Raw genomic sequence first — 57,671 nt, forward strand, 5'->3', positions numbered from 1 at the left:
TGGGATAGATGATGATCTTTTTCTTAGGACCAGTTGTCTCTTTTGTAGATAACCCGCTTTGATTATTTAACTGAATATTATCAATATAAGCTGATCCTTCTGCATTATTATGCACAAAACGCACCTGATCAATATTAATAGGCTCTATAGTCCCTGTATAGATCAGGATATTATCCAGATAATATTTGACTTCTGAGGAGGAACCTATTATTGAAAACCTGTGCCAGACATTGGGCTGCCATGATCCGGAAGCAGACATTAACTCCGGACTTACAAGCTTATCTAAAATTTTAACTGAGCCTGTATTTTCAAAATCAACACGGATGACAAATTTTTCTTCTGCATTATTTACTCCCTGAAAGCCGAATATTGATCCGTTAAGCTGAGACATATTAATATCAAATGAAACAGAAAACCCAGTGGATGGCTGAATCTGAATATTATTAAAAGCTCCAATGATGGGAACTGATTGAGTTCCGTATATATTCTCTTTTACAATCCTGAGAGAGTTGTAGCCATCTGTCGCATCGTCGATACAGATTGTCTGGTTTAATATGTTGGGGGGCTCATCACCGGTAGGCGTACTTATCCAAGTCCCCTGAGCGTGAATATTTCCTGTATAAAATCCTTCGTAGTCCTCAAATGAGGTTCTTTGCTGAGCAACAGAAAGCACTGATAACAAACAGATTGTGATTGAGTAGATTTTTTTCATAGTCTTTTTTTTAGTCAGAACTAAAATTAAAAACATCTGAGAGTTAAAAAAATATCATTCGTCAAGCAGAAATCCGATTATTGTTATTAACTTGAAGCCGGACTGGCCATAAAAAAGACCTCGCGCACAGGATATACCCAAAAGTTGAGACAGTCCAAAAATAAATCCAGCGCTTCTTTTCAGAAACGCTGGATGGTAAGGTATATTAATTTCAATTATTTTGAATAATTTTCAAAAAACAACGGAATACTTTCAATTCCTTTATAGAAATTAAATAATCCGTAATGCTCATTCGGTGAGTGAATTGCATCAGAATCAAGACCGAAGCCCATCAGAACTGATTTTGCTCCCAACACCTTTTCAAACATCGCCGTAATAGGAATACTTCCTCCACTTCTATAAGGTAATACCTCTTTTCCAAATGCGGTTTCCATCGCTTGTTTTGCAGCTAAGAATTCTTTTGTATCACTTGGCAAAACATATGGCATTCCTCCGTGATGTGGTGTAACTTTTACTTTTACATTCTCAGGGGCAATTTTTTCAAAATGCTTTGTGAACTTTTCTGTAATTTCCTCTGGTGTTTGATAAGGAACCAGACGCATAGAAATTTTAGCAGAAGCTTTGGAAGGAATTACTGTTTTCGCTCCTTCTCCTGTATATCCGCCCCAGATCCCATTACAGTCTAAGGTAGGACGAATAGAGGTTCTTTCCAGTGTTGTATATCCTTTTTCGCCTTCCACTCCGTTCAGTCCGATTGATTTTTTGAATTCTTCAGGATTATCTTTCAGTTTATTCATTTCTGCTCTGTCTACATCAGACACCACTTCCACATTGTCATAGAATCCGTCAATCGTAATATGTCCGTTTTCGTCAATGAGCTGGGCAATCATTCTTGACAGCACATGGATCGGGTTGGGAACAGCTCCTCCGTAAAGTCCTGAATGTAAGTCTCTGTTAGGCCCTTCCACTTCTACTTCCACATAGCTTAATCCTCTTAAACCGGTAGTTACCGTTGGCTGCTCATTGCTGTAAATATGGGTATCTGATATTAAGATACAGTCGCAGGCTAATTTTTCTTTGTTTTCATTAACGAAATCACCAAGACTTACCGACCCTACTTCTTCTTCCCCTTCCAAAATAAATTTCACGTTGCATGGAAGCGCATTGGTTTTCATCATCGCTTCAAAAGCTTTCAGATGCATGAAAAACTGGCCTTTATCATCTGCAGAACCTCTGGCAAAGATGGCTCCCTCCGGGTGAAGTTCAGTTTTTTCAATATAAGGTTCGAAAGGAGGTTTTCTCCATAACTCCAACGGATCTGCCGGCTGTACATCATAATGTCCGTATACTAAAACCGTAGGAAGGCTTTTATCTAAAATCTTTTCTCCGAAAACGATAGGATAGCCTTTTGTTTCACACACTTCCACATTATCTGCTCCTGCATTCTTAAGGTACCCTGCACAAACGTCTGCACACTTCAGTACATCATCTTTATAAGCCGGATCTGCAGAAATAGAAGGAATTCTCAGTAACTCAAATAATTCATCCACGAAACGCTGTTTGTTTTCGTTGATGTAATTTAATGTCTCTTGCATTGTAAAAATTTATTTTGTTAAAAGTAAAAAAAATGGTCTGCAGACGCAAACAAAAAGGGAGAATTTTCTGAATAGCTTATCATTTTAAATCTATACGTCTTTAACAAAAAATGTCCTACACAATGGCAGGACATTTTATATGGTATACTCGTAATTAATGTTCAGCTTTTGGAGCTTTTTCAGCTTCAGCAGGTTTTGCCGCGGAAGTACTGTCTTTTTTAGGAGCTTCAGCTTCATGTTTTTCAGCCGGAGCCGCTTCTTTGTGACCTTCAGCAGCGTTATGACCATGTGCTTCACCTCCGCCCTGTACATCATCAGAATATCTTTCTACTCCTTCTTCCAGTTTCAGTGTATTTTTGTTTCCTCCTGCCTGGATCTTTTTACAGCTTACAGCTACAGCAGCAATAGCTAAACATATAACTAATTTTTTCATATGCAAAATTTATTTTTTTAAAGGTCATATGGAATCGCATTATTTTAGTCTGTCCTGATTATCCAAACAGCGGGCGATTTCATGCTTACATTTTTAATTGCCCAAAATTAAGAAATCCTGCTTTTTTCGGCAACATTTTTATACTGATTTTAAAATAATTTTCCCTTTTTTGGATTGTGTAAAAATAAGGTAGTCTTCGCCTCCATCTTTTATTCCGTATTTCTTTCTGATCTCTTCCGGTTTTAACGGATAGTTTTTCGAAATAATATTGAATTGTTCTTTCTTTTTAATACTCTTAGATTCAACAGATTCCATCTCTAAGATTCTTCCCGGAAAGTCATCCTCTCTTTTATCCGAGGTATAAATATGGGTATTGGGATGAAGCTTTTTTAACTCAAATCGTTGAGAGATCAGATTGAATGTTCCACCTTTTAAAATGGAATTATTTGGGATATAAATGAATTTTTCCGGCTCAGCGTATAAAGCCTCCGCATCATCTTCCTCTCCAAATCTGAATATAAACACAGGTTCGCTGCTATCCAGATTAACGCAGTTGCAGGTAATTCCTTCATGAGGTTTACCGGAAAGGAAAGCAACCACTTCCTTAACATCATTTTTTAAGGCTATAATTTCTATTCTGAAAATACCGGGAAGCACCGAAACCAAATATTTAAGATCAATCAACGGAGAAAGCTTGATGACCACCTGATCTGAAGATGTCATAAGTGTGTCCTGAATTTCGAGAATATCGGGCGACAGGTCTTCCAAAAGAAATACTTTATTTTTACTACTGTCTCTTCTTGCCGGATCTAAGTAAATAACATCGAAATGCTCTTTATTTGAATTTAAAAAGTCTTCCAGTTTCTGATTGACAAAGACGGCTTTACGTTTCAGGATATTCCAGTTATGTTCTACAGTATTTAAAAGTTCAGTATTTTGCTCTACCAGTGTAATTTCCTCAAAATTCTGTGAAAGATAATAGGCATCAATCCCGAATCCACTTGTCAGATCTGCAAACTTTCTGCCTTTTAACATTTCTGATTTATAGGCAGCTGTCTTTTCTGATGACGACTGCTCCAGACTCAGCTGGGGCGGAAAAACAATTCCTTCTTTCAATAGGAACGGAAATTTCTTTTCGGCTACCTGTTTTCCTTTGATCTGCTGTACAATTTCCTGTATAGAAACATCAGGAAACGGGGATTTTTTCAACAGTAATGCGTGTAAATCTGTATTTAGATTTGTATTGATGTACTTCTGAACTTCTTCATTTAAAATTTTACTTACCACGAATCTCACTGATTTTTTTATATGCTCGCTGATTTTGCAGATAACGCAGATTTTTTAAATATAAATATCATTAATTAATACTCAATAAAGTAATCTGGTAATTTATGGAAATGTTAAAATGGCTTCCCAGAGATCTCACAAATTTCACAGATGATAATTGTACATCACCTGTTTAAGATGATAACGACTTAAAAATTCCGAATTTGTGGGAAATTAAAATTATTCAAACATTTCAGCCCAACGTACGGGCTTTATTTCATTTTCGCTGTAAAGTTCTTCCGCTGACTTTTTAACGTCTAATTTAGGGTATAAATTAACCCCGATCAGCTTTATTTTTCCTTCTTCCACCCATTTCTGTTCTTCAACAGCATGGTTATAGATCTTTTTTTGTACTATTCCCTGCTTTAAAAGCTGCAGATAACCGCCGGCCTCTTCTATTTCTACAAACAGATCCCATGATTTTTCTGCAATCTGGCGCGTGATATCTTCAATGTAATAACTGCCGTTTGATGCATCTTCAAATACATTGATGATACTTTCGTAGGCTAAAACAATCTGCTGTTTGAAAGAGATCTCTTCTGAGTTTTCCGTGCTTCTTTCCACCAGATAATTGTTGCTGAAAACAGCGTCTGCACCGCCTATCATGGCAGAAGCCAATTCTAAAGTGGAACGGATCAGGTTATTTTCATTATCAGCAACAGCTTTATTTCTAAGGGAAGTTTCTGCAAAGATGTAAGGAATCTCATCCAGGCCATATTCTTTGGAAAGCTGGTTGAAAACAATTTTAAAGGCTCTTAACTTGGCCATTTCAAAGAAATAATTTCCACCAACAGCAATTCTGAAGATCAATTGATTTAAAATTTCAGCACCATAAACTTCAGTAAGTTCTTTTGTCTGAGCCAATGCTATTCCCAACTGCTGGTATATAGCTGCTCCGGCATTCTGATGAAGGGAAATATCAATACAAATATTTCTTTTGAAGTTCTTTGCCAAAAGCTCTTTAGCCAATTGATCGTTTATAACAGACTGTTTTTCATCAATAATACTGATCAGTGAAAAATACTGGTCTTCTTCTTTAGGGCTGATATGCCCCGCAAGATCTTTATTATTAACAAACAGGGCTTTCTGTTCAAGATTCTCTACATTATGTTCCAGAACAAATGCAAATACATCTTCTTCCAGACTTTCGTGGTAAGTAGCTACCAAATGGGTATTTTCTTCCACTTTCGGCAGGTTGGCCAATGGTTTCCGAACTTCGCTGTAAAACGGTTTCACTTCAATTCCTTCAAGGTTTTCCTTTTTTAAAATTGAATAAATATCTTCTGTTTTAAGCTGTTTCTTAACTAAATTTTCCCAGTTTGGAAGTATTTCTGACATTGGAGATGGATTATTTGTGAATTGTGAATCGTCAATAGTGAATTTTAATTTAGTTTAAGATTCACTATTGACGAATTTTATTCAATTTGTATTATTTTTTCGCAATATTACTGCTGTCTACCACCAGAATAAAGATCTCTTCATCCGGTTTTTTCATAAAGTAATTTTCTCTTGCGTATTTTTCTTTTTCCGATTTATTGTTCATCAGTTTTTTATAAAAGGCATCATTTTTTTCATATTCCTTTTTATAATATTCCAACTGATCTTCATATCGGCTGATTTCGCCGTTCAGTTCATTGATTACGAGAAAAGAGGTTTTATCAAAGAAAATCATCCAGACCAGAAACAGGCAAATGGTAATGGTATATTTATTCAGAACATATTTCTGAATGAGTTTGAGTGTTTCGGACTTCGGCTGGATGTCTTTAATAAGTTTGTTTTCTTTCATTTTAATGTTTTCTCAACGAATTTTTTATAACAGTAGTTAAAAAATCAATCGCTACGGAATTCTGCTTCATGTTCGGAATGATAAGATCGGCTTCATTCTTTGATGGTTCTATGAATTCCTGATGCATTGGTTTTAAAGTAGTCTGGTAACGGTGAAGAACTTCATTTAAGTCTCTTCCCCTTTCCTGGGTATCTCTTCGGATCCTTCTGATGAGTCTTTCGTCTGAATCGGCATGAACAAATACTTTCAGGTCAAATTCTTTTAACAGTTCTTTATTGGTAAGAACCAGAATTCCTTCTACCACCAATACATTCTTAGGTTCTACAGTGACATGATCTCCTGTTCTGGAATGGGTAACAAAGCTGTATATCGGCTGTTCAATAGGCTCGTTATTTTTTAAAGCTTTTACGTGTTTCAGCATCAATTCAAAATCTATGGACTTTGGGTGGTCATAATTTAACGCCTCCCGTTCAGTCAGGGTAAGATTCGGGTTGTCATGATAATAATTATCCTGTGAAAGGATGTTCATTCCTTCAATATCAAGCTGCTGGAGTATCTTGTCAACAACTGTAGTTTTGCCGGAGCCTGTACCTCCTGCAATTCCTATTACAAGCATTCTTTTTTGTTTCTTTATAGTTTGTACAAATATACTATTTTAGATAAAAATATGACAGCACAGACCAATAAATTGAACAATTAAGGGGACAAAGATATTCTAAGGTGAAAAAGATAAAACCGTTTTGCCGGCAAATCCCCATTATTTCAAATAAAAAATCCGATGCTTAGCACCGGATTTAAAAGTTTTTACTATTTATTTTTTTATAAATTTTGTGGATATTTCCAATCCTTTTATAGTTAAGATATAATCACCCGTCTGAAGACCTGAAACGCTGATCTGGCTTCTTCCGCTTCCTACTGTGGCATCCATCACTTTTCTGCCCTCCATATTGTAGATTTCTGCTTTTTGCTCTTTATTTCCTTTCAATGATATGTTTAATATATCAGAAACCGGGTTAGGATAAACTGAAATCTGCTGTTCTTTAGTAACTTCTTTGGTACTTAGCTGACAGGTATATGCCGGAAGTGTATACCCTGCAGCCGTAAACTCCTGGGTCATTATGGTAATATCATTACAGGTAAACCCAAACTGGCCTACCATATCTATTGCAGCCTGTCTTACCGCAATAGCTGCATTCTGTTGATTAGTTGATGAAGTAGTTAAATCAAGCCCTTCTAAAAATGCCCTGTCTGTTTTTTCTCTACCTATTCTGTCATAGATTCTCATCAGAGCCGATGCCCAGATCTGGCCTTTGGTATGGATAGCTCCAGAACCAGGATACAAAACGGTATAATTGGTGATTCTTCCGGCCCAGATGGGGTTATGCCCATCCCAGCTAAACATCCAATTGTATTGAGGGGATGAAGAAGGCCATTGATTAAGGCTTCTGCTATAAGACTGTGCCCAGTAATCACCACTTCCTTCACTTAATCCATCAGAATTTGATACACCTCCTGAAAGCCAGTGATGAATTCCATGTCCTAATTCATGAAGCACAACATCGGCATCTTCAGCATCGTCTACACCACCCTGGCCGAATTCTAAAGTTCCGGCTGTAGTATATTGTGAATTATCGTCTCCGTTTAGTGCATGAGGATCATAAATAACCGCACCTCCGTTAGTAGTAGGTTTACAGACAATTCCTAATGTCTCATTGATATACCTTAAACTTTTATCGATGTGCCAGAAAGCATTTACTGCTTCAAATCCCAACTCGCTTCTGTTGAACAAAAACTGGTTGGTAGCCTGTGTAAACAAACCTGTATTAGGATTGCTGATATTTCTTATTTCAACATAAGAATTCTTCAGTTTGTAAACATTATTGGCAAATTCTATATCTGAGAATGTTACCAAGCTTCTGGCATTATCCAGGCTGGCATTGGTGGCATCATTACCATCTACATAATTACCCCCATATGTTGATCCTGTCTTTGATAGCGGATCCGGATCGAATACATAACCAGATCCTGAGGCTTTAAAGCTGACGGTTTTATTCAGCTTTTTTGCTTTCTTTTTTGGAGATCGGGAAGTGTCACCTTCATGCCTATGGTGTACTGCGATGTTTTTAACGCTTATGACCTCTCCTGTTTTGGCATCAACAATGGTTTCCCAGCTTCCGGGATTGTCATAGGAGTTAATAACAGCTCTGTAAACAAGTTTAGTATTTCCTTCATCTGTAATATAGACAAACAACTTGTTTTCCTGATATGTGATCTCTCCTTTTGATTTAGATGCTTTGTATGCCTTATTAAATGCATCAGACGCAGAAACAGAAGGTACTATATCTATTTCTTTCAGGTTTTTCCTGAAACTTTCTGTACCCGTATAGCTTATTCTGCCTTCTTTATTGAAATGGACCAGAATTTCTGACTGAAAAACCGGTACATCTTTAATAAACTGCTGAAAACGGAGTGTTTCTCCTGTATTTCCTTTACGTACAGAATTTAAAGTAAGCTTACTAAAGCTCTGAATTCCTAAATCTCTCGTATTTTCCTTGATCCATCTGTTTGCAGAAGCTTCATAGGATGATTCCTGAGCCATTAATGTGCTACAGCACAGAACGCTGCCTAGCACCAGTGAAGTAATTTTTAATTTCATATATTGTTTTTTTGCAATTATTTAAATAAAAATAATAATAATTAATGAATTTTAAGTTTTTTTAACACAAAAACCTAAAAAACAAATATCAAAAATCTAACAAACCACTTTTTGACATAAAAAAACCGTTTCATTTTTCATGAAACGGCTGCTATTTATTTTATTTATACGATTTCGCTTGTTAATTCTCTTGAAAGCAATTTTTCGTGCATAGGCTTCAGAACATCCATTGAGCCCGTTTTTACAGTGCATTTGCCTTTGTAATGCACCAGAATGGTACACTGCTCTGCCTGTTCTAAGGTATGTTTGCATATTTCGATCAAACAGTTGATCACATAATCGAAAGTATGAATATCATCATTATGCAGTACCAATTTATACACTTCATCTGTATCGTCCAAAACAAGTACTTCTTCTTCATACTGCCGTTTCGGATCTTCATAATCTTTTATACTGTTATAAAAAATCATCTTTAATTATTTTAAACTTCTCCTATTTTATCAGCCAGATCGTTGATCATATTTGGCCCTTCATATACTAATTCTACAAGCTCTACGCTTTTATTATTCATTTTCAGGATTTTGAAATGATAGTTATCCAGATCAAACTCCTGATTTTCTTCCGGAATATCTTCTAATTCGTGAAGAATGAATCCTGCCAGTGAATTATATTCACTATCTTCTGACAAAGGAAGCTTTTTAGGCAGATATTCGTTGATTTCATCCAGTGGCTGGGTTGCCTGTACCCAATAAATATTATCTCCGATTTTATCTACCAGTTTATCTTCATCATCCTCTTCATCCTGTATTTCTCCTACCAGCTCTTCCAGAATATCTTCCAGGGTAATAATTCCTTCTGTACCTCCGAATTCATCAATTACAATGGCTAGATGCTGCTTTTTCTGCTGGAAGATCTTTAAGAGGTCTGAAATCTTTTTGCTTCCTACTACGAAAAACGCATCACGCATCAGTTCTTTAAGGTCTTCATGATTCAAATCTCCTTTTCTCTTAACAAATTCCCTTATAATCTCTTTGGTATAGAAAATACCAATTACATTGTCAATAGAATCAAGGTATACAGGAATACGGGAATACCCGCTGTCCATAATCTTATTGATAATCTCATTGATATCTTCTTCAAAATCAATAGAGGTGATATTCTGTCTTGGAACCATGATCTGCTTGGCAGAATGATCCGTAAAATCGAATGCGTTTTTGATGATCTCGTAGTTCTCTTCTTCAATTTCACCGCTGTCCGCACTTTGTTTTACCAATAACTGAAGCTCTTCTGTAGAGTGAATTTCCTGTTCTGAAGCCGGGTGAATTTTAACCAGTCTCAGGAAACCATTCGACATGGAGTTCATTAGCCAGATAAACGGTTTAAAGATGGTATAGAAAACTCTTAAAGGTACTGCCGTTGCCATAGTAGTCGCTTCAGATTTCCTGATCGCAATTGATTTTGGAATAAGCTCACCAAAAACAATATGCATAATTGTGATCAATACGAAACTGGTGACCAAAGAAATTGAAGTAACAGATGCCTCGCTCATTTCTATGCTCAGGGAATGAAAAATGTTTTCAACAATATGGTGAAGCGCACTTTCCCCTACCCATCCTAATGCCAGGGAAGCCAATGTAATTCCAAGCTGTGTTGCAGACAGATATTCATCTAAATGTTTGATGATGTGCTCCGCCTGCTTAGCCATAGAGTTTCCTTCTGCGGCTTTTAACTGAATTTGTGAGTAACGAACTTTAACAATTGAAAATTCTGCGGCTACGAAAAAGCCATTGAGTAATACAAGAAATAAGGCTAGCAAAAGCCTGACTATGTCCGAGTCCATTTAGAAATTGTGTAATTTTTATTTTTACAAAGATATGGAAAATATAAATAACTAAGGACTTTAATTTAGGAAAGGCGGATGGAAGCTGGAAGAGAGAAGGAAATGAAGTCACAAACAACAAAAGAATTTTCTTTTTTTGACGTTACTCAAAATCAATATTTTTCTAAAAATATCAGACTTTGATCTTCCATCTTTAATAAAAAAAGCACCGACTATATCGATGCTTTATGTATACTGTTAAGGTATTTCTTATGAATTTTTCAGGGCTTCTGCTCCGGAAACGATCTCTAAGATCTCGTTGGTAATGGCAGCCTGTCTTGCTTTGTTGTAGAAGATCACAAGATCATTCTTTAAAGCCTGAGCGTTATCTGTCGCTTTGTGCATGGCTGTCATTCTTGCTCCGTGCTCTGATGCTACTGAATCAAGAACGGCTTTGAAAACCTGAGTTTTAATTGATTTAGGAATCAAATGATCTAGGATCTCTGCTCTGGTTGGTTCAAAGATATAATCTGTTTCTACCGGTGCATCTGATGCATCTGCTTCAGGCATTGAGATCGGAAGAAGCTGTTCAGTCATTACTTCCTGAGTAGCGGCATTAACAAATTTGTTATAGATCAGATAAACCTCGTCAAATTTACCTTCTTTAAAGCTGCCCATTACACCTTCTGTAACGTGAGCAACTGTATCAAAGTTTAAATTATCAAAAACGGCACTTTCATTAGCATATACTTTACGGTTTTTTCTTACCGCATCAAATGCTTTTTTACCGATTGTAAGAACTTCAACTTCGTATTGAGATTTATTCTGAAACTGGCTGTTAAGTTCTTTTACAATAGATGAGTTGAAAGCTCCTGCAAGACCTCTGTTTGAAGTAACAGCGATGAAAAGAACTCTCTTCACTTCTCTTTTTTGAGCATAAACAGAAACCTGATCAGGATCAGAGCTAGAATTTACATTCTGGATGATTTCCTGTAGTTTTTCAGAATAAGGTCTTAACATTACGATTGCATCCTGTGCTTTTTTAAGCTTCGCTGCGGAAACCATTTTCATAGCACGTGTAATCTGCATCGTAGATGAAATTGACGTAATTCTGCCTCGTATTTCTTTTAAGTTTGCCATTAATTTGGGTTCAAAGTTTATGGTCTAAGTTTAAGGTTCAAAATTAGGTATTTCAAACCTTAAACATTGAGATTTTTAGTTATATTTAGAAGCTAGATCGTTAGCTGCCTGCTTAAGAACGCTGGTAATTGAATCATCAATTTTCCCTGCTTTGATAGCAGCCATTGTATCTGGGTGCTTAGATCTTAAGAATGCGATATACTCGATCTGGAATTCTTTTACTTTTCTGATAGGAACGTTTCTTAAAAGGTTCTCAGTTCCCGCATAGATCATAGCTACCTGGCTGTCCACCGGAAGTGGAGAGTTTACCGGCTGCTTAAGGATCTCTACGTTTCTTTCTCCTTTAGAGATTACTGCTAAAGTAGAAGCATCAAGGTCAGAACCGAATTTAGCAAATGCTTCCAATTCTTTATATTGTGCCTGGTCTAACTTCAATGTACCAGATACTTTTTTCATTGACTTGATCTGAGCGTTACCTCCTACTCTGGATACAGAGATCCCTACGTTGATCGCAGGACGAACCCCTGAGTTGAATAGATCAGACTCTAAGAAGATCTGTCCGTCTGTAATAGAGATTACGTTGGTAGGAATATATGCAGAAACGTCACCAGCCTGAGTTTCGATGATTGGAAGTGCAGTTAATGAACCTCCTCCCTTTACGATTGGTCTTAAAGACTCAGGTAAATCGTTCATTTGGCTTGCGATATTGTCATCAGCGATTACTTTAGCCGCTCTTTCCAATAGTCTTGAGTGAAGATAGAAAACGTCTCCAGGATAAGCTTCACGGCCCGGTGGTCTTCTCAATAGAAGGGAAAGCTCACGGTACGCTACAGCCTGCTTAGATAAATCATCATAAACGATCAATGCAGGTCTACCAGTGTCTCTGAAGAACTCCCCGATAGATGCACCCGCCATTGCAGAATATACCTGCATTGGAACCGGATCTGAAGCGTTAGCCGCAACGATTACTGTATATGCTAAAGCTCCTTTATCAGAAAGAGTTTTAACGATTTGTGCTACAGTAGAAGCTTTCTGACCGATAGCAACATATATACAATATACTGGTTTACCAGCATCAAAAAATTCTTTTTGGTTGATAATTGTATCGATAGCAACAGTAGTTTTACCTGTCTGTCTGTCACCAATGATAAGCTCTCTTTGTCCTCTTCCTACAGGGATCATAGAGTCAATTGCAACGATACCTGACTGTAAAGGCTCGGTTACCGGCTGTCTGTAGATAACTCCAGGAGCCTTTCTTTCTAATGGCATCTCATATAAATCTCCTGTGATAGGACCTTTACCATCGATTGGGTTACCAAGAGTATCCACTACTCTTCCTAACATACCTTCTCCTACTTTGATAGAAGAGATTCTGTTTGTTCTTCTTACTGTATCTCCTTCTTTTACTAATTTACTTTCACCAAGTAGAGCAACCCCAACGTTGTCTTCTTCAAGGTTAAGTACAATACCTTCTACATCACTAGAAAATTTCACCAACTCTCCGTATTGTACGTTTTCTAACCCGTATACACGAGCAATACCATCACCGATGGTTAAAACTGTACCTACTTCCTCAACGTTTGATTGAGTATCGAAGTTGGCCAATTGCTGTTTTAAGATCGCAGATACTTCTGCCGGATTTATTTCTGCCATTGTATGGTTGTTTTTCTTAATTTAATTGAAAATCTTTTTTAACTTGATTAAGTTTTGTCTTCACAGACGCATCTACCTGCTGATCTCCTACTCTAAGGATATATCCTCCAAGGATTTCAGGTTTCACATTCAAATTCAAATCAAAGCTAGAACCTGCTTTTAGAAGATTGCTGGCTTTTAAAATCTGATCGATATTTTCTTTTGAAAGCTGTGTTGCGGTAGTAAGAGTTACTCTCTGTACTCCGTTGATATCCTCAACTTTGTTGATGAACTCCTGAGCAATATTTTTCAATTGGTTTTCACGTCCATGCTTAATCACTAATCTGATTAAATTTTGTGAAGAAACTGAAAAATCTTTGAATATCTGGTCTGCTACCTCTATTTTCTTTTTTGCATCAATGTAAGGTGTAAGGAAGAATTTGTTCAAATCCGCAGACTGAATCATGATCTTCACTACATCTTTCATTTCAGAAAATACAGCAGCTGTGTTTCCTGATTCATTGGTGAAATCCAGGAGACCTTGTGCGTATCTTTTAGCTACTTTAGATGTAAGCATTCTTAGTTAAGGTTAGATTTGTTTAAATAATTTTGAACTAATTCGTCCTGAGCTTCGTTGTTATCCAACTTTTGCTTTAAGATAGATTCAGCGATGTTTACAGATAAAGTACCGATCTGAGTTTTGATGTCTGCCATAGCAGCATTTTTCTCAGCTTGGATCGTCTGCTTAGCAGCTTCAATCATTTTATCTCCTTCAGATTTAGCAGCATCTTTAGCTTCTCCAACGATTCTGTCTTTAATTTCTCTAGCTTCTTTCAGGATAGAATCTCTTTCAATTTTAGCTTCACGAATAATTCTTTCGTTATCAGCCTTAAGTTCTTCCATTTCTTTTTTAGCCAATTTAGCTTGGTTTAATGCATCAACGATAGAAGTTTCTCTTTCATTAACAGCATTCACGATTGGTTTCCAAGCGAATTTTGCTAGAAGAAATAACAGGATAACAAACGTAAGGGTCATCCAAAACAAAAGTCCAATTCCAGGTTCAATAATTCCCATATCTGTAAATTCTTTTTTTTAAAATGTTATTTATGGATTGTTTTTTTAAAAATTCTTAGCAGCTGCCAACCGCATGACTGCTAAGAATGTTTTTTTGAGGATAGATTACTTGATGAAAGCACCAAAGATGATCGCGATAAGACCAGCACCTTCGATAAGACCAGCAGCAATAAGCATTGCTCCTTGAATCTTACCAGCCTGCTCTGGCTGTCTAGCGATAGCGTCCATTGCGTGACCTCCGATTTTACCGATACCAAGACCTACTCCTAGTACTGCTAAACCGATACCTACGTAAACTAAACCTGTTCCAGTTGATAAATCCATAATAAATAAATATTTAGTTAAAAATTATTTTAAATTCTTTTTTTTAATTAGTGAGCGTGTTCTTCGTGGTGATCATGCTCGTGCTCAGCTACTGCGATACCGATAAATAAAGCAGATAATACTGTAAAGATGTAAGCCTGAAGTGCAGCTACCAATAGTTCCAGTACAGAAACGAATAAAGCTAATGGTACAGATGCAAACCCTAATAATGGAGACTTGAAGATGAAGATCAATGAAATGATCGCTAAAATCATAATGTGTCCCGCTGTAATGTTAGCGAAAAGTCGCATCATTAAGGCAAATGGCTTTGTGAAGATACCAATGATTTCAATAGGAACCATAATTGGGTATAACAATAATGGAACCGGCGGCATAAAGATGTGTTTCCAGTAATCTTTATTAGCACTGAATAATGTAATTAATAAGGTAATGATTGCCAGTACGCATGTGATTGCAATGTTACCTGTAAGGTTCGCCCCAAAAGGAAAGAAAGGAATCAATCCGAAAAGGTTGTTGAACCAGATAAAGAAGAACGCCGTTAATAAGTAAGGCATATATCTTTTATATTTTACTGATCCGATATTTGGGATAGCCACTTCATCTCTGATGAATACGATTACAGGCTCCATTACTTTACCGATTCCTTTCGGAAGCTGTGATTTTTTATAGTTTCTTGCCATTCCTATGAACACTACTGCCATAAAAATTACTGACAAGAACATTGAAGCTGCATTTTTTGTGATTGATAAGTCAAAAAATACTTCGTTTGATTTTTGCTTTCCGCTAATGATAGAGAATAAAGTTGCTTTTTGAACTCCTTTAGTGGAAACTACCTGTCCGTGCTCTAAAGTATATCCGTCATGTTCATGACCGTGAGCAATGCTGCTTGAAAGAAAAGTATGCCATCCTTCATTATCTTTAATGATCACTGGCAATGGGATTGAAACATGATGCTCTTCGCCACTGTCATCTTTTGTAGTCCATAAATGCCATTCGTTAGAATCGCCAATGTGTTCCATGATCACTTTAGTCGCATTGAAGCCCTTCTCGTCTTCTTTATGCTCTACTTTTTCAGCTACTTTTTCCCCTTCAGTTTCGTGCTGCGCAGTGGCTAAACCACTAATAAACACAAACAAAAATGCGAAAAATAATGAAGAAATTTTTCTGTTCATATCTCTTTTTTAATCGTGTGCAAATATATCGATTTTATTAAACTTTACCAATACTAAAAATTGATTTTTATCATCAAAAAAATCAAGATTTATTAATGAGTTTTATTATAGGCATATATATAAGGAATGACGCTACTACAAAGCATCCGAGCAAAAACAGAAAATTTTCGTTTGTTTTGTCAATAATTAGTAAAGATATCAGCAGCCAAATCACATCTTTAGGAATATTTACCGTAAGAAATCTGAGTCCCGCATTCTCTCTGCCATAAAAATACTTTTTAAATATTATATACACAGCTATGTTAAAAACCGCTACCAATGCTATAACAATAAAAACCTCTAAAAAATTCATGCTGCAAAAATAGAACTATATTTTTTAAGACGGAAGAGATAATAAGGAAGGAAGCTGGAAGTTGCTTTTTCTGCAAATTATAATTTATATTTGTTGGAATTTGCGCAACAGCGATATTCTTCACCAGTTGTATGGGTGTAAGGTGCAAAGATTTTTATCTCCGATAAGATTTTACAGTGCCAAATATTAAGAATTAAGTGTAAAAAATTTGTGCTTTCGGGGTTAAAAAAAATGCCACGGATACCGAATTTTTATTTACTGTGGATTAGCAGATTGGCTGTATATGTTTTGGCTAAAGCCAATGGATTGCTTTTATTATTTAGGCGGACTAAAGTCCACCTCTATTGAATACATTCTACAGACTACAATAAAAGATTTTAATTACACAGATATCTGTTGATGTTTTTCTCTCGCAGATTCAGCAGATTTTACAGCCAGATTAAACCTTATGGGTTTTGGAAACCTATAAGGTTGATCCGATATTTTTCCAAAGATCTTATTTTTCTTAATGTTTCCAAGAATTTCAGTTTCAAAGAAAAAATTCTTTATTAAAAAGACCAACAATTATATTTAATAGCCTTCACTACTTCCCTCTTCCCGCCTCTATCTTCCATTCCCTATTCAAAATCCTTATAATATTAAGCGTATTATACCTGCATTTCTTAAAAATTCCTTATTTTTGCAAACCTATAATTTACAATAAATATGTTTAATAGTTTACAGGATAAATTAGACAAGGCATTACACAATATTTCCGGAAGAGGAAAAATTACTGAAATCAACGTAGCGGAAACCGTAAAAGAAATCCGCAGAGCGCTGGTAGATGCCGACGTTAACTATAAAGTTGCCAAAGATCTTACGAAAAGAGTTCAGGATAAGGCTTTAGGACAGAATGTTCTTACTTCCCTTACTCCGGGACAGCTGATGACAAAAATCGTTCACGATGAATTGGTAGATCTAATGGGTGGTTCTCAGGAAGGAATTAATCTTTCAGGAAAGCCTTCTGTAATTCTTATTGCAGGTCTTCAGGGTTCAGGTAAGACGACTTTCTCTGGAAAACTTGCCAATTATTTAAAAACAAAAAGAAATAAAAAACCGTTATTGGTTGCCTGTGATGTTTATCGTCCTGCAGCGATTGACCAGCTTAAAGTATTAGGAGGTCAGATTGATGTACCGGTTTATACTGAAGAAGGGGCAACCAATCCTTCTACAATTGCAGAAAATGCAATTAATTTTGCCAAATCAAACGGCCACGATGTTGTGATTGTGGATACTGCCGGACGTTTAGCCATTGATGAGCAGATGATGAACGAGATCAAATCCGTACATTACTTCATCAAACCAAACGAAACGCTTTTCGTTGTTGACTCCATGACAGGTCAGGATGCCGTGAACACAGCAAAAGCATTCAACGATGCGCTGAACTTTGACGGGGTTGTTCTTACCAAATTAGACGGGGATACCAGAGGGGGTGCTGCATTAACAATTCGTTCTGTCGTTGAAAAACCTATTAAATTCATCTCTACCGGTGAAAAAATGGAAGCTCTGGATCTTTTTTATCCGGAAAGGATGGCAGACAGAATTCTGGGAATGGGAGACGTTGTTTCCTTAGTAGAAAGAGCTCAGGAGCAGTTTGATGAAGAGGAAGCTAAGAAACTTCACAAGAAAATCGCTAAAAATGAATTTGGTTTTGATGACTTCCTGAAGCAGATCAACCAGATCAAGAAGATGGGTAATATGAAAGACCTTATGGGAATGATTCCCGGGGTTGGAAAGGCGATTAAAGATGTTGAGATCAGTGATGATGCTTTCAAACATATTGAAGCGATTATCTACTCTATGACTCCGGATGAAAGAAGAAGACCTTCTATTATCAACACTCAGAGGAAGCAGAGAATTGCTAAAGGGGCAGGAAGAAAAATTGAAGATGTGAACCAACTGATGAAGCAGTTCGACCAGATGGGTAAAATGATGAAGATGATGCAGGGACCTCAGGGCAAGCAGATGATGCAGATGATGAGCAAAATGCCGAATATGCCTGGAATGGGCGGAATGTTCGGAAAATAATAAGTAATTTTATTTAAAATATAGAATCCGGTTCAGATGTGAACCGGATTTTTTTATGATTTTTTTAAGTCCTCGTCAAAATAAGGAATTTCATCAAATGATTCTTTTACCTTAAAAATATCTTTGTTGGTTACAAATAACCTGTATTTATAATCATGATCTTCCTTTATATCGTTCTGCATTGTCTTGATGTCGAGACTTTCCAATATGTCTTTATACCAATTAAATACAGACAATGAGCGTGTAAAGACTACCAGATGACAATGATGTATTTTCATCACATAGTCATGATAAAAACGGATTGCCTCCTGTTTATCCGGGCTTGAAAAAAGGGTTTCCACTACCTGTCCCCGTTCATAATAATTGATCTGCCATTGCCCGGCCTTCATTTCCAGCCGTTCCATATCATCATAACGCTGTCCACCAACCCCTTCAATACAAAAACGGACGCAGCCTTCTGCTATCAATTGATTGTACAATTCATTAAGTTCCATCTTTCCGAAATTTTAATATTAATATGGTGAGGGTTGAAATATCTGGGATATCATCTGGTGTTTTTCCGAATAAAACAGGTAGAGTGTTCCCCACAATCCATAACGGTAAAACTGGGCTACAAATTTCATTTTCTCCCCGTCGGGATCAAGCGGTATCTCATCTTTCTGTTCCCAGGCAGCTGCTTCGCCTATCCACAATTTGTCGAAAGGCACACCGTCTTCTTCATCATCTTCATAATGATGCCCTACCGCCTGTACAATGCGCTCAATACCATTTTTAGTTTTATTGTTGGTGAAATCCAACAAGGCAGGTTCACTACCGTACGGATGCATTATCCCATCAAGCGCTCTTTCCTGTTCAAAGTCATGCCACCACAAATAACTTTGGGTCTCCAGCATCATTACAGCCTGCTGCAGAGTATACTTCCCTGAAAGACTAAAGCGTTTAGTCTTAGAATATTCTTCTTTTGTTACTTTTATCTTCTCGCCAATATGTTCAAAGGTATATTTCCCGTTGCCCCTATCCAGAATGACTTTATTTTCACTCTTTTCAATGTAATTTCTTTTCCATACCTCATTTTTTTCAAGACATTTAAGGGTAAACTCAAATGTATCAGGCAGACCTTCTTTTTCACTGACTTCAACATGTATTCCATCCCGTTTATGGTAATTGATTCCGCTGTATGAACTGCGAAAATGATCAACCGCAAATTTCTTGATTACTTCTCCTGCATCAGCCATTACATTTTTATCTTGTATACCGTGAATGTTCCAATAATTTACTTTGATATTCCAATCAGTCTTATCTTCTTTAAAAACTGCTGAAAACATATCATATCTGCTGTAAGAGCTTAGTTTCTTTAATGGAATGAGATGCTTTGCCATTTTCTTAGAGGCCGTGAAGCCTTTCCTGGTCTTTTTGTACAGCATCTTTTCGGTGATCTTTACATCACATTCCGGAATGTGCATGGTAATTTCTTTCAAAAAGCCATCGGCATCATAATGGTATCTGAAAAATTTCAGATTCATCCATCTTCTATTACCAAGGTAATATTGCACAGTCTCCGTAACAGGCATGGATATTCCGTTGATAATTTCATAGCCGTAGATGTCACGCTCATTGGGTCTGTATAAATACGAACCTGACTGCATCAGCTGGCCGTCATTACTATATTTATCCACCCTTTCGTAACTCAGGCTTTCAATGTAATCTATTGAGGTCTGAAGATATTCGCGCTCTTTATTAAGGTAATACCAATCAAGCTTCCTAAGGTTAAGCGGAGCAAGCAGCTGATATTTACCGCCTGCCAGCCGGAAATCCATACGACCCATCTCTTCATTCTGGATAAAAAAAATAAAAGGAATACCTTCCCACTTCTCATCAACAATACTGCCGTCCAGCTTTAAAATAGGCTTCAATACATTTTTGAAACCTTTAATGCTAGTCAGACAGCTTCCCAAACTGGGATTACTCTCTATTTTAGTCTTCTTTTCTGATGTGGACAGTATGAAATCTTTTCCCATTTTAAATTATTTCGGTTAATATTGTTCAAGGTCGTTTATGATATAACATTATGTACACTGAAACACCTGAGATACCATCTGGTGCTTCTCCGAATAAAACAAAAACAGCGATCCGAACATATGGTCGTGGTCCAGTTGGGCTACAAATTCCATCTCCTGCCCGTCTGGGTCATGTGGGGTTTCGTCACTTTGCAGCCAGTCCGGTTCACCTGTACGCAATGTGCCTTCGGTTGGGTTATCTTTTATTTCTACTTCCTGCATAATGCGCTCAATACCATTTTCAGTTTTGTTATAGATAAACTTCAGCTCTCTAGGCCAGTCAAAAACTCTTTCCTGTTCAAAATTGCTACACCAAAGATAGCTTTCGGTATGTACGATCATTATGGCCTGCTGCAGGGTATATTGTCCGGAAAGAACAAACTGCCCGGTACCATATCTATTTTCCGAAGTTACCTGTATTTCATTACCCAAATGTTCAAAGGTATATTTACCGCCCCATTTCCATTGCATTACCACTTTCTTATTACTTTTCACGGTGTATTCCAGAGGTGCATCACTGGTTTCTTCAGGAAAGCTGAAAGTATATTCAATAGTGTCGGGCAGACTATCCTTTTCATTGACTTTGGCCTGTATCTTATCTTGTCTTTCAATTTTACAGGTATATTTGAGAAATCCGGAATACGAATCATAGAAATGATTAAATGCATGCCGATATATCATGTCGCCATAATCAGCATTGGTTACCGACTTTTTTAAAGTAATGGAACGTCCCTCAATTTCCAGGTACCATGCATCCTCTTCTTCTTCAAATTTAGCTGAAAAAGGTATCCGCGTGTATGTAACCCCAAGGTTTTTATCTATTGCAGGAAGAATGTGGGAGGCCAGTTCCTTTGATGCAGTGAAGCCCTTGCGGGTCTTTTTGTAAAGGATCTTTTCAGTGATCTTTATATCGCCTCCCGGCTGATGTATGGTAATTCCTTCAATGAATCCATCTGCATCATAATGATAGGTATGCAATTCCGAATCCAGCCATTCCCCGTTGCCTTTATAATACTGTACTATTTTTGTAACCGGCATGAGTGCTCCGCCAACTTTATTATAACTGTATACCAGACGCTTCTGTGGACTGTACGAATACGAGCCCGACTGCATCAGAAGTCCGTCATTGCTGTAATGATCTACCTGTTTATAATTAAGTTCTTCTATCTTGTCTACCGAGGTTTGAAGGTGCTTACGCTTCACACCCATATCCTCATATTCTTCAAATTCATCAATTTTTTCCAGTTTAAGCGGGGCAAGCAGTCGGTATTTTTGATCTTCCAGACGGAAGTCCATGCGGCTTACATCCACATTCTGGATGATGAAAGTAAATGGAATTCCTTCCCATTTTTCATTGACTACGCCACCGTCCAGCTTTACAATAGGCAGCAGCTTCTTTTTGAACCCTTTTGTATCGTTCAGGCAGCTTTTCAGGCTGGGAAACCCTTCAATTTTAGATTTCTTTTTTGAAGGTGACAATATAAATTCTTTTTCCATTTCAAATTATTTTTGTTCCGTACAGATTACTTTTTAACACCTACCCAATTCCTGTCAAGGTCGCTGTATGGATAAATTTTTATCATCTTCAGCATATTGACGAATCCCTCATGTCCAAACATTTCTACGGTAGCCAGCTCTTCTTCAAATATCTCCATGCATAGCAGCAGATGGTGTTTGCGACCTTCAATATCAAATTCTTCATACACATCAAAAATGATATATCTTGGCTGGTCATCGCTTCCGGATATCTGGCAGATCTCATACGGATTGAATACTCTCCCGTATGCTGCACCTGCTATCTGCGTAAAGTTTTCGCACATACGTCTTTCCATGGTATTGAATGCGGTGGGAGGGTCCTGATTGATATCGTTGAAAGGCTGTTTTGTAAATGCGATCAGCTCATACGTTCCTTTTTGGTTGGGTTTTGTACCTTTTCCATCCGTAGTGATGAGTTCCATTGTGGTAAACCCGGTTCCTTCTATGTGATTTGGGAAATAATGCATATCCACGGCTCCTAATGTCATGCCTGCAATTACCCTGAATGGGATTACTGCGTGGCCAATCACTTCTGCCGAAGGGCCCAATGTGTTTTCAATGGCCTGTTGTTTCAGATTGTAATGTTCAATATATTTTTCGTTGCTGTCATTCATGGGATTCGTTTATTTTTTATAAGTATTATTGTCTTTACTCTATCACCAGCTTTACTCTTGTTATACCTTCTTCATCATCATATTCTTCATTGTACACACGTTTACCAATGATTCCATTTATTGCTGCTTGTACATCTTCCAATTCTCCTCCAAGTTCCAGAGTAACATTTCTTGAAGCATAATAGCTCTCCTCATCAATAAAATCGGATACATGCAGGTAAAACTGATTAAGTATATCTTCCAGCGGGTATTGTGAATCTTCCTCTCCTTCAAGTTCATAACTCAGGGCAAAGACATAATGACTCTCTTCAATATCTCTGTAGATGTTTCCTTCAGTCAGCTCGTAATTCGGGTTTTCTTTGTATTTATCAAGCTGTACTAATTGTATGTTTTTCATGGTTATTATAGTTATTGTTTAAAAATATATTCTGATTTCCTTATCAAGACCTTCAAACTTTCGATTGTAAAAAGTCTCTATACAATTGATTATTGACAGGATTTCTTAACCCTGCTTTTGATAAAAGAAGAAAAATTCACATTCACTTTAAAATTTTTGATATTGGTGGTAAGTTAATTTACTTTAGAATTACCTTCTGGATAGCCGCCTTTAGGGCTGTAGTATATTATTGAAACCCATTCGGATCATCTGGCTGTCTTTAGTTATTTTGATGTCAAACCATCAAAAAAGCTCTATAACATCTATTAATAGTAGTTTTTTCATGATTATTGTTTAAATATTAGTTTTATACAAATATAAAAAAAGTCCTGAGAAATAAATTTCAGGACTTTAATTTATCAAAAAAGATCTCTATTTAAACTTGTACCCTACTCCGATCTGAAGGAAGTTCATTTTCATTTTTTCATCGTTCACCGGATCTTTGATCATATTAGACAGACCAAAACTGTATCTTGCATCAACGAATAAACCTTTATAAATGTTATAATCTGCTCCAAAGAAAAGTCCGAAATCCGCAGACTTCAGCCCGTCATTAAATTGTTTTTCAAGAAACTGCTCAGCAGCATTGATTGATGAAGGATTTCCTACAGCGCCTTCCAGCTCAACTTTTACTTTAGTACTTGTTTTAATGCTTATATAAGGTCCTGCATAAATTCCCAACTCCGGTGTAGCATAATATCTGGCAGATACAGGAATCACAATTCTGTTCATTTTGAATTTTTCTGTTACGGTAATACTTCCGATACCCACTTCAGCTTTGCCGCCTAAACCGGCATATTCCAACTCTCCCTGGATTGCAAATTCATTATTGAACTTGTGCTCAACCAAAGCCCCGATATAAAATCCCGATTTAGATTTCAAACTGCCTTTAATCCCATCCAGTTCAATATCGTTTTCATTCCCGGTTAATTTGGATAGTGCATAGCCGCCTTTTACCCCAAATCTGGTTTGGGCATTCATTCCCGTAAACAGAGCAAGAGCTCCGATTAATAAGATTTTTTTCATGATTATTAGTTTAAATTTGATTTATAAAGATAAAAAAAAGCCCTAAAAATTACTCTTTAGGGCTTCTATTTTATAAATGTTTTGTTAATTACTTAGCAAAAACATATTTAACTCCGATAGTTACAGAAGATAAGTTTAATCCGAAGTTGTAGTTGTTTACACTTTTCGCACCATCTACATCGAACTTAGAAGTTCTGTATCCGAATTCACCGATAGTAGCTTCGATAGTCCAGTTTTTGTTTAAGAAATAATCTAAACCTGGCTTAACGTTAACACCGATTGTAGTGTAGTTAGCTTTGTTAGATGAAGACTGAGTAGCAGTAGTTGTTCCAGTTCCGGTTGTAGTAGTAGCAACAGATGAATTTTCGTTCTTAACGTTACCGAATTCCATTGGCACTTCTAATTGACCGAAGATGTAAAGTTTGTCAGCTAAAGTCCAGTATTTTCTTACGAATGGAGCAACAACGAATGCAGGCTTAGTTTCAGTAATTTCAGTAACTACAGTTGTGTTTCCAAAAGTCTGAGTGTTAGTTTTTGTACCTTTATCGCTTTTGTATCCAACTCCTAAACCTACAGCTAGGTTTGTACCTACGAAATATCCTGCAGTAGGAACAATTCTGAAGTTTTCTACTTTTGTATCGAAGTTGTTATCTTCTTCCTGAGCATAAGTTACCTGTCCTGAAAGATATGCAGTACCTTTAGCAATCTGAGCGTTGGATAAACCGAAAAGTGCAATAGCACCCGCTAATAATATTTTTTTCATTTTAAAAAATTTTAATACTTTCTGAGGGCAAATTTACAGTGAGCCCCTCTAATATTAAAATTTGTTAACCTGATTAATATCATTGTTAAAATTAATCATTTTCCGAAATTAAAACATAACAATAATGCAGCATTGAGGTTTTCACAATATTATGAATAAAAAAACTGAAATTTTTCAATGGTACTGGAATATCAATTATTTTCTTTAATTCATCAATTCATGAAAATTCATTCAAAATTTAAATTTTTAACACTTATTACAGCTTTAAAACGTTAATTTTTAAGATATTATACGCCAAAAATTAAACAAATGTTTAGATTTGAAGTCATAAATTTACAGTCCAACTCTTTAAAAAGTTCTTTTTTGTTAATATTTCTAGCCAATATCATAAAAAAACTCCGGCTTTTAGAGCCGAAGTCTTTCTTATTTGGTTTTTAAGTTTTCTTATTTAAGGAAGAAATTATATCCAATATTTACAGCACCTACGTTCCAGCTGGAAGTATACCATCCATAGTCACGTTTGTTGCTGATAGACTGGTATCCGATGTAAAGTTCACCTTTAGACATCTGGTATCCGAATTTCGGCTGTGCATAGAACCCTCCGTCTACTCCATCTTTGGTAGAAATTCCGTATCCTAAATCTAGTCCAACAAAGATAGGAGCTCCTGAAAACTTATATTTTCCGGAAACTGCTACAGGGATAAATCCGAAATCATCAAAATGATCTTTTCCGAAGAAATGAGAATACCCTGTTGTAACTCCAAGGTCAAGACCTTTTGTAATATTCCACATATAAGCAGCATCTACTCCTAGTGTAAATGAAGAAGCATCGCCGGCATCCCCTACCGGAACTCCGATATGACCACCTAGTTTAAAACCTTCCTGTGCGTGTGCAGCGCCTCCTAAAAACGCAAAAGCACCTAGTAACAATAGTTTTTTCATTTTTAAAATAGTTTTCGATTGATGTCGCAAAATTACTAAATATTTCCATCACTCAGGCAAAATTCATGTATTGAATACCATAACAATAAGAAAAGCAGGAAAATTATCCTGCTTTTCGTTAAATAATTATATGATTTCAGCGATTAATTTCCCCCGAATTTGAATCCCATCCCCACCTGAAGAAAACTGTTCGTTAATTTCGCATCTCCTGAGTTTTTTGCTAAATTAGAAACACCCATATTATATCTTGCATCAAAGAACAATCCATTTTCAAGTGCATATTCTGCACCCAGGAAAGGAGCAATATTCAATGTGTTCATCTGATCCTTAACATCTACTTTATCATTTCCTGATATTTCAAAGCCAGGAATCATTCCTAATCCAAAATCGGTTACGGTTTTCTCTTCTGCTGTAAGAATCAATCCGAAACTGGCTCCTGCAGATACTGAAAAATTCTCTGTAATAAAATATTTTGCAGAAACCGGAACCAATAAAGTTCCTAGCATTCTTTTTGATTTTACGCCGAAAAATGTTCCCGGATCGTCCTGATCTTCTACGTGTCTGTTGATTTTACCCCCAAGTTTTGAATAGAGAACTTCTCCCTGAAGCGCAAACTTGTCACTCAGTTTATGTTCAACCACTCCTCCTACATAGAACGTATGGGAAGGGTCTGTACTTTCAGATTTGTTGTTGTCTTTGAATTTTAAAGTTGAAAGAGAATATCCTGCTTTTACCCCGAATCTTGTTTCCTGAGCACTCATTTTAGCGCCTATCATTGCAATGGCTGCAATCAGTAATAGTTTTTTCATGATTATTTTTTAGTTCGACACAAAACTAGATATTTTTTCCAAATCCGCAAGTATTCATGAAACAAATTAAAATATTTAGAATAATTCCAGTATATATTAATTTTATATGCTCTTCTTTTCATGGCTTAAGATTTCAGACCTTCAATATAAAGAGTGCCGGGAAGTTTATACTCCACGGCACTATCTTATTTTCTTAAAATAATTTTCAGATCACGGAAATTTAATCTCTCAGTCTTTTTTCTTCATCATTATAGGCCAGGATAATCTTTCTCACCACAGGATGTCTTACTACGTCCTCTTCGGTAAGGTGTACAAAGCCTATTTCCTTAACATCTTTCAAGATTCTCATCGCCTCTTTCAATCCAGACTGCTGGTTTTTCGGAAGGTCAATCTGGCTGGGATCTCCGGTAATGATAAACTTAGCATTCATCCCCATTCTCGTAAGAAACATTTTCATCTGGGCATGGGTGGTATTCTGGGCTTCGTCAAGGATTACAAATGCATCATCCAGTGTCCTTCCTCTCATGAAAGCAAGCGGTGCCACTTCAATTACTTTTTTCTCCATAAACCCTTCAAGTTTCTCATGCGGAATCATATCCCGAAGTGCATCGTATAATGGCTGTAAATACGGATCCAGCTTTTCTTTAAGGTCTCCCGGTAAAAATCCAAGGCTCTCCCCTGCTTCTACCGCGGGTCTGGTCAGGATAATTCTTTTCACCTCTTTATCTCTCAAAGCCCTTGCAGCCAATGCTACACTGGTGTATGTTTTTCCGGTTCCGGCGGGTCCAATGGCAAAAACCATATCCTTCTTCTCTGTTTCTTTAACGAGTTTCTTAAGATTGGTTGTTTTCGCCTTAATAATCTTACCATTTACCCCCTTTACAATGATATCCTGGTCAAAAATCAGCTGTTTTTCATTTTCGTCTTTGATATTCAGAATATTTTCAACATCCTTTAGTTCGATGGAATTATGTTTGGAAATAAATTTAACAATATCATTCAGCTTCTGTTTAAGTATGTCTAAAGCTTCCTGATTCCCCATCGCAAAGATAAAATGGTCTCTTCCTGTAATTTTAAGGGTCGGAAAGCTTGATTTTATTAAATTGAAATATTGGTTATTAACACCATAGAAGATCTTTACATCAACATCTTCCAGATCATAGGTTAATTCAAACATGCAGTATTTTTATTTTTAGATTTTAAATTTAACGTTTTTTTTCAAATTTATATGAAATTCTTTTCGATAATCTTTCGGGCTTTCCTTTTATTTTAAATAACTTTGCAGGAAACACTATTTATTCTACTTCACAATCCATGTCAATTATTACCCTTACTTCGGATTTCGGAAACTTAGATTACAGAGTTGCTGCTGTGAAAGGCAAAATTCTGTCTCTAAACCCTGAGGTTAATATTATTGATATAACCCACGATATCCAGGCATTCAACCTTATACAAACCTCTTATATTGTTCGGAATGCTTATAAATATTTCCCTAAAGGAACCATTCATATCCTTTCTGTAGACAGTTTTTATAACAGATCAAGGAAAAACATTCTCTATAAAGCGGACGGCTCTTATTTTCTGGCCGCAGACAATGGGCTTTTAAGTCTTATTTTTTTTGATATAAAACCGGAAGCCATCTATGAGATTACACTGAACAGCCGTTTTGATGACATAGTAGACTTCACCTCTACCGATGTTTTCGTTCCTGCAGCAGTGCATTTAGCCGGCGGCGGACTTCCAGAGGTTATTGGAAGAAAAATAGACACTGCCAAACAGCTTCTTTTCCCTAAACCGGTTTATAACGAGTCGGAAAAGATGATTATTGGTGAGGTAACCTATATTGATAATTTCGGAAATATAATCTCGAATATCAGCAAAGATCTTTTTGAAACCATAAGCAAAGGACATGAAAGTTTTATGATCAAATTCAGGAATTTAACGCTTTCAAGAGTCTTTTCCAGCCACACAGAAGTGGTCTCAGACTGGGACAGGGAAACGGAATTTCACGGCCAGTCGGCAGCGATCTTCAATGACAGCCAGCTGTTGGAACTTACGATCTATAAAGGAAGCAAGAAAAACGGCGCGAAAAGCCTATTTGGACTGAATGTAGGAGAGAATATCTATATTGAATTTTTCTAAAATTATATATTTCATAAAAAAACCGATTTTTTTTATATATTTGTCAAAATCTAAAAATTAAAAATGGCAGAATACAAATTATTGCTTCCGTCAATGGGAGAAGGGGTTATGGAAGCGACGATTATCACTTGGTTATTCAATGAAGGTGATAATGTAAAAGAGGATGACTCCGTAGTAGAAATTGCAACAGATAAGGTAGATTCAGACGTTCCGACACCAGTTTCGGGGAAAATTGTAAAAATCTTAAAGCAAAAAGACGAAGTTGCAAAAGTTGGTGAAGCCATTGCTATTTTAGAAATTGAAGGTGAAGGCGGAAATACAGCTTCAGAAGAAGTAAAAACTGAAACTCCTGCAGCAGCTCCTGATGCCAATACTTTAAAAACCATTGAAGAACCATTAAAAGCAGCTGCTTCAAACGTAGAATTTTCTGGAGACCTTTATCTTTCTCCACTGGTAAAGTCTATCGCACAGCAGGAAAACATTTCTGAAGCAGAACTGAAAACCATCAAAGGAAGTGGTTTAGAAGGAAGAATTACCAAAGAAGATATACTGGCTTATGTAGCCAATAGAGGAAGCCAGCCACAACAGGCTGCACCGGTTCAGCAGACGGTTTCTGCTCCGGCTCCTGTTTCAGCACCAGCTGCAACGATTACTGCGGCTGCGGGTGATGAGATCATTCCAATGGACAGAATGAGAAAGATCATCGCTGAAAACATGGTAAAAGCAAAACAAATTGCTCCGCACGTTACTTCTTTCATTGAAACAGATGTAACCAACGTGGTGAAATGGAGAAATAAAAACAAATCTCTTTTCGAAAAACGTGAAGGTGAAAAACTGACTTTCATGCCGATTTTCGTGAAAGCTGTAGTGAAAGCTATTCAGGATTTCCCAATGATCAATGTTTCCATAAGCGGTGAAAATATCATCAAAAAGAAAAACATCAATATCGGTATGGCTACTGCCCTTCCGGATGGAAACCTTATCGTTCCTGTGATCAAGAATGCTGATCAGCTTTCTCTTTCAGGTCTTGCAAAAGCAATTAACGATTTAGCTTACAGAGCTAGAAACAAGAAATTAAGACCAGAAGATACGCAGGGAGCAACTTATACCATATCCAACGTAGGAAGCTTCGGAAACCTAATGGGAACTCCAATTATTCCTCAGCCTCAGGTTGCTATTTTAGCCATTGGTGCGATCGTTAAGAAGCCTGCAGTTCTTGAAACCGCAGACGGGGATGTAATTGCAATCAGAAACTTAATGTTCATGTCTCATTCTTATGATCACAGAGTAGTAGACGGCTCTCTTGGAGGAATGATGCTGAAGCACGTTCACGATTATCTTGAAAACTGGGATCTTAATACTGAAATCTAAGATTTACAATTCAATAGAATTTAAATAACAATACAAAATCAATAAGAACATGAAAAATACAACTTTAATTGCTATTATCTCACTGATTGTGATCGTTCTTATTGATTTTGTTCAGATTGTCCTAAGCTTTTTCGAGGTCTATTCATTGCCGGTGTTCAGGCTGTTTGGTGTTTTAAACCTTATTGCCTTCGCAGGTCTGCTTCCGTTTTTTATTGCCCTTTATAAAAAGCAGAAATAATGGATCCCGAACTTAAAGAACTTTTTGAACTTAAAGACGAAAAGGAGGAAACAGGCACACCTAAAATTCCAGAACAAAACGTCATTAAACATGTTTTAATCCGTCTTGCCGTTCTTATTGTCGGAACTATTGGTTTTGGAATTGCCATGAGCCAAGAACAAGGTTGGGGCGTAATGGGATATCTGCTGTTTATGATGGCTTTCCACGCAATCTGGGCTATTTTTATGATTATTGAAGCTCTGGTATTGCAGAGCAATAAAAAACTGATCCTCAGAAATACAAATTTTGCTTTAATTGCAGGCCTCTTATTTATTTACGGCTTGTTCTTAGGCTGGTTTAAATGATAAATTAGAAGCTTCTCTTCCCAGGGAAGCTTTTTTATTGTACTTATTTCAACCCTCACACCCATATAAAGTGAAAATTGAACATGTAATTTATTCCCTCCTATTTTTCATCTGTTTCTTAGTTTTTGCCGATTATTTAATCTTGACATTTTTAAATCCCGGATATTTTTCATAATTTTTCACATGTCATTTCTAAACTGCACACATGCTGAAAATTTTTGTTCTGCTTCGCAGGAGCCTTAAAAAATCCTTTGACAATATCCGGAATGAACAGCTTAAGTACAACCTGCTTCAAGCCATTCCCTTTTGGATAGGGTCGGTAATTACAGGTTTTTTTGCAGTGATGTATGCCCAGATATTTGCGTGGGGAGAACATCTTTTAAACTTCATTCTCGACTGGCACGCGTGGATGATTTTCATTATTGCTCCCATTGGTTTTGTTCTTTCATGGTGGCTGGTGAAAGAGTTTGCTCCCAATGCCAAAGGAAGCGGTATTCCACAGGTAATGGCTGCTGTGGAACTGGCCAATCCTAAAGAACATAAAAAGATCAGAAGTCTTTTAAGCATTAAAATCATTGTTTTCAAGATCCTTTCATCGGTGATCCTGGTTATCGGAGGCGGAGCTGTAGGACGTGAAGGTCCCACTATTCAGATTGCAGGCTCGGTATTCAGGAAAGTCAATGAATATCTTCCGGAATGGTGGCCAAAAATTTCCAAGAAAAATATGATTATGACCGGTGCTGCTGCGGGTCTTGCGGCTGCCTTCAATACGCCTCTTGGAGGAATTGTGTTTGCTGTGGAAGAACTCTCAAAAACACATATCAACTACTTTAAAACCGCCTTGTTTACTGCGGTCATCATAGCTGGATTAACTGCTCAGACTTTAGCTGGGTCTTATTTATACCTCGGCTATCCGAAGACCAATGATGTTTCTCTGATGGTAATGTTTCCGATCATTCTTGTGGCGGGAACAGCCGGAATCCTGGCCAGCCAACTCTCTGTGAGTATGCTGAAAATGAATGACTGGAAAAAAAGAAAACTTACTACAGATAAATCCAATGTGATCTTTTTAGTGATCTGTGCCCTGTTTATCGCTTCTATCGCCTATTTTATCAACAGGGAAATCCTGGGTTCCGGAAAAGAAATCATGGAACGGGTACTTTTCACGAAAGATAAGCATGAAGATTGGTATGTTCCCATCCTGAGGATGCTGGGGCCTGCCCTTTCCTTTACATCCGGCGGAGCAGGCGGAATTTTTGCACCGGCACTTACAGCAGGAGCCAGTATAGGATCTGTTATTTCAGGGGCTATTCATTTACCCCCCAATGAAACCAATGTTGTTATTCTTGCCGGAATGGTTGCTTTTCTTACCGGAATTACCCGTGCTCCCTTCACTTCTGCCATCATTGTGCTGGAAATGACAGACAGACATTCGCTTATTTTTCACCTGATGCTCGCAGGAATGGTTTCTTCCATTGCTTCAATTCTGGTGAGCAGACATTCACTGTATGATGTGATCAAGATGAACTTTTTAACGGAAATCAGAAGCCAGAAGGATCAACCCTGATTTTTCTTAAGCATTATCTTTAAATCTTTCATGGCTTCAAGTACTGCTTCAGCGGCTTCATAATCAGTCATTTTAATAACTAACTTATCCAGCTCTGTTTTAGAATTCTTAGTCTTGTAGGTTACAATATTCAGAAAAAAAATATTGTTCTTCCTTTTTGAAATATGATGAAAATCAACCACTCGCCCTAAATCCCATACCTCTCCTTCATTAAGAACTTTACCCTTTTTATTGATTGAATTTATTTTTATCTGATCTCCTTCAAATTCTGCATTTATTTTAAAATCTTCATCGTCACGATCAATACCGAATTCATTAATTTTATTGATGATTAAGGCCTTAGCTTCCTCAGCTGTTTCATATTTCCCAAGAATCTCAGATTTACCGTTCTTATATATTATTTTATAAATCTCCAGCTTTTCAAGAGAACGAACAGGACCTGTTAAATTATCCAACTCTTTATAAGCAATATTCACAGTCCCCACTTCTGTAATTTTTGCTTCGAATTGATCTCCATTCTTTTTGAAAATCTTATCCTGAGAATAACATACGGTACTCATCAATAATAATGGTAAAATATAAACTTCAGTTTTCATAGTGTCATTAATTTCTTGGCCGGCTAATATACAAAACAGCAATCATAAATCCTCAACAAATATTAAGGTTAGTATTGCATATTACAAATATATTTTTTACTTTTGCACCTCGAAATAATTAACAAATTCATTTAACATTATGAACAATTACGAAACTGTTTTCATTTTAACTCCCGTTCTATCTGACGCACAGGTGGAGGAAGCAGTGAAAAAATTTGAAGATCTTTTAAAAGAAAAGAACTGCGAAATCGTTGCTAAAGAAAACTGGGGATTAAAAAAATTAGCTTATCCAATTCAATTAAAAAAGAACGGATTCTACACTTTAATCGAGTTTAAAGGTGAAGGTACTGTAGTTGCTGATCTAGAATTAGCTTTCAAACGTGACGAAAGAGTAATTCGTTACTTAACTACAAAACTTGACAAACACGCTGTTGAGTACGCTGTAACTAGAAGAACTAAAGTAAAAGCAGCTAAAGCTTAATTATTAACCCAATTTTTTAAAAAGACAAGACATGGCAATAGATGAAATGGCTAAACAAGCCTCAGCTGGAGGAGAATCAGAAGTAAAATTCTTAACTCCGCTTGATATCAACACTAAATCTGAAAAGAAATACTGTAGATTCAAAAAATTCGGAATTAAGCACGTAGATTACAAAGATGCTGACTTCTTACTACAGTTTGTAAACGAGCAGGGTAAAATTTTACCAAGAAGATATACTGGAACTTCTCTAAAATATCAAAGAAAAGTTTCTGCTGCTATCAAAAGAGCAAGACACCTTGCTTTAATGCCGTACGTAGCTGACTTATTAAAATAAGACAAAAAATAATAAAGGAAGAGGGCAACCTCTTCTTTTGTTGCTGAATAATACTAATTTAATTCTAACTTGATTTTAGATACCATTCTAAAATCTAAAAAAGGACAACAACAATGGAAATTATCCTAAAAAAAGACGTAGAAAACTTAGGACTTGAGTTTGATACAGTAAACGTAAAGCCAGGTTATGCTAGAAACTTCCTAATCCCTCAAGGATTTGCTCTTTTAGCTACTCCAAAAAACAAGGCTGCTTTAGAAGCTACTCTTGAAGCTAGAAAAGAAGAAGAAGCTAAATTAATCGCTGCTGCAAACGGTGTAGTTGAGCAATTAAAGAAAACTTCTATTACTATTCCTGCAAAAGTAGGTGCTGGTGATAAACTATTCGGTTCTATCAACAATGCTGATCTAGCTGAAGTTTTAGGAAAAGCTGGTGTTTCTGTAGATAAGAAATACATCAAGATTCCTGGTAACACGATCAAAAGAACTGGTAAATTCTCAGCTCTTATCAGACTTCACAGAAATGTTGAGTACAACTATGAGTTTGATATCGTATCTGATGCTCCGGTTGAAGCTCCTGTTCCTAAGAAGGAAGAAGTTAAATCTGAAGAAGCTTAATCAGACGAGAATTTTCTCACCATACAAAACCACTTCAATTTTTGGAGTGGTTTTTTGTTGTTTAGATCTCCCCTCCCATCATTCTTCCTTCCTGTAAAAATACGACATGATATTTTAGGCAAAAAATTTGCTGTATTTCCGGAAATATGATTTATGGAGATTCAGGACGTTATATCCAGCCAAAGAGAGTTTTTTAAAACCCAGCAGACTAAAAGCATTCCGTTCAGGAAAATGTATCTTGAAAAACTGCGGGATGTTATCATAAAAAATGATGGGCTTTTGTACGAAGCAATTGATAGGGACTTTGGTAAATCGAAGTTTGATACCTTAACAACTGAGATTTCTTTTGTACTGAATGATATTGATTATTATCTCAAAAATCTCAACTCGCTTTCAAAACCGAAAAAAGTCAGGACCAATCTAGTCAATCAGATCGGGAAAAGCAGGATTTATCAGGATCCTTTGGGATGTGTTCTGGTGATTGGGGCCTGGAATTATCCTTATCAGCTTTCACTTTCTCCTATGATTGCTGCCATAGCCGCAGGAAACTGCTGCATTCTGAAACCCAGTGAAATTGCGTTCCATACTATGAAAGCAATGGCAAAGGTTATTAATGAAAACTTTCCTTCAGAGTATCTGTATGTGTACGAAGGTGGTATAGAGGAAACTACAGAATTACTGAAATCCAGATTTGACAAAATATTCTTCACCGGAAGCACTAAAGTAGGCAAAATCATCTACAAAGCAGCAGCTGAACATCTGACACCGGTTGTTCTTGAATTAGGCGGAAAATCACCTGTTATCATAACGAAACATGCCAATCTGGAAATAGCAGCCAAAAGAATTGTGTGGGGAAAATTTCTGAATGCCGGACAAACCTGTGTAGCCCCGGATTATTTACTTGTAGAAGAATCTGTAGAAGAGCAATTCATAGAAATGCTCAGGAAATTTATCCGGGAGTTTCAATATGAACCTGATTCACCACAATATACCCGGATTATTAATAGCAGAAATTTTCAGAGACTGATCCGTCTTATTGATTCAGAGAAGGTCTATTTCGGAGGAAATTTCAATGAAGAAAAACTGTATATAGAACCTACTATTCTGCATCCTGTTACCTGGGAAGACTCTATCATGGAGGAAGAGATTTTTGGTCCGATTCTTCCTGTAATCAGCTTTAAAAATTTCAATACAGTCCTCAATACTATTGTAGAAATGGAAAAACCGCTTGCGGCCTATCTTTTTACCAGTAACGCAGAAGAAAAAGGACTGTTCACACGAAAACTCTCTTTTGGAGGTGGCTGCATCAATGATGTAGTGATGCATTTAAGTAATGATCATCTTCCATTTGGGGGAACCGGAGCATCCGGCATCGGAAATTATCACGGGAAATATGGTTTTGAAGCATTTTCACACCAAAAATCCGTTCTGGAAAAAGCAACCTGGGGCGAACCGGATATTAAATATCCGCCGTATTCTGATAAAAAATTGAGTTGGATCAGGAAATTGCTGTAAATAAAAAAACCGGAAAAAATTCCGGTTTATATTTTTAAGACTTGGGAGCCCATTGATAAAAAAACTCTTTTGTTTTCTCCAGGCTGTACCCCTTTCCTTCTTCAAGAACTGAACTGTCCTTCAGTACATGAATTTTTTTCCCATTCTTATCCAGAACAATGAAAAAAGGATAGGCCTGCTTTTCTTTGATATTGATATATTTTGCGAAAACCTTCGGGTTCTCATTATCCGGAGAGTAATTCAGGTGATAATACAGATACTTTTTATCTACTATTTCCTTCAGTTCAGGAGTGGTCTGTATAAAATTATTAAAGCGCAGACACCAGATACACCAGTTTCCTCCCGCCTGGATGATAATATTTTTCCCTTCTTTCTTAGCCTGGGCTATTAATTTATTAAGATCAGCCTGGGCATCAGCTTTCGGATCGTAGGGTTTAGGAAGTTTTGCTTTCTCCTCGCCTGCTTTCTTCTTCGCATCCAGTTCAGCATGGTCAGGCTTTACCAGAAGAGCGTTGTCATGCATTCTGTCTTCCTTCATCTTTTGGGCATCTTGAGAAAAAGCCAGTGTACTCAATCCCAAAAAAGCAATAATTACTAAATTTTTCATAACATAAAAATAAAAAAAATAATACTTATTGCAAGCAAAAATAGAACCATAATTTTATTATCACTAAATTTGCGTGTTTTATGAATTTCTTAATCAAAATATTATTCCTCATTTCCCGACTTCCGCTTAAGGTATTGTATATTTTTTCGGACGTTATGTTTTTCCTAAATTATTATTTTGTAGGATACAGGAAGAAGGTCATTACACAGAATCTACGCAATTCTTTTCCTGATAAATCTGAAGAGGAGATCAGAAAAATAAAAAAAAAATTCTATCGTAATTTCTCAGACTATCTTGTTGAGACCATTAAATCATTCAGTATTTCTGAGACGGAATCAAGAGTCAGAATGCAGCATATCAACCAGGAATTGTTTCATGAAGCTAAAGCAGAAGGTAAAAATATCATTCTTCTTGCAGGACATGTTTTTAACTGGGAATGGATTAATGCGCTGGCCAAAGTTATTCCCCAGAAACACTCTCATCCTGTATATAGAAAGGTAAACAGCGATTTCTGGGAAAATCAGATGAAGAAGGTCCGTAATAAATTCGGGAATGAGGCGCTGGAAGCCAATGAGGTGATCATGAATATCTTCAGATCTAAAAATGACGGTAGTTCAGCGTATATGTTTGTGGCAGACCAAACCCCTCATGTTGCTCATGTTAATTACGGGTTGGATTTCTTAAACCAGAGAACACCTGCTTTTATCGGCTACGATAAACTGGCGACCAGAATGGATCTTGTTTTTATCTACTGTGAAATGAAAAAGGTAAAACGAGGGTATTATCAGGTCAATTATCACAGAATTTATCCGGATGGAGAAAAATTTGTTGAACATGAAGTGGTAAAAAAGTTCCATAAGCTTTTAGAAAATACACTTCATAAGAGACCGGATAATTATCTATGGTCACACAGAAAGTGGAAATACAAGGATTCTATCAAAACATTTGATTCTGAAAAAATATAGTTGCAGATGTCCAAAAAATTAGCAGTTGCCATCCTGAACTGGAACGGCAGAAAATGGCTTGAACAGTTTCTTCCCAATGTCGTCCGATTTTCTCAGGAAGCTGACATTTATGTGATCGATAATCTTTCTACTGATGATTCTATCCCATTTCTGAAGGCTCACTACCCTGAGGTGAAGATCATTAAGAACGATAAGAATTATGGGTTTGCAGGCGGATATAATGCAGGTTTGAAAGAAGTTCAGAACGAATACTACTGTCTCCTTAATTCCGATGTAGAAGTTACTGAAAACTGGATAGATCCGGTGATGAAAGTATTTGAGAAAGATGCTTCCATTGCTGCAGTACAACCTAAAATTCTTTCTTTTAACAATAAGAAATATTTTGAATTTGCCGGAGCTGGTGGTGGTCTTATTGATAATTTAGGATATTCTTACTGCCGCGGGCGCGTTTTTGATGATCTGGAAGAAGATAAGGGCCAATATGATGATGAGACGGAGATCTTCTGGGCATCCGGCTGCTGTCTTTTCATACGTTCCAAAGATTTTTGGGAGCAGGAAGGTTTTGATGCACGATTTTTCGCCCATCAGGAAGAAATTGATCTCTGCTGGAGATTGATCAACTCAGGTAAAAAAATTTTTTATACGGGACAATCCAAAGTATATCATGTAGGCGGAGGAACACTGAATAAACAAAGTGCTCAGAAAACGTATCTCAATATCAGGAACAATCTTTCCATGATGCTGAAAAACTTACCTTTTCCAAGGCTGATCTGGCTGATCTTTTTCAGGCTTTGCCTAGACGGTGTCGCCGGGATCTATTTTGGCTTAAAACAAGGCTTTCCGCATCTTTGGGCTGTTGTAAGGGCACACTTCGGGTTTTACGGGCAGGCAGCCGGAACATGGAAGCTCCGTCAGAAAAACCAGAAAGATGAATTTTACCAGACGAAATGGTTGATTTTCACCCATTTTTTAGGTGGAAAAAAATAGAGGAAAAATTTTCAGATCACTTTAAACTCAAAACATTAAACTCTAAATCAACATAATGGATTTCTGCGCAATAGATTTTGAAACAGCTACCCATGAAAAAAGCTCAGCCTGTGAGATGGGAATCTGTGTGGTTCAGGATTCTAAAATTGTGGAAACCAAAACGTGGCTGATTAAACCTCCAAGTTTTCCTTATTTCAGCCGATTCAACATTGATGTACACGGGATAAACCCCGAGGATGTAAAGGATGCTCCTACTTTTGATGAAATCTGGTATGAAGCGGAAGAGATGATGTACGGAAGCCTGATGATTGCCCACAATGCCGGTTTTGATGCCAATGTATTAAGGGGATGCCTTGAGCATTACGGAATGTTTACTCCCAAGCTGAATTATCTGTGCAGCATACAGCTGGCTAAAAAATCATGGAATTATCTTCCGAAATACGGACTAAAGCCTCTTGCAGAATACCATAATATTCAATTTAATCATCACCGGGCGGGTGCTGACGCCGAGGTATGCGCCAAAATCTCATTACTGGCCTTTGAAAAGCTGTTTCTGACCACTAATGAGGAAGTGAATGATGTAATGAAGGCCAAGATTAAAAAGCTTTAAATCTTCTTTAATCCCAGCCTGCATATCTATTTATATATTGTACTTATTCTGTACAAAAATTAATTGCTTAAAACTTCCGACAACAGGTTAAACTTAGGAATATCAATATCGAATATTTCCTGCGTTTCCATATTTTTAACCTGGTATTTTCCGCTCATACTTCCTACTCCGGAACGGAGCATTACATTGGAGAAATAAGCGAAATTTTCGCCTGCGGAGATCTCAGGGGTTAGCCCGATTACTCCGTCACCTATAATCTCGGTATATCCAAAACCTACGTCAAAGATCAGCCATTTTCTTTTAAGCACCTTAATCGGGAACAATCCGTCATTTTCAATGGTGATCGTATATTTAAAGACATAGCGGTTTTCAGATGGATAACTGTTTTTACTATCATATTCAGGAATTACTGAAACTTTGATATTAGAGGTCACTTTTGAAAACATCATTTTGAGTATTTTCTTAATAAATACAAAAATCTCGCCTTTTTAGGCGAGATTGTAAAGTTATATTATATTTTTAATAAAATTATAATCCAAGGCCTTTTCTTTCGTCACCTCCCATTAATACTCCAACAGGATTGTCGATACCTTCTTTTACCGCAACAAGGAATCCTACAGATTCTTTTCCGTCGATAATTCTGTGGTCATAAGACATCGCAACGTACATCATTGGTCTGATCACTACTTGTCCGTCAACAGCAACCGGTCTCTGGATAATGTTGTGCATACCAAGGATTGCAGATTGAGGAGGGTTGATGATTGGGGTAGACATCATAGATCCGAAAGTACCACCGTTTGTAATGGTGAAAGTACCACCAGTCATTTCGTCAACTGTAATTTTCCCGTCTCTTACTTTTGTAGCAAGATCTTTAATGTTGGCTTCAACCGCACTGAAAGACATGTTTTCTGCATTTCTCAATACAGGAACCATCAATCCTTTAGGACCTGAAACTGCAATTGAAATATCACAGAAATCATAGTTTACTTTGAAATCTCCGTCAATAGATGCATTTACATCCGGGTACATCTGAAGAGCTCTTGTAACTGCTTTAGTGAAGAAAGACATGAAACCAAGTCCTACTCCATGCTTCTGAGCAAATTCTTCTTTATATAGTTTTCTTAATCTGAAGATTTCAGACATGTCAACTTCGTTGAAAGTTGTTAACATCGCTGTTTCATTCTTTACAGAAACTAATCTCTGAGCGATTTTTCTTCTAAGAACAGAAAGTTTTGTTGTTGTTGTAGATCTTGATCCTGTTGCTGTAAGAGGGTTTCCACCTAACGCAGGAACAGCCGCTAATTCAGCATCAGTTTTAGTGATTCTTCCGTCTCTTCCTGTACCTGAAACCTGTCCTGCATCCATTCCTTTTTCATCAAGGATTTTCTTAGCAGCCGGAGATGGAGCTCCTGTAGCATAAGTTTGTGGAGCAGCAACCGGAGCTGCTGGCTTCGGAGCCTCTTGTTTAGCAGGTTCAGCAGCTTTCGGAGCTTCTTCCTGTTTTGGAGCTTCAGCAGCAGGTGCAGCACCTTCTGGTCTTGCAGCATCCATATCAATTAAACAAACTACCTGACCTACTTGTACTACATCACCTTCTTCTGCTTTTAAAGTGATAATACCACTTTGTTCTGCAGGTAATTCCAGGGTTGCTTTATCTGAGTCTACTTCAGCGATAGGTTGATCTTTTTCTACATAATCACCATCTTTTACAAGCCAAGTTGCAATTTCAACTTCTGTAATGGATTCGCCCGGTGAAGGAACTTTCATTTCTAAAACTGACATATTGAGTATTTTTTATTTTTTAATTGATTATTATTTAAATTAAGCTGTTACAGGTCTTTTTGCAGGAGCATCATCTCTGTCGAAAACTCTGTTGATTACAGCATTCTGGTTCTTTTCGAACATTTTATGGCTTCCCGGAGCAGGAGTACCACTTGGTACCGGAGCAATAACCTCAATTCCTGTATTTCTGAAGTTTCTCAGGATATAAGACCAGGCACCCATATTTTCTGGCTCTTCCTGTGCCCATACCAATTGTTTTCTGTTCTCATATTTGCTGAAGATTGCTTCGATAGCATCCGTCTGAAGCGGATATAACTGTTCGAATCTCACTAATGCAATATTTTCACAGTTCAGTTCTTCTTTCTTCGCTAATAGTTCGAAATACAGTTTACCTGAACAAAGAACCAATTTCTCTACTTTTTTAGGATCTGCTGTAGGATCATCTAAGATTGGCTGGAATGAACCTGTTGCAAAATCTTCAAGTGGAGAAACCACTTTCGGATGTCTTAATAAAGATTTAGGGCTCATTACTACCAATGGCTTTCTGAATGCCCATTTCAGCTGTCTTCTTAATAGGTGGAAGTAGTTGGCTGGTGAAGTAATATTCGCTACAACCATATTTTCGTTGGCACAAAGAGTAAGGAATCTTTCCAGTCTTGCTGAAGAGTGTTCTGCTCCCTGTCCTTCTGAACCATGAGGTAAAAGCATCACCAATCCATCCTGAATCTTCCATTTTTCTTCTGCTGCTGCCAGATATTGATCTACAATGATCTGAGCACCGTTCACGAAGTCTCCGAACTGAGCTTCCCAGATTGTTAATGTATTAGGAGAAGCCATTGCATATCCATAATCAAATCCTAAAACTCCGTATTCTGAAAGATGAGAGTTGTATACATCAAATCTGCTTTCTGAAACATGTCTTAGAGGGATATACTCTTCTTCTGTATCTTCTGTTTTAACTACGGCATGTCTGTGAGAGAAAGTACCTCTTTCCACATCTTCTCCGGAGATTCTTACGTTGTGACCTTCCACGAGAAGTGTAGCATAAGCCAACCACTCTCCTAGTGCCCAGTCTAATGAATTTCCTTCAATAGCCTTGATACGGTTTTCGAAAAGTCTTGTAATTTTATTGATAAACTTTTTATCTTCAGGAAGAGTTGACATTTTAAGAGCCAGTTCCTTCAGCTTTGCTAAGTCATATTTTGTATCAACCGGTAACTGAACCGCTCCTCTCTTTCCGATTGGATATTTTATCCAGTCTTCAGCCATGAATACATCCATTACGTTTTTCTCGATCTCTTTGGAAGCATCAAAGTCTTTATCTAAAAGTGCTTTGAAATCTACTTCCATCTTCTTGATGATATCGTTGGAAATAACGCTGTCGTTGATTAATTTCTCTTTATAAATTTCTCTTGGATTCGGGTGTTTAGAAATCGCCTTGTATAGATTAGGCTGAGTAAATCTTGGCTCATCTCCTTCGTTGTGACCGTATTTTCTGTATCCTAAAAGATCGATATAAACATCTTTCCCGAATTTTGCTCTGAAATCAGCAGCAAAGTGCATTGCATGAACAACTGCTTCCGCATCGTCAGCATTTACGTGCATTACAGGAGATTCTGTAACTTTTGCAATGTCTGTACAGTAAGTTGAAGATCTTGCATCATGGAAGTTAGTGGTGAAAGACACCTGGTTGTTTACTACAATGTGCACCGTTCCTCCCGTTCTGTATCCTTCCAAAGTCATCATCTGAGCTACTTCATAAGCAATTCCCTGACCTGCGATAGCACCGTCACCGTGGATGATGATTGGTAAAACCTTAGAATATTCTTTATATTTATCATCAACCTTTGCACGGCAGATCCCTTCTACAAGAGCTGCTACTGTTTCAAGGTGAGAAGGGTTCGGAGTAAGGTTGATGCAAACTTCTTCTCCTGAAGCTGTTTTTACTTTTTTAGATGATCCTAAGTGATATTTAACATCACCAGAGAATACGTCTTCTTCAAATTCTTTTCCTTCAAATTCTGAGAAGATCTGTTTGTATGATTTTCCGAAGATATTGGATAATACATTCAATCTTCCTCTGTGAGCCATTCCTAATACTACTTCATCTACTCCCAGTTGAGAAGATCTTGAGATCAGCTGATCCAAAGCAGGGATTAAAGTCTCCCCTCCTTCCAGTGAAAATCTTTTCTGTCCTACAAATTTAGTGTGAAGGTAACTTTCAAAGGCTACCGCCTGATTTAATTTTAATAAGATTTCTGTTTTTTCATTGGCAGAAAGACTTGGATGGTTTTCGTTAACCTGAAGCCATCTTTTGATGAAATCTTTTTCCTCAACATTGTTGATGTGCATATATTCCACTCCGATAGAATCGCAGTAAATATTTTCCAGGTGCTTGATAAGGTCTGCTAATGTTGCAGGTTCTTTCATTCCTGTTTCAACAGCACAGTTAAATTTCGTATTTAAATCCTCTTTAGAAAGACCGAAGTTCTCAATGTCTAAAGTAGGAGTATAATGTCTTCTTTCTCTAACCGGGTTTGTTTTGGTAAACAGGTGCCCTCTTGTTCTGTAAGCCTCGATAAGGTTTACTACTTTGAATTCTTTTTTGATGTGCTCAGGAACCTCTCCGCCTGCTACAGCCTGAGAGATCTGCTGTACTGCCGGTACAGTGCTGGCCGGAGCCTGGATGTATTGGATGTTATCGTCATCTCCATAGTTCTCCAAAGCAAAATCGAAACCTTGAAAAAAGGCTTTCCATGATGGCTCTAAAGAATCCGGGAATTTTAAGTACTGTTGGTATAAATCCTCAATTAACTGAGAATGAGCTGCGTTTAGGAATGAAAATCTGTCCATTATTACAGTTTATCTATTATTAAAATTTATTTGTAGAATTAATCTTCAAATTTAATAAAAAAAACCGATTTGGAACAGCCTGAAGGCATTAAAAAAAATTATCGAAAAAATTATTTTTTTAAAATCACTTAAACACTGATAATGAGAGCTTAACATTCACTTCCTGCCCTTCTACCGGACGCTCAATGAAAGTCATACGGATATCTCCGAAGCGCATCTCGTCTTTTTTGGCTTTCTGAATTAGCTGCTGAATTGCCCTTATTCTGCCTTCGTAGCTTCCTTTGTAGTACATGACGTAATTTTGGGACGGATTTACGGTTCTGAAATTGAAGTTATTATCCGTCACACCAATCTTCTTGGAAAGCGGGATTCCCAGGAAGTAAGATATTTCTTTGTCTTTGTAATTGTCTGCATCTGTAACCAGCACAGGATACCCGAATTCATCCTCTTTTTTACCAAGGTCCATTGTCACATAATTGTAAACTTTGCTGTAGTTCATCACAATATTTTCGTAAAGCGCATCTTTCTTGTTGGATGCACTTACATTGGTTCCCAAAAGCACTTTATCTTCTTCATTTTCAACCATAAGACTGTCATATTTAATGGCAGCCATCTGATTGTCTTTTTCTACCTTATTACCCAGAACATTTTTCAGGTTGACCATGCTTTTATCGATATTTTCGGCAAAACGGTCTTCGGTCCAGAAATTCTCAACCCTTCTCAGAACAGAAAGTTTTGGAGTATGTACATTCCAGATAATCCTGGTTTTTTCAGCAGAGACAGCTTTAAATTTAACGTCTACCACTGTAGGATTTTCATTACGGTCCTCAAAAAGCTGATATCTTAACGATCTGTTCGGATTTTCATAACGGATGAACATTTCTCCGTCTGTATCGTTTTTAGGGTCTACATAACTGATTGCACTTCCCTGTCCTTCATAAGGAGTATAATAATCAATATCAATAGACGGCGAACTTGTAAAAAAGTTGTTCCATCGGGTAAAATGCTGCAGATTATTAAACTGGGAAAAGACTTTATCAATGGGATAATCAATCTCTTTTTCAATTTTAAAGTCCTTGTTTTCATCCACAAAATAATACATGGAAGCAGCATAAGCTCCTACCAGAAGAACAAGAATTACGGCTGTTATTTTAAAAAAACGCATCATACAAAAGTAATACAAATAAAAAAAGTGACCAATATATTGATCACTTTAAGAGTATACTTTAGTTAATTTATATTACTTTTCCGTTAATAGAGAAATCATACATCTTTTTTAAACTGCATCAGAAATAAATCTTCTATCCAATGTGAGTTCCCGGCGGAAGTACCGCTCCTTTCTTCACAACTACGATACCATCCTGAACGGAATGAGTTCCGTAGTCTCCGTCCGGGATATGTTTTCCACCAGTAATTTTTACATTGTCTCCAATGTAACAGTTTTTATCCAGAATAGCTTTTTCAATATAGCAGTATTTTCCGATTCCCATATTTGGACGGCCGCTTCTGTCATTCAATACAATTTCTGTGGTATTCTGATAGAAATCCGCTCCCATCACGTAAGAATTTACGATAGTACTTCCTTTATCTATTCTTGTTCTGTTTCCGATCACGGAATTTTCGATTTTATCTGCCATAATAATGCATCCGTCTCCAAAAACAGCCTTGCTTACATAAGAACCGTTGATTTTGGACGGCGGAAGCATTCTCGCTCTGGTATAAATAGGCGATGAACCGAAAAGATTGAACTGCGGAAGATCCTGACACAGGTCCAGATTGGCTTCATAGAAAGACTCAATTGTTCCTATATCCGTCCAGTAGCCTTCATACTGATAACTCAAAGTTTTATATTTTCCGATAGAGCTTGGAATAATATCTTTTCCGAAATCATCACCTGCTCCCTCTTCAAACATTTTTTTCAGAATATTCTTGGTGAAAATATAAATACCCATTGAAGCCAGATATTCTTTTCCTCTATGTTTATTTTCTTCTGAAACCTCAGATTTTAGACCATCCAGCATATCATAATCTGGTTTTTCATAGAAGGAAGTGATATTGCCGTCATCGTCTGATTTCAGGATTCCGAAACCTGTGGCGTCTTTGGCAATTACAGGAATAGTTGCAATCGTCAGATCACCTCCGTTATCGATATGAAAGTCCAGCATTTCACGGAAATCCATCTGGTAAAGCTGGTCTCCGGAAAGGATCAGAATATAATCATAATCATACTTTTCAAGATGCTTCATCGACTGGCGTACGGCATCTGCTGTGCCTTGATACCAGCTTTCATTTTCAACGTTCTGTTCCGCAGCCAGAATATCAACAAAACCTTTGCTGAAAATGTCAAAATGATATGAATTTTTGATATGGGAATTTAAAGATGCTGAATTAAACTGCGTTAATACCAGGATCTTATTCAATCCGGAGTTCAGGCAATTTGAAATAGGAATATCCACCAGCCTGTATTTCCCCGCAATAGGAACTGCTGGTTTTGATCTGGAATAGGTTAATGGAAATAGCCTTGTTCCTCTGCCTCCTCCTAAAACTATGGAGATTACGTTTCGTTTCATAAAATTATATTGCGTTTTTTATTGTATTAGTTCTACAGTTTTTTTGGTGTTTACGCACGGCATATTGCGGAATACCCTCTGTTATTTTTAGTTATTATATAAAGCTATATATTTTTCCGCAGACTTCTCCCATGCAAAATCAAAACTCATATTGGCATGAATAAGATTTCGCATTGCCCCTTTCTGGTTATACACCGCCAGCGCTCTGTTCATCGCATGAACAACATCATCTACCCCGGAATAGGTGAAATTCAGCCCTGCTCCTCCGGTAGAAATATCTTCCACCGTATCTTTCAATCCTCCGGTATATCGTACCACCGGAACTGTTCCATATCTCATGGAATACATTTGGTTTAATCCACACGGCTCTACTCTTGACGGCATTAATAAAAAGTCCGCAGAAGCATAGATCTTGTGTGAAAGGTGTTCTTTGTATCCCAAATCCAAAGCAAAATTGGTATAGGTATAGTCGTATTCTTTAAGTTTGTTTTCAATATAGGTATTTCCTGAACCCAGGATCATGATATTTAAAGCACCATAACTCTGCTTAATGCTTTTCCAGACCACATCCGGTAAAAGATCTGCTCCTTTTTCTGTGGCAAATCTTCCGATAAAGGCAAACAGTGGCAGTTCAGGTTTCAGCCCATATTCTTTACAAAGCTTTTCTTTATTCTTTTTCTTTTGGGCGACTGCATTTTTGAGATTGAAATTAAAATCCAGCATCGGATCTGTCTCCGGGTTCCATACTTCCGTATCAATTCCGTTGATGATTCCATATGCTTTTCCGAATTCTTCACGCACCAGACTTTCCAAGCCTCTGAAACTGACAAAAAGCTCTTCAAGATACCCCTCAGAAACTGTTGTAAAAGCACTGGAACATTTAATCATGCTTGCTAAAGGATTCATGAAGCCATTCCAGTCCATCAGTCCCCATTTATAGGCATCAAAAGCCGGCATATAATTCGCCATATTCCAGCTCATCATCCCCTGATATTCGCCATTATGTATGGTCCCTACAGTTTTCACACCTTTTAAGAATTCAAATTCAGGACAATGCTCGATCATAAATGGAACCAGCCCTGTATGATAGTCGTGACAGTGCAGAACATCCGGACGGATCTCCATCGCAGTCAGCCAGTGCAGAACTCCATGCTGAAAAGCCAGAAACTGGAAACTTTCATCCTGATAACCATAAGGATTTTCCCTGTCCAGCAATCCTGGAATTTTCACCATATACAGCTCAAATCCCAGCACATCTGTTTTTTCTCTTATGACCTGCACCTGTAGCATATTGGCTCCCTGATGAATAAATCCGTCAAAAACGATCTCAAATTCATGATCATAAACAAAGGGTTTATTATACCAGGGCATTACAACCTTGGCATAGATTCCTTTTATTTTATTCTGATATTTGGGCAGTGCTCCCACAACATCAGCCAGACCACCAACTTTGGCTACCGGATAGCATTCTGTACTTAAATGATATATTACCATAGTTTTAATGTCATTGTATTCCTTTCTTTATACTCAGGATAAGATTAATCTTTTTTATACTTAATTCTGTGCAGCTTGTATTTTTTATCTTTATGCTGCCTTAAAACAATTCCTGCTAAAGGAGGCAGCTTCACTGTTATTGATTTCGGGAATCTCATCCATTCTTCATATTTCTCACTTAGAATTTCTGCTTCTGTACCGCTTCCGCCATACTTTTCATCATCCGAATTAAGAACAGCTTCCCAATGGGTCCCTGCATTCACACCAATCCTGTATTCTATACTATGTGGGGTAAGATTGAGGATAATCATCAGAATATCATCTCTCTTTTTTCCTTTTCTGAGATAAACGTACACCGAATTTTCGAGGTCATCTGCTTCTACCCATTCAAAACCGTTCTTATTAAACTGGTTTTCGTACAATGATGACTCCTTTTGATATAAATGATTGAGATCTTTTACCAGCGCCTGAAGTCCCTTATGAACGGGATATTCCAACAGATGCCAATCCAGGCTCCGTGTGAAGTTCCATTCCCCCGTTTGTCCGAATTCATCTCCCATAAAGAGCAGTTTGGCCCCCGGATGGGTGTACATATATACATAAAGGGCACGAAGGTTGGCAAATTTCTGCCATTCATCGCCCGGCATTTTATAGATCAGGCTTGCTTTTCCATGTACCACTTCATCATGGGACAAAGGCATCATATAATTTTCATTATACATATACATGGAGGCAAATGTCAGCTTATGGTGGTGGTATTTCCGGTTGGCCGGATCTTCTTTGAAATAATCCAGAGTATCATGCATCCAGCCCATCATCCATTTCATTCCGAATCCTACACCTCCTTCATGAACGGGTTTTGTCAACATAGGGAAATCTGAGCTTTCTTCAGCAATCGTGATAATATCATCTCCGAATTCTTTATAAACTGCGATATTAAATTCCTGTAAGAAAGCTTTGGCTTCAAGGTTTACATTTCCGCCGTATATATTAGGTTCCCACTCCCCTTCATTTCTTGAATAATCCAGATGAAGCATAGAGGTTACGGCATCTACCCTGAGCCCGTCAGCATGATAGCGGTCCAGCCAGAACATCGCATTGGAAATCAGAAAAGATTTCACTTCATTTCTGCCGTAATTAAAGATATAAGATTTCCAGTCGGGATGAAAGCCTTTTCGGGGATCTTCATGCTCATAGAGACAGGAACCGTCAAAGCGGTAAAGACCATTGGCATCTCCGGGAAAATGAGAAGGAACCCAATCCAGGATAACCCCGATATCATTCTTGTGAAGCTCATCAATCAGAAACATCAGATCCTGTGGAGAGCCGAAACGTGATGTAGCCGCATAAAATCCTGTAATCTGATATCCCCAGCTTGGATCATACGGGTATTCCATAACAGGCATGAATTCTACATGGGTAAAGCCCATTTCCTTTACATACGGAACCAGTTTTTTAGCAATATCGCGGTAATTTAAAAACCGTTTAGGATCATTCCCTTCTCTGACCCATGAGCCGAGATGAATTTCATAAACCGATAATGGAGCCTCTAAATTATTTTTTTTCTGGCGGTTTTCCATCCACTGTTCATCATCCCACTCATACCAGGTCGTTGAAACCAATGATGCTGCCTGAATATTCTGCTCCCAGCTTAATGCATAAGGATCACTTTTTTCCAGGATTTCACCTCTTGCCGTTTCAACAGCATATTTATATAACGTCCCCCAGCTAAGTCCGGTAATAAATCCTTCCCAGATCCCTGAACCATCCCAGCGCGGGAATAAAATATGATCTTTATGATTCCAGTTGTTGAAATTCCCGATCACGGAAACTTTTTTGGCATTGGGAGCCCAGACTGAAAAATAAACTCCTTTTATTCCGTCTTTTTCCACCGAATGCGCCCCGAATTTATCATACAGCTTATAATGTCTTCCTTCTTTGAAAAGATAGACATCATGATCGGTAAAAAGCGTATATGTTTTAACAGAGTTCATCAAGACCGGACTGTATTTAATTTTTCTTTGAAACTACAAAAATTCCTATCAACAACCGTTAATTATTAATCAAATAATTATTATGTTAATTCCCTTCTTCAGCACTTCTATCAAATATATCAAATTTTCTATTATTTTTTTTAAGGTTTTAAAACAATCTTTTTTATAAATTTAGCTGCCAATTTTATTAAACACGCATGATGAAGTTTGAACTTTATACTGACGAGACCGACGACAGAACGGTATACATTACAGGAAATTTCAACAACTGGAACCCCAGAGACCCAAACTATCAACTCAAACAGCTTGATCCGAATACGTACAGCATAGAGATCGACAGCCAGGTTCTCCCGGATACTATAGAATATAAATTCACGAAAGGAGGCTGGGAAAATGTAGAGCTTGATCAATACGGAAATATTACCCCCAACCGGAAAATTGAAAAATCGGTGGGAGAAGTTTCCGATACTATTGAAAAATGGAGACTCAACTGGGGCCCTTTCAAAAAAGAATTTTTTCCGATTGCTGAAGTGATCTCCGAAGAGTTTTATATTCCGCAGCTTGACCGATACCGTAAAGTATGGGCTCTTCTGCCCTATGATTACTACGTTTCCGGCAAAAGTTATCCTGTTCTTTATCTCCAGGACGCCCAAAACCTATTTAATGAAGGAAGCGGGTACGGAAACTGGGAAATTGACAAAAAGCTATCTATCCTTGCAGAATACGGCCGGGGCGATGTCATCATTATTGCTATTGAACACGGAAGTGAAGACCGCATTAAAGAATACATTTTTGATAACGACAATATAGCCAACGGATCGGAAGGTAAAAAATACATCCGTTTTATTACTGATACCTTAAAGCCTTTTATAGACGAAAACTACCGAACGAAGAAAGACCGTGAGAATACCGGAATAGGCGGCAGCTCTCTGGGTGCCCTGATTAGTATCTACAGCGGATTCCTGTATCCTGAAGTCTATTCTAAGCTGCTGATCTTCTCTCCTTCTCTGTGGGTTGAACCCAACAATAATTTTCCGATGATGCACTTCAGGGTTCCTTTCAGAACAAAGATTTACCTGTATGGAGGTGGACAGGAAGGCTCAAAAATGGTCAAGAGAATCCATATTTTTGAAGAATCCCTGAAAAAATGGGAAAAGAATAATCTGTTCGATTTTGAATTCAGAACCAGTGTGAATCCGGAAGGCACCCACAGTGAATTTTACTGGTCCCAGGAATTCCCAAGAGCCATTGAATGGCTGTTTTACGATAACAAAGAAAATCCTGCTGAGGTAAAACCACAACAGCAAAGCATTAAAAATTAAACTTATGAAACTGATTAATAAAAAAAATAAAAGCTATTCCCAGATCTTCCAATTATTTACCGAAGAAGAATGGACAAAATCAAATAAAAATTACAATAAAAACATTGCTTCCCTTTTTTCCGGAAAAAAAAATGAATTTTTCGTTCATGCTAACGAAGAAAGTATCATCTATTTCATCGGATTAGGCAAATCCGGTATACATGATTTTGAGATCCAGCAAACTGCCGTTAAGTTTTCCCAAACCCAGAAAGAAAAGCTCCAGGCTGTACCCACTCTGATTCTTGCTGACTTTCTGAATGAAAAACAGTTTGAAGAATTCATTACAGGATTTCTTATCGGAACATACAGCTATCCTTTTGACAAAAACCATCCTTTCTGGAATACAAAATTCGAAATTCATTTTGAAAACCTGAGCCAGAAAAAACTGGATACCATAAGCACAAGAGCAGAAGCTTTAACTGCAGGACAGACGGCCTGTCAGGAATGGCTTAACAAGCCAGCCAATCTTAAAACCCCGGTTATTTTAAGCACATATCTTAAAAATATGGCAAAAAAATATGAATTAAAATATACGGCGTTCAACAGGAAAAAATGTAAGGAATTAGGATTAAACGCTTACCTTTCAGTAAACCAGGGAAGTGCTTACGATGCAGCCTTCACTATTCTGGAATACAAAACCACTGTAAAAAACGCTAAAACAATCGGCCTGGTTGGAAAATGTGTTGTATTTGATACGGGTGGAGTTTCTTTAAAGAATCCTGACAATATGCATTATATGAAGTCTGATATGGGCGGAGCAACAGCTGTGATCGGAGCCTTGATTTATGCAGCAGAAATGAAGCTTCCTCTCAACATCGTTGCCATTCTTCCGATCACAGATAATGCTATTTCTGAGAAGGCATTTCTTCCCAGCGATGTTATTACGGCCTACAACGGGAAAACCATTGAGGTCCTAAATACAGATGCAGAAGGCAGAATGATTCTGGCAGACTCCCTTTCTTACCTCGCCAAAAATTATAAGACAGAACTCCTGATTGACCTTGCTACCCTAACCGGAAGCTCCGTAAGAATGTTCGGAGATACCTGCGGTGCCCTGTTCTCTAATAATGAAGAGCTTAAAAATCTATTGATCAGAACCGGAGACAAAACCAACCAAAGACTGTGGAATCTTCCGTTATGGGATATCTGGAAAGATGATATTCAGTCTGATGTTGCCGACCTGAAAAACATTTCAATGAAGCCGATTGGAGACTGTATCGTAGCAGCTAAATTTCTGGAACAGTTTATTGAAAACCACCCTAAATGGGCCCATCTTGATATTGCAGGCGTAGCTTTCGGAAGTACAGGATATGCAAAGGAAAAGGCAGCAACCGGGTTTGGAGTGCAATTATTAGCTGATTTAATTGAAAATTATCACTAAAAATTAGTTTATTACAAAATTTCTCTGTATAATTGATTAGTGATTCTCAAAACCGCAGTTTATTTTGATTTTTAACATTAATTAATCAATAAAAAATTGCTTTTATTTTTGAATATTCACTAAATATTAAAAAATATTGTATGGAGGAGAAATTTATAGTATGTATTTCGTGCTATTACAAGGGCTATGATTTCATGGACGAAATGAAGAAGCTCGGTAATAAAATCATCCTGGTAACATCGGAGAATCTCAAAGAAAAAAACTGGCCATGGCATGCCATTGATGAGGTATTTTATATGTCTGAAGAAAGGCCTTCTGTCTGGAATATGGAACATCTTGTTCAGGGATTTTCTCATCTGATGAAAACCAGAAAAATTGATGCCGTTGTTGCATTGGATGATTACGATGTAGAGAAAGCAGCTCTCATCAGGGAAACATTTCGCATTCCCGGAATGGGACAGACCACGCACCGTTATTTCAGAGATAAACTGGCCATGCGCCAGAAAGCCAAAGATTCAGGGATCAATGTTCCGGAATTTACAGCGATTTTTAATAATGATGAGGTTCGCAACTTTATAGAAAGAGTTCCTGCTCCCTGGGTATTAAAACCTAGGTCAGAGGCTTCGGCTTCAGGGATAAAAAAAATTACGTCTAAAGACCAGCTTTGGGATGCCCTGGAAACTCTTGGAGAAGAGCGACACATGTTCTTACTGGAAAGCTTTAAACCGGGAGATGTTTATCATGTTGACAGCCTTACTTTCAACAAAGAGATTATGTTTACATCAGCATCCAAATATCTCGCTCCACCTATGCAGGTATCTCATGAAGGAGGGGTATTCAGATCGAAGACCTTAGGAAGATATTCTGAAGAATTTAAAGCCCTTGAAGAAGTTAATGCTAGAGTACTCTCGAGTTTTGGACTGCTTAACGGGGCCACCCACACGGAATTTATACGGGGAAAAGAAGATGGTAAATGGTATTTTCTGGAAACATCATCCAGAGTTGGCGGAGCACACATTCCCGATCTCGTGGAAGCTTCAAGCAACATTAATATCTGGCGCGAATGGGCTAAAATTGAAGACGTCTTACTGCGCGGAAAAAAATATGAAGCTCCTAAACCCACGGGATATTATTCAGGACTGATCGTTGCATTAATCAAAGACAAACATCCGGATTATCAAGCTTTTGAATGTGAAGAAGCGGTAAAATTCCTTCCGATAGACTATCACGCAGGAATTGTTTACAAGTCTACCGATCCGGACATTATACAGGAAAGACTGGATGATGCTGCGGAAAAAATACAGGCAGAAATGCTGAATATCCTTCCTCCCAAAAGCAAACTGACCTCATAATATTGAAAAAATTCACTCAATACTACTGAGAAAAGCTGAACAGATCAAATTCATAGGACTGAAATACTAAAAATCAAATAAAAAATGCCTCATATAGAACATACAGACTACTATTCAAACATATTAGGAACAAGCCTTAAAGTAGAAGTCACCGGACATCACGGATATCCCATCATTATGTTCCCGACTTCTCAAGGATTGTATACCCAAAACCATGATTTTCACCTTAATAGCAGCATCAACTGGTTTATAGAACAGGGAAAAGTAAAGCTTTATAACATCCAGACGATAGACAGCTGGAGTTTTTATGACGAAAAGATTTCGCCACAGAAAAGGATCAAAAATTATGAATTATATGTGCAATTTTTGATTAAAGAGTTTATTCCGTACATCCAGAAACTCCACAAAGTACATCGTGTAGCTATTGCCGGAGCTAGTTTCGGAGGCTATCATGCTGCTAATTTTGCCTTCAGATTTCCTGATGTGGTGTCTCATCTGTTCTGTCTTTCAGGAGCGTTCAGCATAAGAAATTTCATGGATGGATATTCGGACGATCTTGTTTATTTTAACTGTCCGAGAGAATTTGTACGAAATGATGAAGCTTGGAAATACAAACATATGCACATTGTACTCAGTACTTCCGATCAGGATATATGCAGAGATAAGAATATAGAAATGGCTGAAATCTTACGCGCAAAAGGAATTGATTTCTGGTATGACGAGAGAAAATGGATCAATCATGACTGGCCGTTATGGAGAATGGTTTTTCCAACATTTATAGGAGCCTATTTTTCTTAAAAAAACGTACATTAGTGAGAAAGATAATTTATTCAATACACATCAATTAAAAACAAAAATTATGGCAAAAAAAGTGGGAATTCTATTCGGTATGGAAGATACATTTCCTTGGGCGTTCATCGACAAGGTAAATGAATTGGGAGTCGGAGAAATCATTGCCGAGCCTGTAAATATCGACAAGCTGGAACAGGGTGCTGATTATGGATATGCAGTAATCATCGACAGAATTTCGCAAAATGTTCCCTTTTACAGAGCTTATCTGAAAAATGCGGCCCTTAACGGAACTTACGTCATCAATAATCCATTTTGGTGGAGCGCTGATGAAAAGTTTTTCAATAATGCGCTGATGTCCAAATTAGGCATTCCGCTTCCTAAGACGGTACTCCTTCCTTCGCATGAAAGACCTACAGACACTTCTGAAACCTCATTCAGAAATCTGAAATTTCCTCACGACTGGGAATATATTTTCAATTATGTAGGATTTCCGGCTTATATGAAACCTCACGATGGCGGCGGATGGAAAAATGTTTACCGAGTGGAAAACCCTGATGACCTTTGGAACAAGCTAAGCGAAACAGAACAGCTGGTGATGATGGTACAGGAGGAGATTATATTTGATGACTATTACAGAGTCTACTGCCTTGGCAAAAAATATGTTCATATCATGCCTTACGAACCTCGTAATCCACATCATTTAAGGTATGCAACCACTCATCAGACACAGGGTGAAGAACTTGAAAAGCTATTAAAAACAATCCATGATTACACCATTACAATGAATGAAGCCCTTGGCTATGATTTCAATACTGTAGAGTTTGCCGTGAGAGACGGAATTCCTTATGCTATTGACTTCTGCAATCCTGCTCCGGATGCCGACAGGAATTCAGTAGGTGAAGACAATTTTGCATGGATCGTAGAACATGCCGCCAAACTGGCTATAGAAAAAGCGAAAGAGTATGTTCCCGGAAAACCTAATATTTCCTGGGGAACTTTTGTAAAAGACTCTGTACAATAAAAAACTGAAAGAACAAAAAAAACACGGAAAAAAATGCATCAATTTACCATAGGAATCGAAGAAGAATATCAGATCATTGATGTTGAAAGCAGAGACTTAATATCTCATGTTTCCAAAATCATTGAAGGCGGAAAGGCCGTTTTAAGTGAGAATTTAAAGCATGAAATGCACGAGTCCATGATTGAAATGGAAACCGGCATCTGCCAGAATATTCAGGAGGCCAGAGCAGAGCTCACCAACTTAAGAAGACATCTCATCAATACAGCCCATGAACAGGGACTTAGAGTTTCAGGTGGAGGAACCCATCCTTTCTCTCACTGGTCTGCCAATAATATCACGCAAGGTGAAAGGTATATAAAAATTGTAGACGACATGGGAGACGTTGCCCGTGAGAATCTTATTTTCGGGCTTCACGTGCACATTGGAATTCCGAACCGTGAAGAAGGAGTAAGAATCCAGAATGTCATGCGCTACTTTTTGCCCCATGTCTATGCACTTTCTACCAATTCACCGTTCTGGATCGGTAGATATACAGGATTCAAATCTTACAGACAGGAAATTTTCGTTAAATTCCCGAGGACCGGTATTCCAAGTTATTTCAATTCTCTGGCTGAATTTGACAGTTATGTTGATTTGCTTGTAAAAACCGGAACTATTGATAATGCTAAAAAGATATGGTGGGACCTTAGGGTACATCCGTTCTACCCTACCATTGAGTTCAGGATCTGCGATATGCCTTTAAGAATTGATGAGACGGTGTGCCTGGCTGCCATTATGCAGTGCCTGGTAGCTAAGATCTATAAACTTCACCAACAGAATTTAAGCTTCAGAAGTTACCGCAGGTTATTATTAAATGAAAATAAGTGGCGGGCCTCCAAAAGTGGTATAGAAGCACACCTTATTGATTTCGGAAAAGAAGAATCTGTTCCATATCCTCACCTGTTGAAAGAACTTCTTGAATTCATTGATGATGTAGTGGATGATCTTGGATGCAGAGAAGAAGTACAATATGCCTGGAAGATTATTGAAAACGGTACCGGTGCAGACCGCCAGCTTCAGATCTATAAAGAGACCGGAGATCTTACCAAAGTAGTTGATTACATGATCTCTGAAACTGAGTATGGCATAACACATGGTGAAACAGCTTCATAATATTTTTGGTAACTTTGCAAAAAATATGAAGTAGTATGAAAGATATTCGAATTGCTCTGCTGGACATGAACAACAATCATGCGAATCAGGGGTTCAGGAATATTAAAGAGATTTCTGAAGCTTTTCAGCAGAATTCTGATGAAAATGTAGTGATTCAAACCTTTGATGTAAGGTTTAAAAATGAAATGCCTGATATTAATGATTTTGACATCTATATTTCATCAGGAGGACCCGGAAACCCACACCGTGAAGGATTAGAGTGGGAAGATAAATTTGCCGGCTTTCTGGATTCCGTTTTTGAGCACAACCAATATAACGAAGATAAAAAATACGTTTTCCTGATCTGCCATTCATTCCAATTGGCAAGTATTCATTGGAAATTAGGGAACATCTGTAAAAGAAAATCCTATTCTTTCGGAGTAATGCCGGTTCATAAAACAGAAGAAGGAAAAGAGGAATTTTTATTTAAAAATCTTCAGGATCCGTTCTATGCTGTGGATTCAAGAGCATATCAGTTTATTGAACCTGATCTGGATCGTTTTGAAGAGCTTGGAATGAAGATTACAGCGATTGAAAAATTCAGACCTCATATTAATCTGGAAAGAGCCGTAATGGCTGTTCGTTTTTCTGATGAAATATTCGGAACACAGTTTCATCCCGAAGCTGATCCTCAGGGAATGGTAGAAAATCTGAAAGATGAAAAGAACAAAACAGCCATGATTGAAAACTTCGGAATGGAAAAATATCTTGAAACCATGGACAGAATAGATGATGAAGATAAAATTGTTATGACCAGAAGCCAGATTCTTCCGAGATTCCTGCAGTTTGCAAAAAAAAACATTCTGACAGGCTGTGAAGTTTTGGCTTAAAAGATAAACCACAAAAGTTTTTTTAAAACACTTTAGAACACTTAAGTTAGTTGAGAATGATCATTCATATATAAGATGATAAATGCATGCAGATATATTTCTCTCGCAGATTTTTTTATTGGATGAATAATCAAAATCATAGATTTTCAAAAACTTAAGTGAATTTCTATACTCAAAATATTTAATCTTCAAAATAACTTAAGTGTAAAAAACTTTTGTGCCTTTTGACTTCGCCGAATCTTCGATTTGTGGTTAAAATTTATTCAATGGCCTTGAATTTTAAAATTATATTAAATAGTTAATCAAATACCAAATCGGGCAAAAACTGCTCGATTTTTTAAATCAAAATCACAAAGAAAAAATATGATCCCAAAATACAGAAAACAGTTCAATCAGGAATTTTCGCAG

Annotated in this window: 56 protein-coding genes (2 of these 56 only partly in view); 21 read left to right on the plus strand and 35 right to left on the minus strand. The window is 37.4% G+C overall.

Features of this window, described 5'->3' with window-relative positions; all coding sequences use genetic code 11:
• From FW768_RS03950 to atpB, 16 genes are all read right to left on the minus strand, one after another.
• Window positions 1-712: the 5' portion of a T9SS type A sorting domain-containing protein gene (locus tag FW768_RS03950; protein ID WP_185151932.1), read on the minus strand. The gene continues 197 nt to the left of window position 1, outside the view; only the first 712 of its 909 coding nucleotides appear in the window; its start codon is at window positions 710-712; the stop codon falls past the left edge of the window.
• 215 nt (window positions 713-927) lie between these two features.
• On the minus strand, window positions 928-2,307 hold the full coding sequence (locus FW768_RS03955; RefSeq protein ID WP_153392675.1) for a dipeptidase: 1,380 nt from the start codon (window positions 2,305-2,307) through the stop codon (window positions 928-930).
• A gap of 154 nt (window positions 2,308-2,461) precedes the next feature.
• On the minus strand, window positions 2,462-2,740 hold the full coding sequence (locus tag FW768_RS03960) for a hypothetical protein (RefSeq protein ID WP_153392678.1): 279 nt from the start codon (window positions 2,738-2,740) through the stop codon (window positions 2,462-2,464).
• A gap of 138 nt (window positions 2,741-2,878) precedes the next feature.
• The gene (locus FW768_RS03965) at window positions 2,879-4,027 is read right to left on the minus strand and encodes a class I SAM-dependent methyltransferase (protein WP_153392681.1); all 1,149 of its coding nucleotides are present in this window, start codon (window positions 4,025-4,027) and stop codon (window positions 2,879-2,881) included.
• 219 nt (window positions 4,028-4,246) lie between these two features.
• Window positions 4,247-5,404, minus strand: coding sequence for a methylmalonyl-CoA mutase family protein (locus tag FW768_RS03970; RefSeq protein WP_153392684.1), 1,158 nt, complete (start codon window positions 5,402-5,404; stop codon window positions 4,247-4,249).
• A gap of 91 nt (window positions 5,405-5,495) precedes the next feature.
• Entirely contained in the window at window positions 5,496-5,852 is a 357-nt protein-coding gene (locus FW768_RS03975; protein WP_153392687.1) for an FtsB family cell division protein, read from the minus strand.
• Window position 5,853: 1 nt separating this feature from the next.
• Window positions 5,854-6,468, minus strand: a complete 615-nt coding sequence (udk, locus tag FW768_RS03980) for a uridine kinase (RefSeq protein WP_062700027.1) — start codon at window positions 6,466-6,468, stop codon at window positions 5,854-5,856.
• Window positions 6,469-6,663: 195 nt separating this feature from the next.
• On the minus strand, window positions 6,664-8,508 hold the full coding sequence (locus tag FW768_RS03985) for a T9SS type A sorting domain-containing protein (RefSeq protein ID WP_153392690.1): 1,845 nt from the start codon (window positions 8,506-8,508) through the stop codon (window positions 6,664-6,666).
• Window positions 8,509-8,672: 164 nt separating this feature from the next.
• Window positions 8,673-8,978, minus strand: a complete 306-nt coding sequence (locus FW768_RS03990; RefSeq protein WP_153392693.1) for an ATP-dependent Clp protease adaptor ClpS — start codon at window positions 8,976-8,978, stop codon at window positions 8,673-8,675.
• A gap of 11 nt (window positions 8,979-8,989) precedes the next feature.
• Window positions 8,990-10,348, minus strand: coding sequence for a hemolysin family protein (locus FW768_RS03995; protein ID WP_153392696.1), 1,359 nt, complete (start codon window positions 10,346-10,348; stop codon window positions 8,990-8,992).
• A gap of 249 nt (window positions 10,349-10,597) precedes the next feature.
• Entirely contained in the window at window positions 10,598-11,467 is an 870-nt protein-coding gene (atpG, locus tag FW768_RS04000) for an ATP synthase F1 subunit gamma (RefSeq protein ID WP_153392699.1), read from the minus strand.
• Window positions 11,468-11,542: 75 nt separating this feature from the next.
• Window positions 11,543-13,120, minus strand: a complete 1,578-nt coding sequence (atpA, locus tag FW768_RS04005) for a F0F1 ATP synthase subunit alpha (RefSeq protein ID WP_153392701.1) — start codon at window positions 13,118-13,120, stop codon at window positions 11,543-11,545.
• Window positions 13,121-13,136: 16 nt separating this feature from the next.
• On the minus strand, window positions 13,137-13,676 hold the full coding sequence (atpH, locus tag FW768_RS04010) for an ATP synthase F1 subunit delta (RefSeq protein WP_153392704.1): 540 nt from the start codon (window positions 13,674-13,676) through the stop codon (window positions 13,137-13,139).
• 2 nt (window positions 13,677-13,678) lie between these two features.
• Window positions 13,679-14,173, minus strand: coding sequence for a F0F1 ATP synthase subunit B (locus tag FW768_RS04015; RefSeq protein ID WP_153392707.1), 495 nt, complete (start codon window positions 14,171-14,173; stop codon window positions 13,679-13,681).
• Window positions 14,174-14,278: 105 nt separating this feature from the next.
• Complete coding sequence (locus FW768_RS04020) at window positions 14,279-14,497, minus strand: ATP synthase F0 subunit C (protein ID WP_034681712.1); 219 nt, start codon at window positions 14,495-14,497, stop codon at window positions 14,279-14,281.
• 47 nt (window positions 14,498-14,544) lie between these two features.
• Complete coding sequence (gene atpB, locus FW768_RS04025) at window positions 14,545-15,669, minus strand: F0F1 ATP synthase subunit A (protein WP_153392709.1); 1,125 nt, start codon at window positions 15,667-15,669, stop codon at window positions 14,545-14,547.
• A gap of 1,057 nt (window positions 15,670-16,726) precedes the next feature.
• Here atpB and ffh point away from each other — a divergent pair.
• The gene (ffh, locus tag FW768_RS04030) at window positions 16,727-18,088 is read left to right on the plus strand and encodes a signal recognition particle protein (RefSeq protein WP_062700049.1); all 1,362 of its coding nucleotides are present in this window, start codon (window positions 16,727-16,729) and stop codon (window positions 18,086-18,088) included.
• Between the two features lie 53 nt (window positions 18,089-18,141).
• Here the strand turns inward: ffh and FW768_RS04035 are convergent, their stop codons facing one another.
• The 10 genes from FW768_RS04035 to FW768_RS04080 form a co-directional block, all read right to left on the minus strand.
• Window positions 18,142-18,582, minus strand: coding sequence for a hypothetical protein (locus FW768_RS04035; protein WP_153392712.1), 441 nt, complete (start codon window positions 18,580-18,582; stop codon window positions 18,142-18,144).
• Window positions 18,583-18,600: 18 nt separating this feature from the next.
• Window positions 18,601-20,106 carry a hypothetical protein gene (locus tag FW768_RS04040; protein ID WP_153392715.1) on the minus strand — a complete coding sequence of 502 codons (1,506 nt, stop codon included), beginning with the start codon at window positions 20,104-20,106 and terminating at the stop codon, window positions 18,601-18,603.
• 48 nt (window positions 20,107-20,154) lie between these two features.
• A complete protein-coding gene (locus FW768_RS04045) occupies window positions 20,155-21,642 on the minus strand; it encodes a hypothetical protein (RefSeq protein WP_153392718.1) in 1,488 nt (495 codons plus the stop codon).
• Between the two features lie 26 nt (window positions 21,643-21,668).
• The gene (locus FW768_RS04050) at window positions 21,669-22,295 is read right to left on the minus strand and encodes a hypothetical protein (protein WP_153392721.1); all 627 of its coding nucleotides are present in this window, start codon (window positions 22,293-22,295) and stop codon (window positions 21,669-21,671) included.
• Between the two features lie 34 nt (window positions 22,296-22,329).
• Window positions 22,330-22,692: a hypothetical protein gene (locus FW768_RS04055; protein WP_153392724.1), complete on the minus strand. Its 363-nt coding sequence runs from the start codon at window positions 22,690-22,692 to the stop codon at window positions 22,330-22,332.
• A 411-nt stretch (window positions 22,693-23,103) separates the two neighbouring features.
• Entirely contained in the window at window positions 23,104-23,757 is a 654-nt protein-coding gene (locus tag FW768_RS04060; protein ID WP_153392726.1) for a porin family protein, read from the minus strand.
• Window positions 23,758-23,845: 88 nt separating this feature from the next.
• Window positions 23,846-24,520 carry an outer membrane beta-barrel protein gene (locus tag FW768_RS04065; RefSeq protein ID WP_153392729.1) on the minus strand — a complete coding sequence of 225 codons (675 nt, stop codon included), beginning with the start codon at window positions 24,518-24,520 and terminating at the stop codon, window positions 23,846-23,848.
• A 444-nt stretch (window positions 24,521-24,964) separates the two neighbouring features.
• Entirely contained in the window at window positions 24,965-25,462 is a 498-nt protein-coding gene (locus tag FW768_RS04070) for a hypothetical protein (protein ID WP_153392732.1), read from the minus strand.
• A gap of 143 nt (window positions 25,463-25,605) precedes the next feature.
• Window positions 25,606-26,271, minus strand: coding sequence for a porin family protein (locus tag FW768_RS04075; RefSeq protein ID WP_153392735.1), 666 nt, complete (start codon window positions 26,269-26,271; stop codon window positions 25,606-25,608).
• A 220-nt stretch (window positions 26,272-26,491) separates the two neighbouring features.
• Entirely contained in the window at window positions 26,492-27,448 is a 957-nt protein-coding gene (locus tag FW768_RS04080) for a PhoH family protein (protein ID WP_153392738.1), read from the minus strand.
• 137 nt (window positions 27,449-27,585) lie between these two features.
• Between FW768_RS04080 and FW768_RS04085 the strand changes: the two genes are divergently transcribed.
• From FW768_RS04085 to FW768_RS04105, 5 genes are all read left to right on the plus strand, one after another.
• Window positions 27,586-28,413, plus strand: a complete 828-nt coding sequence (locus FW768_RS04085; protein WP_153392741.1) for an SAM hydrolase/SAM-dependent halogenase family protein — start codon at window positions 27,586-27,588, stop codon at window positions 28,411-28,413.
• Window positions 28,414-28,476: 63 nt separating this feature from the next.
• Entirely contained in the window at window positions 28,477-29,784 is a 1,308-nt protein-coding gene (locus tag FW768_RS04090) for a dihydrolipoamide acetyltransferase family protein (RefSeq protein WP_153392744.1), read from the plus strand.
• A gap of 49 nt (window positions 29,785-29,833) precedes the next feature.
• Window positions 29,834-30,022, plus strand: a complete 189-nt coding sequence (locus FW768_RS04095; RefSeq protein ID WP_153392747.1) for a hypothetical protein — start codon at window positions 29,834-29,836, stop codon at window positions 30,020-30,022.
• Window positions 30,022-30,366 carry a hypothetical protein gene (locus tag FW768_RS04100; RefSeq protein WP_153392750.1) on the plus strand — a complete coding sequence of 115 codons (345 nt, stop codon included), beginning with the start codon at window positions 30,022-30,024 and terminating at the stop codon, window positions 30,364-30,366. Before FW768_RS04095 ends, FW768_RS04100 begins: the two co-directional genes overlap by 1 nt.
• 205 nt (window positions 30,367-30,571) lie before the next feature.
• Window positions 30,572-31,933 carry a chloride channel protein gene (locus FW768_RS04105; protein ID WP_153392753.1) on the plus strand — a complete coding sequence of 454 codons (1,362 nt, stop codon included), beginning with the start codon at window positions 30,572-30,574 and terminating at the stop codon, window positions 31,931-31,933.
• Here FW768_RS04105 and FW768_RS04110 read toward each other — a convergent pair.
• Window positions 31,924-32,529 (minus strand): hypothetical protein, encoded by a 606-nt coding sequence (locus FW768_RS04110; protein ID WP_153392756.1) that lies wholly within the window; start codon window positions 32,527-32,529, stop codon window positions 31,924-31,926. The two genes, FW768_RS04105 and FW768_RS04110, sit on opposite strands and share 10 nt — an antisense overlap.
• 139 nt (window positions 32,530-32,668) lie before the next feature.
• Between FW768_RS04110 and rpsF the strand changes: the two genes are divergently transcribed.
• The 4 genes from rpsF (at window position 32,669) to FW768_RS04130 (ending at window position 35,473) form a co-directional block, all read left to right on the plus strand.
• Window positions 32,669-33,010: a 30S ribosomal protein S6 gene (rpsF, locus tag FW768_RS04115; RefSeq protein ID WP_153392759.1), complete on the plus strand. Its 342-nt coding sequence runs from the start codon at window positions 32,669-32,671 to the stop codon at window positions 33,008-33,010.
• A gap of 31 nt (window positions 33,011-33,041) precedes the next feature.
• Window positions 33,042-33,344: a 30S ribosomal protein S18 gene (rpsR, locus tag FW768_RS04120; RefSeq protein ID WP_007844708.1), complete on the plus strand. Its 303-nt coding sequence runs from the start codon at window positions 33,042-33,044 to the stop codon at window positions 33,342-33,344.
• A 113-nt stretch (window positions 33,345-33,457) separates the two neighbouring features.
• Window positions 33,458-33,958, plus strand: coding sequence for a 50S ribosomal protein L9 (rplI, locus tag FW768_RS04125; RefSeq protein ID WP_153392761.1), 501 nt, complete (start codon window positions 33,458-33,460; stop codon window positions 33,956-33,958).
• Window positions 33,959-34,111: 153 nt separating this feature from the next.
• Complete coding sequence (locus FW768_RS04130; RefSeq protein WP_153392764.1) at window positions 34,112-35,473, plus strand: aldehyde dehydrogenase; 1,362 nt, start codon at window positions 34,112-34,114, stop codon at window positions 35,471-35,473.
• 34 nt (window positions 35,474-35,507) lie between these two features.
• Here the strand turns inward: FW768_RS04130 and FW768_RS04135 are convergent, their stop codons facing one another.
• Window positions 35,508-36,080 (minus strand): thioredoxin family protein, encoded by a 573-nt coding sequence (locus tag FW768_RS04135; protein WP_153392767.1) that lies wholly within the window; start codon window positions 36,078-36,080, stop codon window positions 35,508-35,510.
• 80 nt (window positions 36,081-36,160) lie between these two features.
• Between FW768_RS04135 and FW768_RS04140 the strand changes: the two genes are divergently transcribed.
• Genes FW768_RS04140 through FW768_RS04150 form a run of 3 tightly spaced genes read left to right on the plus strand, consistent with a single transcriptional unit; the run spans window position 36,161 to window position 38,642 of the window.
• Window positions 36,161-37,045 carry a lysophospholipid acyltransferase family protein gene (locus FW768_RS04140; RefSeq protein ID WP_153392769.1) on the plus strand — a complete coding sequence of 295 codons (885 nt, stop codon included), beginning with the start codon at window positions 36,161-36,163 and terminating at the stop codon, window positions 37,043-37,045.
• A 6-nt stretch (window positions 37,046-37,051) separates the two neighbouring features.
• Window positions 37,052-38,032, plus strand: coding sequence for a glycosyltransferase family 2 protein (locus FW768_RS04145; protein WP_153392772.1), 981 nt, complete (start codon window positions 37,052-37,054; stop codon window positions 38,030-38,032).
• A gap of 55 nt (window positions 38,033-38,087) precedes the next feature.
• A complete protein-coding gene (locus tag FW768_RS04150) occupies window positions 38,088-38,642 on the plus strand; it encodes a 3'-5' exonuclease (protein ID WP_153392775.1) in 555 nt (184 codons plus the stop codon).
• A 59-nt stretch (window positions 38,643-38,701) separates the two neighbouring features.
• Here the strand turns inward: FW768_RS04150 and apaG are convergent, their stop codons facing one another.
• The 7 genes from apaG to glgB form a co-directional block, all read right to left on the minus strand.
• Window positions 38,702-39,091, minus strand: coding sequence for a Co2+/Mg2+ efflux protein ApaG (apaG, locus tag FW768_RS04155; protein ID WP_153392778.1), 390 nt, complete (start codon window positions 39,089-39,091; stop codon window positions 38,702-38,704).
• Window positions 39,092-39,170: 79 nt separating this feature from the next.
• Window positions 39,171-40,424 (minus strand): 2-oxoglutarate dehydrogenase complex dihydrolipoyllysine-residue succinyltransferase, encoded by a 1,254-nt coding sequence (gene odhB, locus FW768_RS04160; RefSeq protein WP_153392781.1) that lies wholly within the window; start codon window positions 40,422-40,424, stop codon window positions 39,171-39,173.
• A 39-nt stretch (window positions 40,425-40,463) separates the two neighbouring features.
• Window positions 40,464-43,277, minus strand: a complete 2,814-nt coding sequence (locus tag FW768_RS04165) for a 2-oxoglutarate dehydrogenase E1 component (RefSeq protein WP_153392784.1) — start codon at window positions 43,275-43,277, stop codon at window positions 40,464-40,466.
• A gap of 124 nt (window positions 43,278-43,401) precedes the next feature.
• Complete coding sequence (locus FW768_RS04170) at window positions 43,402-44,445, minus strand: SRPBCC domain-containing protein (RefSeq protein WP_231128629.1); 1,044 nt, start codon at window positions 44,443-44,445, stop codon at window positions 43,402-43,404.
• A 133-nt stretch (window positions 44,446-44,578) separates the two neighbouring features.
• Window positions 44,579-45,847, minus strand: a complete 1,269-nt coding sequence (locus FW768_RS04175; RefSeq protein ID WP_153392787.1) for a glucose-1-phosphate adenylyltransferase — start codon at window positions 45,845-45,847, stop codon at window positions 44,579-44,581.
• Between the two features lie 87 nt (window positions 45,848-45,934).
• Entirely contained in the window at window positions 45,935-47,341 is a 1,407-nt protein-coding gene (locus tag FW768_RS04180; RefSeq protein WP_153392790.1) for a glycogen synthase, read from the minus strand.
• A gap of 44 nt (window positions 47,342-47,385) precedes the next feature.
• A complete protein-coding gene (glgB, locus tag FW768_RS04185) occupies window positions 47,386-49,335 on the minus strand; it encodes a 1,4-alpha-glucan branching protein GlgB (protein ID WP_185151933.1) in 1,950 nt (649 codons plus the stop codon).
• A 200-nt stretch (window positions 49,336-49,535) separates the two neighbouring features.
• On the opposite strand from glgB, the gene FW768_RS04190 reads away from it, so the two are divergent.
• The 8 genes from FW768_RS04190 to FW768_RS04225 form a co-directional block, all read left to right on the plus strand.
• The gene (locus FW768_RS04190) at window positions 49,536-50,657 is read left to right on the plus strand and encodes an alpha/beta hydrolase-fold protein (RefSeq protein WP_153399780.1); all 1,122 of its coding nucleotides are present in this window, start codon (window positions 49,536-49,538) and stop codon (window positions 50,655-50,657) included.
• 4 nt (window positions 50,658-50,661) lie between these two features.
• Window positions 50,662-52,077 (plus strand): M17 family metallopeptidase, encoded by a 1,416-nt coding sequence (locus FW768_RS04195; protein ID WP_153392796.1) that lies wholly within the window; start codon window positions 50,662-50,664, stop codon window positions 52,075-52,077.
• A gap of 140 nt (window positions 52,078-52,217) precedes the next feature.
• Window positions 52,218-53,429: an ATP-grasp domain-containing protein gene (locus FW768_RS04200; protein ID WP_153392799.1), complete on the plus strand. Its 1,212-nt coding sequence runs from the start codon at window positions 52,218-52,220 to the stop codon at window positions 53,427-53,429.
• An 84-nt stretch (window positions 53,430-53,513) separates the two neighbouring features.
• Entirely contained in the window at window positions 53,514-54,227 is a 714-nt protein-coding gene (locus tag FW768_RS04205; RefSeq protein WP_153392802.1) for an alpha/beta hydrolase-fold protein, read from the plus strand.
• A gap of 61 nt (window positions 54,228-54,288) precedes the next feature.
• A complete protein-coding gene (locus FW768_RS04210) occupies window positions 54,289-55,242 on the plus strand; it encodes an ATP-grasp domain-containing protein (RefSeq protein ID WP_153392805.1) in 954 nt (317 codons plus the stop codon).
• A gap of 33 nt (window positions 55,243-55,275) precedes the next feature.
• A complete protein-coding gene (locus FW768_RS04215; protein WP_153392807.1) occupies window positions 55,276-56,394 on the plus strand; it encodes a carboxylate-amine ligase in 1,119 nt (372 codons plus the stop codon).
• A gap of 35 nt (window positions 56,395-56,429) precedes the next feature.
• Entirely contained in the window at window positions 56,430-57,263 is an 834-nt protein-coding gene (locus FW768_RS04220) for a type 1 glutamine amidotransferase (protein ID WP_153392810.1), read from the plus strand.
• 363 nt (window positions 57,264-57,626) lie between these two features.
• On the plus strand, window positions 57,627-57,671 hold the beginning of the coding sequence (locus tag FW768_RS04225) for a hypothetical protein (protein ID WP_153392813.1). Its footprint extends 1,140 nt past the window's final position; the window shows 45 of its 1,185 coding nt (coding positions 1-45); its start codon is at window positions 57,627-57,629; its stop codon lies beyond the right edge, outside the window.

It is taken from the genome of Chryseobacterium vaccae, assembly GCF_009602705.1.
Taxonomy (GTDB): domain Bacteria; phylum Bacteroidota; class Bacteroidia; order Flavobacteriales; family Weeksellaceae; genus Chryseobacterium; species Chryseobacterium vaccae.

What these genes read in the sequence shown, in the direction of transcription:
- rpsR (WP_007844708.1), top strand. Translation starts at nt 33,042, where the DNA reads ATGGCAATAGATGAAATGGCTAAACAAGCCTCAGCTGGAGGAGAATCA.
- FW768_RS04065 (WP_153392729.1), bottom strand. Translation starts at nt 24,520, where the DNA reads ATGAAAAAAATATTATTAGCGGGTGCTATTGCACTTTTCGGTTTATCC.
- FW768_RS04040 (WP_153392715.1), bottom strand. Translation starts at nt 20,106, where the DNA reads ATGGGAAAAGATTTCATACTGTCCACATCAGAAAAGAAGACTAAAATA.
- FW768_RS04060 (WP_153392726.1), bottom strand. Translation starts at nt 23,757, where the DNA reads ATGAAAAAAATCTTATTAATCGGAGCTCTTGCTCTGTTTACGGGAATG.
- FW768_RS04170 (WP_231128629.1), bottom strand. Translation starts at nt 44,445, where the DNA reads ATGATGCGTTTTTTTAAAATAACAGCCGTAATTCTTGTTCTTCTGGTA.
- FW768_RS04015 (WP_153392707.1), bottom strand. Translation starts at nt 14,173, where the DNA reads ATGGGAATTATTGAACCTGGAATTGGACTTTTGTTTTGGATGACCCTT.
- FW768_RS04195 (WP_153392796.1), top strand. Translation starts at nt 50,662, where the DNA reads ATGAAACTGATTAATAAAAAAAATAAAAGCTATTCCCAGATCTTCCAA.
- FW768_RS04130 (WP_153392764.1), top strand. Translation starts at nt 34,112, where the DNA reads ATGGAGATTCAGGACGTTATATCCAGCCAAAGAGAGTTTTTTAAAACC.
- FW768_RS04055 (WP_153392724.1), bottom strand. Translation starts at nt 22,692, where the DNA reads ATGAAAAACATACAATTAGTACAGCTTGATAAATACAAAGAAAACCCG.
- FW768_RS03990 (WP_153392693.1), bottom strand. Translation starts at nt 8,978, where the DNA reads ATGATTTTTTATAACAGTATAAAAGATTATGAAGATCCGAAACGGCAG.
- FW768_RS04035 (WP_153392712.1), bottom strand. Translation starts at nt 18,582, where the DNA reads ATGGAACTTAATGAATTGTACAATCAATTGATAGCAGAAGGCTGCGTC.
- FW768_RS03985 (WP_153392690.1), bottom strand. Translation starts at nt 8,508, where the DNA reads ATGAAATTAAAAATTACTTCACTGGTGCTAGGCAGCGTTCTGTGCTGT.
- FW768_RS04190 (WP_153399780.1), top strand. Translation starts at nt 49,536, where the DNA reads ATGAAGTTTGAACTTTATACTGACGAGACCGACGACAGAACGGTATAC.
- FW768_RS04095 (WP_153392747.1), top strand. Translation starts at nt 29,834, where the DNA reads ATGAAAAATACAACTTTAATTGCTATTATCTCACTGATTGTGATCGTT.
- ffh (WP_062700049.1), top strand. Translation starts at nt 16,727, where the DNA reads ATGTTTAATAGTTTACAGGATAAATTAGACAAGGCATTACACAATATT.
- FW768_RS04070 (WP_153392732.1), bottom strand. Translation starts at nt 25,462, where the DNA reads ATGAAAAAACTATTGTTACTAGGTGCTTTTGCGTTTTTAGGAGGCGCT.
- FW768_RS04215 (WP_153392807.1), top strand. Translation starts at nt 55,276, where the DNA reads ATGCATCAATTTACCATAGGAATCGAAGAAGAATATCAGATCATTGAT.
- FW768_RS03960 (WP_153392678.1), bottom strand. Translation starts at nt 2,740, where the DNA reads ATGAAAAAATTAGTTATATGTTTAGCTATTGCTGCTGTAGCTGTAAGC.
- FW768_RS04180 (WP_153392790.1), bottom strand. Translation starts at nt 47,341, where the DNA reads ATGGTAATATATCATTTAAGTACAGAATGCTATCCGGTAGCCAAAGTT.
- FW768_RS03955 (WP_153392675.1), bottom strand. Translation starts at nt 2,307, where the DNA reads ATGCAAGAGACATTAAATTACATCAACGAAAACAAACAGCGTTTCGTG.
- glgB (WP_185151933.1), bottom strand. Translation starts at nt 49,335, where the DNA reads ATGAACTCTGTTAAAACATATACGCTTTTTACCGATCATGATGTCTAT.
- FW768_RS04205 (WP_153392802.1), top strand. Translation starts at nt 53,514, where the DNA reads ATGCCTCATATAGAACATACAGACTACTATTCAAACATATTAGGAACA.
- FW768_RS04175 (WP_153392787.1), bottom strand. Translation starts at nt 45,847, where the DNA reads ATGAAACGAAACGTAATCTCCATAGTTTTAGGAGGAGGCAGAGGAACA.
- FW768_RS04100 (WP_153392750.1), top strand. Translation starts at nt 30,022, where the DNA reads ATGGATCCCGAACTTAAAGAACTTTTTGAACTTAAAGACGAAAAGGAG.
- FW768_RS04050 (WP_153392721.1), bottom strand. Translation starts at nt 22,295, where the DNA reads ATGAATGACAGCAACGAAAAATATATTGAACATTACAATCTGAAACAA.
- rpsF (WP_153392759.1), top strand. Translation starts at nt 32,669, where the DNA reads ATGAACAATTACGAAACTGTTTTCATTTTAACTCCCGTTCTATCTGAC.
- atpG (WP_153392699.1), bottom strand. Translation starts at nt 11,467, where the DNA reads ATGGCAAACTTAAAAGAAATACGAGGCAGAATTACGTCAATTTCATCT.
- FW768_RS03995 (WP_153392696.1), bottom strand. Translation starts at nt 10,348, where the DNA reads ATGGACTCGGACATAGTCAGGCTTTTGCTAGCCTTATTTCTTGTATTA.
- rplI (WP_153392761.1), top strand. Translation starts at nt 33,458, where the DNA reads ATGGAAATTATCCTAAAAAAAGACGTAGAAAACTTAGGACTTGAGTTT.
- FW768_RS04045 (WP_153392718.1), bottom strand. Translation starts at nt 21,642, where the DNA reads ATGGAAAAAGAATTTATATTGTCACCTTCAAAAAAGAAATCTAAAATT.
- FW768_RS04090 (WP_153392744.1), top strand. Translation starts at nt 28,477, where the DNA reads ATGGCAGAATACAAATTATTGCTTCCGTCAATGGGAGAAGGGGTTATG.
- FW768_RS04075 (WP_153392735.1), bottom strand. Translation starts at nt 26,271, where the DNA reads ATGAAAAAACTATTACTGATTGCAGCCATTGCAATGATAGGCGCTAAA.
- FW768_RS04150 (WP_153392775.1), top strand. Translation starts at nt 38,088, where the DNA reads ATGGATTTCTGCGCAATAGATTTTGAAACAGCTACCCATGAAAAAAGC.
- FW768_RS04165 (WP_153392784.1), bottom strand. Translation starts at nt 43,277, where the DNA reads ATGGACAGATTTTCATTCCTAAACGCAGCTCATTCTCAGTTAATTGAG.
- odhB (WP_153392781.1), bottom strand. Translation starts at nt 40,424, where the DNA reads ATGTCAGTTTTAGAAATGAAAGTTCCTTCACCGGGCGAATCCATTACA.
- atpH (WP_153392704.1), bottom strand. Translation starts at nt 13,676, where the DNA reads ATGCTTACATCTAAAGTAGCTAAAAGATACGCACAAGGTCTCCTGGAT.
- atpA (WP_153392701.1), bottom strand. Translation starts at nt 13,120, where the DNA reads ATGGCAGAAATAAATCCGGCAGAAGTATCTGCGATCTTAAAACAGCAA.
- FW768_RS04140 (WP_153392769.1), top strand. Translation starts at nt 36,161, where the DNA reads ATGAATTTCTTAATCAAAATATTATTCCTCATTTCCCGACTTCCGCTT.
- FW768_RS04200 (WP_153392799.1), top strand. Translation starts at nt 52,218, where the DNA reads ATGGAGGAGAAATTTATAGTATGTATTTCGTGCTATTACAAGGGCTAT.
- FW768_RS04080 (WP_153392738.1), bottom strand. Translation starts at nt 27,448, where the DNA reads ATGTTTGAATTAACCTATGATCTGGAAGATGTTGATGTAAAGATCTTC.
- FW768_RS04145 (WP_153392772.1), top strand. Translation starts at nt 37,052, where the DNA reads ATGTCCAAAAAATTAGCAGTTGCCATCCTGAACTGGAACGGCAGAAAA.
- FW768_RS04020 (WP_034681712.1), bottom strand. Translation starts at nt 14,497, where the DNA reads ATGGATTTATCAACTGGAACAGGTTTAGTTTACGTAGGTATCGGTTTA.
- atpB (WP_153392709.1), bottom strand. Translation starts at nt 15,669, where the DNA reads ATGAACAGAAAAATTTCTTCATTATTTTTCGCATTTTTGTTTGTGTTT.
- FW768_RS03970 (WP_153392684.1), bottom strand. Translation starts at nt 5,404, where the DNA reads ATGTCAGAAATACTTCCAAACTGGGAAAATTTAGTTAAGAAACAGCTT.
- FW768_RS04220 (WP_153392810.1), top strand. Translation starts at nt 56,430, where the DNA reads ATGAAAGATATTCGAATTGCTCTGCTGGACATGAACAACAATCATGCG.
- FW768_RS03975 (WP_153392687.1), bottom strand. Translation starts at nt 5,852, where the DNA reads ATGAAAGAAAACAAACTTATTAAAGACATCCAGCCGAAGTCCGAAACA.
- FW768_RS04210 (WP_153392805.1), top strand. Translation starts at nt 54,289, where the DNA reads ATGGCAAAAAAAGTGGGAATTCTATTCGGTATGGAAGATACATTTCCT.
- FW768_RS04105 (WP_153392753.1), top strand. Translation starts at nt 30,572, where the DNA reads ATGCTGAAAATTTTTGTTCTGCTTCGCAGGAGCCTTAAAAAATCCTTT.
- apaG (WP_153392778.1), bottom strand. Translation starts at nt 39,091, where the DNA reads ATGATGTTTTCAAAAGTGACCTCTAATATCAAAGTTTCAGTAATTCCT.
- FW768_RS04135 (WP_153392767.1), bottom strand. Translation starts at nt 36,080, where the DNA reads ATGAAAAATTTAGTAATTATTGCTTTTTTGGGATTGAGTACACTGGCT.
- FW768_RS04110 (WP_153392756.1), bottom strand. Translation starts at nt 32,529, where the DNA reads ATGAAAACTGAAGTTTATATTTTACCATTATTATTGATGAGTACCGTA.
- FW768_RS04085 (WP_153392741.1), top strand. Translation starts at nt 27,586, where the DNA reads ATGTCAATTATTACCCTTACTTCGGATTTCGGAAACTTAGATTACAGA.
- udk (WP_062700027.1), bottom strand. Translation starts at nt 6,468, where the DNA reads ATGCTTGTAATAGGAATTGCAGGAGGTACAGGCTCCGGCAAAACTACA.